General features: G+C 61.3%; 50 protein-coding genes and 3 pseudogenes (2 of these 53 running past the window's edge). 27 read left to right on the top strand and 26 right to left on the bottom strand.

The window, feature by feature from the left end:
• The 5 genes and pseudogenes from AU252_RS24420 to AU252_RS01485 all read right to left on the bottom strand — a co-directional run.
• Positions 1 to 20, bottom strand: a pseudogene (locus AU252_RS24420) (transposase) (its annotated part extends 604 nt beyond the left edge of the window); the annotation flags it as partial.
• Positions 19 to 303, bottom strand: coding sequence for a transposase (locus AU252_RS01500; protein WP_058929215.1), 285 nt, complete (start codon positions 301 to 303; stop codon positions 19 to 21). The gene AU252_RS01500 and the pseudogene AU252_RS24420, both read right to left, overlap by 2 nt.
• A 378-nt stretch (positions 304 to 681) precedes the next feature.
• Positions 682 to 1,851: an iron-containing alcohol dehydrogenase gene (locus AU252_RS01495; RefSeq protein WP_058929214.1), complete on the bottom strand. Its 1,170-nt coding sequence runs from the start codon at positions 1,849 to 1,851 to the stop codon at positions 682 to 684.
• A gap of 407 nt (positions 1,852 to 2,258) precedes the next feature.
• Positions 2,259 to 3,269 (bottom strand): zinc-binding dehydrogenase, encoded by a 1,011-nt coding sequence (locus AU252_RS01490; RefSeq protein WP_058929213.1) that lies wholly within the window; start codon positions 3,267 to 3,269, stop codon positions 2,259 to 2,261.
• Between the two features lie 110 nt (positions 3,270 to 3,379).
• Complete coding sequence (locus AU252_RS01485) at positions 3,380 to 4,273, bottom strand: fumarylacetoacetate hydrolase family protein (RefSeq protein ID WP_058929212.1); 894 nt, start codon at positions 4,271 to 4,273, stop codon at positions 3,380 to 3,382.
• A gap of 742 nt (positions 4,274 to 5,015) precedes the next feature.
• Between AU252_RS01485 and AU252_RS01480 the strand changes: the two genes are divergently transcribed.
• The gene (locus AU252_RS01480) at positions 5,016 to 6,320 is read left to right on the top strand and encodes an MFS transporter (RefSeq protein WP_058929211.1); all 1,305 of its coding nucleotides are present in this window, start codon (positions 5,016 to 5,018) and stop codon (positions 6,318 to 6,320) included.
• 394 nt (positions 6,321 to 6,714) lie between these two features.
• A pseudogene (locus tag AU252_RS01470) lies at positions 6,715 to 7,624 on the top strand (MFS transporter).
• A 1,683-nt stretch (positions 7,625 to 9,307) separates the two neighbouring features.
• Here the strand turns inward: AU252_RS01470 and AU252_RS01465 are convergent.
• The 5 genes and pseudogenes from AU252_RS01465 to AU252_RS22975 all read right to left on the bottom strand — a co-directional run bounded on the left by AU252_RS01465 (position 9,308) and on the right by AU252_RS22975 (position 14,022).
• Positions 9,308 to 10,729, bottom strand: coding sequence for an aldehyde dehydrogenase family protein (locus AU252_RS01465; protein WP_058929208.1), 1,422 nt, complete (start codon positions 10,727 to 10,729; stop codon positions 9,308 to 9,310).
• Between the two features lie 181 nt (positions 10,730 to 10,910).
• On the bottom strand, positions 10,911 to 11,561 hold the full coding sequence (locus AU252_RS24415; protein WP_240484296.1) for a zinc-binding dehydrogenase: 651 nt from the start codon (positions 11,559 to 11,561) through the stop codon (positions 10,911 to 10,913).
• A 51-nt stretch (positions 11,562 to 11,612) separates the two neighbouring features.
• Positions 11,613 to 11,903 (bottom strand): annotated as a pseudogene (locus AU252_RS24945) (alcohol dehydrogenase catalytic domain-containing protein); the annotation flags it as partial.
• 312 nt (positions 11,904 to 12,215) lie between these two features.
• Positions 12,216 to 13,376, bottom strand: coding sequence for an acyl-CoA dehydrogenase family protein (locus tag AU252_RS01455; protein WP_058932686.1), 1,161 nt, complete (start codon positions 13,374 to 13,376; stop codon positions 12,216 to 12,218).
• Positions 13,377 to 13,473: 97 nt separating this feature from the next.
• Positions 13,474 to 14,022 (bottom strand): GDP-mannose 4,6-dehydratase, encoded by a 549-nt coding sequence (locus AU252_RS22975; protein WP_083510208.1) that lies wholly within the window; start codon positions 14,020 to 14,022, stop codon positions 13,474 to 13,476.
• A gap of 230 nt (positions 14,023 to 14,252) precedes the next feature.
• Between AU252_RS22975 and AU252_RS01450 the strand changes: the two genes are divergently transcribed.
• From AU252_RS01450 to AU252_RS01410, 9 genes are all read left to right on the top strand, one after another.
• Positions 14,253 to 15,185 carry a GntR family transcriptional regulator gene (locus tag AU252_RS01450; protein ID WP_058929206.1) on the top strand — a complete coding sequence of 311 codons (933 nt, stop codon included), beginning with the start codon at positions 14,253 to 14,255 and terminating at the stop codon, positions 15,183 to 15,185.
• Positions 15,182 to 16,342 (top strand): hypothetical protein, encoded by a 1,161-nt coding sequence (locus AU252_RS01445; protein ID WP_058929205.1) that lies wholly within the window; start codon positions 15,182 to 15,184, stop codon positions 16,340 to 16,342. Before AU252_RS01450 ends, AU252_RS01445 begins: the two co-directional genes overlap by 4 nt.
• Positions 16,339 to 17,550: a CaiB/BaiF CoA transferase family protein gene (locus tag AU252_RS01440; protein ID WP_058929204.1), complete on the top strand. Its 1,212-nt coding sequence runs from the start codon at positions 16,339 to 16,341 to the stop codon at positions 17,548 to 17,550. The genes AU252_RS01445 and AU252_RS01440 overlap by 4 nt, the downstream gene beginning before the upstream one ends.
• A gap of 13 nt (positions 17,551 to 17,563) precedes the next feature.
• A complete protein-coding gene (locus tag AU252_RS01435) occupies positions 17,564 to 17,890 on the top strand; it encodes an AMP-binding enzyme (protein WP_058929203.1) in 327 nt (108 codons plus the stop codon).
• Positions 17,891 to 17,997: 107 nt separating this feature from the next.
• A complete protein-coding gene (locus tag AU252_RS01430; protein ID WP_058929091.1) occupies positions 17,998 to 18,771 on the top strand; it encodes an electron transfer flavoprotein subunit beta/FixA family protein in 774 nt (257 codons plus the stop codon).
• 15 nt (positions 18,772 to 18,786) lie between these two features.
• Positions 18,787 to 19,761, top strand: a complete 975-nt coding sequence (locus AU252_RS01425) for an electron transfer flavoprotein subunit alpha/FixB family protein (RefSeq protein WP_058929090.1) — start codon at positions 18,787 to 18,789, stop codon at positions 19,759 to 19,761.
• 189 nt (positions 19,762 to 19,950) lie between these two features.
• On the top strand, positions 19,951 to 20,769 hold the full coding sequence (locus tag AU252_RS01420) for a cytochrome b/b6 domain-containing protein (protein ID WP_083510536.1): 819 nt from the start codon (positions 19,951 to 19,953) through the stop codon (positions 20,767 to 20,769).
• 37 nt (positions 20,770 to 20,806) lie between these two features.
• Positions 20,807 to 21,859: an MBL fold metallo-hydrolase gene (locus AU252_RS01415; protein WP_240484294.1), complete on the top strand. Its 1,053-nt coding sequence runs from the start codon at positions 20,807 to 20,809 to the stop codon at positions 21,857 to 21,859.
• A gap of 248 nt (positions 21,860 to 22,107) precedes the next feature.
• The gene (locus tag AU252_RS01410; RefSeq protein ID WP_058929202.1) at positions 22,108 to 22,911 is read left to right on the top strand and encodes a GntR family transcriptional regulator; all 804 of its coding nucleotides are present in this window, start codon (positions 22,108 to 22,110) and stop codon (positions 22,909 to 22,911) included.
• Between the two features lie 232 nt (positions 22,912 to 23,143).
• Here AU252_RS01410 and AU252_RS01405 read toward each other — a convergent pair whose 3' ends face one another.
• From AU252_RS01405 to AU252_RS01325, 16 genes are all read right to left on the bottom strand, one after another.
• Complete coding sequence (locus AU252_RS01405) at positions 23,144 to 24,049, bottom strand: MBL fold metallo-hydrolase (protein ID WP_083510207.1); 906 nt, start codon at positions 24,047 to 24,049, stop codon at positions 23,144 to 23,146.
• A 248-nt stretch (positions 24,050 to 24,297) separates the two neighbouring features.
• A complete protein-coding gene (locus AU252_RS01400; protein WP_058929200.1) occupies positions 24,298 to 25,125 on the bottom strand; it encodes an enoyl-CoA hydratase/isomerase family protein in 828 nt (275 codons plus the stop codon).
• Positions 25,126 to 25,471: 346 nt separating this feature from the next.
• Positions 25,472 to 25,813 carry a hypothetical protein gene (locus tag AU252_RS01395; protein ID WP_157768912.1) on the bottom strand — a complete coding sequence of 114 codons (342 nt, stop codon included), beginning with the start codon at positions 25,811 to 25,813 and terminating at the stop codon, positions 25,472 to 25,474.
• 9 nt (positions 25,814 to 25,822) lie between these two features.
• On the bottom strand, positions 25,823 to 26,683 hold the full coding sequence (locus AU252_RS01390; RefSeq protein ID WP_083510538.1) for an HpcH/HpaI aldolase/citrate lyase family protein: 861 nt from the start codon (positions 26,681 to 26,683) through the stop codon (positions 25,823 to 25,825).
• A gap of 17 nt (positions 26,684 to 26,700) precedes the next feature.
• Positions 26,701 to 27,213, bottom strand: coding sequence for a MaoC family dehydratase (locus tag AU252_RS01385; protein ID WP_058929080.1), 513 nt, complete (start codon positions 27,211 to 27,213; stop codon positions 26,701 to 26,703).
• Between the two features lie 4 nt (positions 27,214 to 27,217).
• Positions 27,218 to 29,308, bottom strand: coding sequence for an acetyl/propionyl/methylcrotonyl-CoA carboxylase subunit alpha (locus AU252_RS01380; RefSeq protein WP_099093360.1), 2,091 nt, complete (start codon positions 29,306 to 29,308; stop codon positions 27,218 to 27,220).
• Between the two features lie 35 nt (positions 29,309 to 29,343).
• Positions 29,344 to 30,954, bottom strand: a complete 1,611-nt coding sequence (locus tag AU252_RS01375; protein WP_058929197.1) for a carboxyl transferase domain-containing protein — start codon at positions 30,952 to 30,954, stop codon at positions 29,344 to 29,346.
• 211 nt (positions 30,955 to 31,165) lie between these two features.
• Entirely contained in the window at positions 31,166 to 32,140 is a 975-nt protein-coding gene (locus AU252_RS01370; RefSeq protein ID WP_083510206.1) for a zinc-binding dehydrogenase, read from the bottom strand.
• Positions 32,141 to 32,257: 117 nt separating this feature from the next.
• On the bottom strand, positions 32,258 to 33,070 hold the full coding sequence (locus AU252_RS01360; protein ID WP_058929194.1) for an aspartate/glutamate racemase family protein: 813 nt from the start codon (positions 33,068 to 33,070) through the stop codon (positions 32,258 to 32,260).
• Between the two features lie 50 nt (positions 33,071 to 33,120).
• A complete protein-coding gene (locus AU252_RS01355) occupies positions 33,121 to 34,284 on the bottom strand; it encodes an NADH:flavin oxidoreductase/NADH oxidase (RefSeq protein WP_276203752.1) in 1,164 nt (387 codons plus the stop codon).
• A gap of 138 nt (positions 34,285 to 34,422) precedes the next feature.
• Positions 34,423 to 35,175 (bottom strand): SDR family NAD(P)-dependent oxidoreductase, encoded by a 753-nt coding sequence (locus tag AU252_RS01350; protein ID WP_058929193.1) that lies wholly within the window; start codon positions 35,173 to 35,175, stop codon positions 34,423 to 34,425.
• A 20-nt stretch (positions 35,176 to 35,195) separates the two neighbouring features.
• Positions 35,196 to 36,107, bottom strand: a complete 912-nt coding sequence (locus AU252_RS01345) for a DUF6282 family protein (RefSeq protein ID WP_058929192.1) — start codon at positions 36,105 to 36,107, stop codon at positions 35,196 to 35,198.
• On the bottom strand, positions 36,104 to 38,242 hold the full coding sequence (locus AU252_RS01340) for an acetate--CoA ligase family protein (protein WP_058929191.1): 2,139 nt from the start codon (positions 38,240 to 38,242) through the stop codon (positions 36,104 to 36,106). Before AU252_RS01340 ends, AU252_RS01345 begins: the two co-directional genes overlap by 4 nt.
• Positions 38,239 to 39,132, bottom strand: coding sequence for a fumarylacetoacetate hydrolase family protein (locus tag AU252_RS01335; RefSeq protein WP_058929190.1), 894 nt, complete (start codon positions 39,130 to 39,132; stop codon positions 38,239 to 38,241). Before AU252_RS01335 ends, AU252_RS01340 begins: the two co-directional genes overlap by 4 nt.
• 41 nt (positions 39,133 to 39,173) lie before the next feature.
• Positions 39,174 to 40,334, bottom strand: coding sequence for an acyl-CoA dehydrogenase family protein (locus AU252_RS01330; RefSeq protein ID WP_058929189.1), 1,161 nt, complete (start codon positions 40,332 to 40,334; stop codon positions 39,174 to 39,176).
• Positions 40,331 to 41,311 carry an NAD-dependent epimerase/dehydratase family protein gene (locus AU252_RS01325; protein WP_058929188.1) on the bottom strand — a complete coding sequence of 327 codons (981 nt, stop codon included), beginning with the start codon at positions 41,309 to 41,311 and terminating at the stop codon, positions 40,331 to 40,333. The genes AU252_RS01330 and AU252_RS01325 overlap by 4 nt, the downstream gene beginning before the upstream one ends.
• A gap of 228 nt (positions 41,312 to 41,539) precedes the next feature.
• Between AU252_RS01325 and AU252_RS01320 the strand changes: the two genes are divergently transcribed.
• From AU252_RS01320 to AU252_RS01245, 16 genes are all read left to right on the top strand, one after another.
• The gene (locus AU252_RS01320) at positions 41,540 to 42,340 is read left to right on the top strand and encodes a GntR family transcriptional regulator (RefSeq protein ID WP_058929187.1); all 801 of its coding nucleotides are present in this window, start codon (positions 41,540 to 41,542) and stop codon (positions 42,338 to 42,340) included.
• The gene (locus tag AU252_RS01315) at positions 42,337 to 43,089 is read left to right on the top strand and encodes an N-acyl homoserine lactonase family protein (RefSeq protein ID WP_058929186.1); all 753 of its coding nucleotides are present in this window, start codon (positions 42,337 to 42,339) and stop codon (positions 43,087 to 43,089) included. Before AU252_RS01320 ends, AU252_RS01315 begins: the two co-directional genes overlap by 4 nt.
• A gap of 51 nt (positions 43,090 to 43,140) precedes the next feature.
• Entirely contained in the window at positions 43,141 to 44,349 is a 1,209-nt protein-coding gene (locus tag AU252_RS01310) for an ABC transporter substrate-binding protein (RefSeq protein ID WP_058929185.1), read from the top strand.
• 61 nt (positions 44,350 to 44,410) lie between these two features.
• Entirely contained in the window at positions 44,411 to 45,277 is an 867-nt protein-coding gene (locus AU252_RS01305) for a branched-chain amino acid ABC transporter permease (protein WP_058929184.1), read from the top strand.
• Entirely contained in the window at positions 45,270 to 46,349 is a 1,080-nt protein-coding gene (locus AU252_RS01300) for a branched-chain amino acid ABC transporter permease (RefSeq protein ID WP_083510203.1), read from the top strand. Before AU252_RS01305 ends, AU252_RS01300 begins: the two co-directional genes overlap by 8 nt.
• On the top strand, positions 46,346 to 47,128 hold the full coding sequence (locus AU252_RS01295; RefSeq protein ID WP_058929182.1) for an ABC transporter ATP-binding protein: 783 nt from the start codon (positions 46,346 to 46,348) through the stop codon (positions 47,126 to 47,128). Before AU252_RS01300 ends, AU252_RS01295 begins: the two co-directional genes overlap by 4 nt.
• Positions 47,121 to 47,840, top strand: a complete 720-nt coding sequence (locus AU252_RS01290; RefSeq protein ID WP_058929181.1) for an ABC transporter ATP-binding protein — start codon at positions 47,121 to 47,123, stop codon at positions 47,838 to 47,840. The genes AU252_RS01295 and AU252_RS01290 overlap by 8 nt, the downstream gene beginning before the upstream one ends.
• Entirely contained in the window at positions 47,837 to 48,997 is a 1,161-nt protein-coding gene (locus AU252_RS01285; RefSeq protein WP_240484292.1) for a citramalate synthase, read from the top strand. Before AU252_RS01290 ends, AU252_RS01285 begins: the two co-directional genes overlap by 4 nt.
• Entirely contained in the window at positions 48,994 to 50,205 is a 1,212-nt protein-coding gene (locus tag AU252_RS01280) for a CaiB/BaiF CoA transferase family protein (protein WP_058929180.1), read from the top strand. The genes AU252_RS01285 and AU252_RS01280 overlap by 4 nt, the downstream gene beginning before the upstream one ends.
• Entirely contained in the window at positions 50,202 to 50,990 is a 789-nt protein-coding gene (locus AU252_RS01275) for an enoyl-CoA hydratase/isomerase family protein (protein WP_058929179.1), read from the top strand. Before AU252_RS01280 ends, AU252_RS01275 begins: the two co-directional genes overlap by 4 nt.
• 5 nt (positions 50,991 to 50,995) lie before the next feature.
• Positions 50,996 to 52,375, top strand: a complete 1,380-nt coding sequence (locus AU252_RS01270; RefSeq protein WP_157768911.1) for an MmgE/PrpD family protein — start codon at positions 50,996 to 50,998, stop codon at positions 52,373 to 52,375.
• Complete coding sequence (locus tag AU252_RS01265; protein WP_058929177.1) at positions 52,375 to 53,901, top strand: class I adenylate-forming enzyme family protein; 1,527 nt, start codon at positions 52,375 to 52,377, stop codon at positions 53,899 to 53,901. The genes AU252_RS01270 and AU252_RS01265 overlap by 1 nt, the downstream gene beginning before the upstream one ends.
• 88 nt (positions 53,902 to 53,989) lie before the next feature.
• The gene (locus AU252_RS01260) at positions 53,990 to 54,973 is read left to right on the top strand and encodes a tripartite tricarboxylate transporter substrate binding protein (protein ID WP_083510201.1); all 984 of its coding nucleotides are present in this window, start codon (positions 53,990 to 53,992) and stop codon (positions 54,971 to 54,973) included.
• Positions 54,973 to 55,449 carry a tripartite tricarboxylate transporter TctB family protein gene (locus AU252_RS01255; protein WP_058929175.1) on the top strand — a complete coding sequence of 159 codons (477 nt, stop codon included), beginning with the start codon at positions 54,973 to 54,975 and terminating at the stop codon, positions 55,447 to 55,449. Before AU252_RS01260 ends, AU252_RS01255 begins: the two co-directional genes overlap by 1 nt.
• Positions 55,450 to 55,452: 3 nt before the next feature.
• Entirely contained in the window at positions 55,453 to 56,988 is a 1,536-nt protein-coding gene (locus AU252_RS01250; RefSeq protein WP_058929174.1) for a tripartite tricarboxylate transporter permease, read from the top strand.
• Positions 56,989 to 57,073: 85 nt separating this feature from the next.
• On the top strand, positions 57,074 to 57,671 hold the 5' portion of the coding sequence (locus AU252_RS01245) for an electron transfer flavoprotein subunit beta/FixA family protein (protein WP_058929173.1). 173 nt of this gene lie beyond the right edge of the window; 598 of the gene's 771 nt are visible here — the first part of the coding sequence; the start codon lies at positions 57,074 to 57,076; its stop codon lies off the right edge, out of view.

Here is a 57,671-nt window from a genome sequence, read left to right as displayed (position 1 = left end):
ATCCGCCTTTGGGCTAGATCATTTCCCCGGGAACCTTGAAGAGCCGCGTTCCCGGACTTCGGTGAGCATGTCGTTCCCGAGCTTGACCAGGTGGAACGCGTCGACCGAGACAGCGGTGCGTGGCAGCCACATCCGGAGGGCCTTGCGGAACGCGGCGGAAGGGTCGATCGCGACGACCTGCACGCCCAGACGCCATTGGAGCGGCCGCGCGAACAGCCAGCCTCCGACGCCTTCGCTGTCGCTGTCGCGGCCATCCACGATCCCGAGCACCTGCCCGGTCTCCAGATCAACGATGGTGGTCATCCACGGCTCTTAGCGTTTCCAGGCATTGGTGGCGGGGTCGCGGAAGGACCGGACATAACGGTAGCGAAACGCACTCGGGTGCTGATCATGCCACAGCTCGGGCAGCCGGCTTCGTCAGTGGCCTCGACGCGGACCCGCCGCTGCCCGAAGGCGAGGACTTCAGTGTCGGTGACGCGGTAGTCGGGCAAGGTTGAAGAGAGCGGTGGCAGCGTCGGGGCGCGGGGAAGTAGGCTCGATCAAGACACGTGGCTCCTGACTGTTGATGAATGCGTAGAGAACATCCATCACAGCAGGGCTGCGAGCCCTTCAGCTTTTAAGACACGGAATCCGTTTCGCCACGAACCAAGGAGAACCCGTTCAGCTGAGTGCGCACGAAAATCACAATGCACGTTGAAGCAACGGAATTAGTTCTTCTGGATTGGCAATTGGATTCGGATTAGTGCCGCAATAAATATCCTTAAAAGTATATTCCGCCAGGCTAGCCAGGTCACCGCTCGACAACCCAACCTCGGTTAGACTTCTAGGCATCCCCAATTCTCTAATAAGAGAATCCGCGAGTTCATGTGCGGGCTCTTTTGGGGCGCCAAATGCCTCACTGATCAAGGACTGACGATCTGCATTAACGACTTCGTTGAAGCTCAATGCGAAAGGCGCCATAACACATGAAGTATAACCATGAGGAACTTTGAACGCGCCGCCCAGTGCGTGCCCGACGGCATGGCTGATACCCATGTTCAGCCCCCCCACAATTGAAACCATTGAGCTCCAGGCACCGACCTGACACATCTGCCGTGCTTCAAGGTCGGCAGGATCGGCTTTAACCCTCTGCAGACCTTCGGAAAGCATTCGAATGGCATTCATCGCCATCCCATCGAAGTATCCATTCGACTCGAGTGATCCCAGCGTCTCGAATGCATGATCAAGTGCACGAACCCCTGTCGACAACCACAACCACTCCGGCGTATAAAGGGTCAAAGCCGGGTCAAGAATAATCGCCTTCGGGGTCATCCCCGGATGCGTATAAGCATGCTTCACATTGGTGACGTCGTCCGTCGAGCCGGACATCGGGTTGAATTCGCCACCCGCCAAGGTTGTAGGAGCAATCACTACCGGAATGGTCGGACCGGCGAAACTTGGACTAGTAACAGACCTGTCCGAATTGACGATCAAATGATAGTTATCCATTTCGTCGGTACTGCGGATCTCATGTTCGAGCGCAAGTGAGAGAATCTTGGTCAGGTCAGCCGCAGATCCACCACCGATACTCACAAGCAGGTCGGGTCCACCTTCCTTAGCAGCGTGCGCAGCCGAAATTACGTCTTCGCGTGGCACATGAGGACGAACCGCATCAAACACCCCCACGACCCGAGACCCCAAAGCCTTCTTGACCTTCTCGATCTCATCCGTCTTGTTATTCAGGGTACTGCTAGACACAATGAATATCCGATTAGCACCTAGTATTTGAGATTCATTATCTATCGCATCCGCCAACGCTTCGCCAATTCGAACTCGGCGCATATCAGGCAATTCGACAGTAGATCTATTCATCTTCGATCACCCTTCTAAAGCAAGCTTGATCACCATGCGATACCCTTAATGTAGCCATCTGTCCTCTTTCTGAATTTTGGGAAGAAATTTGTCCGGCCACAGAACTTCAAGTTGGCCCTAATTCCACTGCCGCGACTATTGACGCTTACGTAGGGCGCACAGGAAGTGGAGTCGAGGACCAGACTGGGCCCAATGGGACGCCGGTGCGGCTACCTTCCATGTGAATCAGTTGCGAGCGTCACAAGCCAGGAGGCGAGGCCAGCTAAAGTATCGGTTCCGAATTTGCCTGACCGCCAGTGGCCCGGGGTGAACAACTGTGACGCCATGGTGCCGACTGCTGGAGTAGTGAGATAAGTGGTCTCACTATATTGAGCTGGCCATAACCAATTTTTGTCGGCCAACAACGTCTAGGGAATAAGGACCAGCCGGATGGGGTCGCCGATTTTATCTCTCAAACGGCGTACAGCGTCATCCGCTTGCTCCAGCGGTATGTGGTCCGAGATGGATCCGGACAGGTCAATCCGGTTCCAGCCCACCAGACGGACCAACTCTTCGACATGCGGTGGCAGGTAGCCATAGTGCCCAAGGATCTTGTATTGGTACCTGACCAGAGCAGTACTGTTCTCAACGGTGAATGGTTTGCCGCTCAATCCGGTAATTATCAAGCGGCCATGACGGTTCAGCAACGGCAGTATCTGCTCGTCTATGCCGGGAAATCCCGCGAAATTGAAACCAACATCGATTCCTCGTCCCCCGTTGAGCTCACGGATCCTGTCGGCGAAATCGGGGGCGGCCGGATCCAATGCGGCGTCGGCGCCGCGACTTACTGCTTGTTCCCGGGCAGAAGGCAGGGGATCGACGGCAATGATTGGACTCGCTCCGATCATTCTCAACAGCTGAACTGCGTGAATCCCGAGTCCTCCCACGCCCCATACTGCGGCCGACTCTCCCGCTTGTACCTTAGCGGTGTTGCAAATCGCCGCCCATGGTGTCGAGACAGCGTCAGGAATGATGCAGGCTTGATCGAACGGTAGATCATCGGGAATGGAGACGAGTACCTGCTGGGGCACGACTACATAATCAGCCCAGCCGCCGTCGTAGTCTAGGCCCATCGTCTCTGTTCCCCCGGCTCTGGCGATAATGGCCTGCAATGTGACTCGGTCACCCTCTGTCCAACCGTTTACGAGTGGTCCGAGTGCATCGACCGTCCCGGCCACTTCGTGTCCCAGAGTGCGTACAGCGTTGGTGTTTCGCATTGGACCGATCAATCGGTCGACGAGGTGTACATCCGATAGGCACACGCCTGCGGCCCGCACCTTGATGCGAACTTCCCCCGGACCCGGATGGGGAACGGGGACTTCCTGGATCGCGAATTTCCCCGTACGGAAATCGATCTTCCAGGCTCTCATGGTATGCATCTGTTCTGCTCCTAAGTGCGATGTCATGGGTGGGTTTGTTGCCTGTGCCGAAGCGGGTATGCGAAGACCCGCGAGCGAGCGGAATGCCCGAAACGATATTCGGGTTCATCTCATGCCAAAGCTGGATTTTGAACCACAGGTGCTTTGACGGTGTTGTGGAGTAGTCCGAGGCCTTCGATTTCGATTTCGACGATGTCGTTGGCTTTGAGCCATAGGGGTGGGTCTTGGGCGAGGCCTACGCCGGCTGGTGTGCCGGTGGCGATGGTGTCGCCTGGTTCGAGGGTGATGATGGCGCTGAGGTAGGAGATGGTTTCGGCTACGGGCCAGATCATTTTGGAGGTGTTGCTGTCCTGGACGGTGACGCCGTTGACTCTGGCCTGGATGCGGAGGGCCTGGACGTCGCTGATTTCTTCTTTGGGGGTGATGCCGGGGCCCATGGGTCCGAAGGTGTCGAGCATTTTCCCGGAGGTCCATTGGTGGCTGCGGAACTGGATGTCGCGGGCGCTGACGTCGTTGAAGACCGCGTATCCTGCGACGTGGTCCAGGGCGTCTTCGACGGTGACGTTTTTGCAGCGGGTGCCGATGACGATGGCGAGTTCTGCTTCGTAGTCGATGTCGGTGCTGATGCCGGGCATGAGGATGGTGTCGGCGGCGCCGATCAGTGAGTTGCGGAATTTCGCGAATACTGGGGGGAATTCGGTGACGGCGGCCGAGGCTTCCTCGATGTGTTCGAGGTAGTTCAGGCCCATGCAGAGGATCTTGTCCGGGTCGGGCACGGGCGGGCCCAGGTGTACTGCGGCTAGGTCAGTGGCGGATTCTCCGGTGGCCAGCGCTGCGCGTGCTTTGTCCAGCACAGTGGTGAGCTCGTGTGAGTGGTGGGTGAGCAGTTCCCGCACGGTGTCGGGGTAGCCGAGGTCGGAGCTGGCAATGACGGAGCCATTGTCGCTGAAGCCGGCACGAAGCGGCTCCGTCGAACCGTTGGGGCGAAACGAAACAATCTGCATGAAAAGTCCCTAATTTTCTGGATTGGAATGGTGAGCAGCTTTAGGAGGCTTTAGGGCATGCCAAGTGTTGTGGGACATGAAGTCAGCACGAGGATATTGTTCACGGCACCGATGCCGACCTTAGTCACTGAGTCATTCTCGTCCCGGGCAAAAGCACGTGGTATCTCCAAAGAACGCTGGAATGTGGTTGTCGTCACGCCCACTGTTGCAGAAGTGTATCCAATTTTCAACAAGGAGAAGCGCGCCGGTATTGAATGTGGGGTCATATTTCGATGAATCGGCAGGTTTTCCACTAGACAAATGTGATGCCAGACACTAGCGTCCTACAAAGTGGATCCAAATACTCCGCCAGCAACACCTCGCCACTCTTGAGGAGTTGAGATGACCAAGGACGCTCGCCGCTCGCCGGATGGTGGTGCACTACAAGTGCACGGTGCATCACCGGCGACACCACGACGCAAGCTGCCGAAGACGTCAGGATTGTCACGTTCAGCACAGCGCGGTTCACCCGCACAAGCACCTCCTTAGTGGGCGGAAAGCTTCCAGCATGTGGTTGTCGCCCGAAATATCAGCGCCGTCGCTCCGGGACAGGATACAAAGCCGTGGCAACGTTCGCTGACTATCTACATCTACGTTGAGGCTTCCGTCGCTTCAGGACGCTGCCGTGCTGCAAACAGAGCGGTCCGACTGCCGTCTTCGCCACTAAATCGGCCTCCTAACTCGCTAACCCGAAGGTTTTCCCATGACAATAGGCATCAACACTAAAGCTGGCACCGTCGCCGGCCACCCCAACAAAAAGCGAACCTTGGTCGCGACCGGCATCGGCAACGCCGTCGAATGGTACGACTGGGCCGTCTATGCCACTTTCGCCCCGTTCTTGGCTGGTGCTCTGTTTAATCCAGCAGATAAGACGTCGGCGGTGCTAGCCACACTGGCCATCTTTGCCGTGGGCTTCCTGGCGCGCCCGATGGGTGGTCTCGTCTTCGGCTTGCTCGGTGATCGCATAGGGCGAAAGTCCACCATGACCTTGGCCATCACGCTGGCTTCGCTAGGTAGCCTGCTGATCGCCGTCGCCCCCGGATACGACTCCGTCGGTGCAGTTGCCTCCGCAATCTTGCTTGCAGCCAGGCTCCTGCAGGGACTGGCACATGGCGGCGAAATGCCAGCGTCGCAAACCTACCTCGCCGAGATGGCCCCCAAGGAAAAGCGGGGCCTCTGGTCGACGCTGATCTTTACCTCCGGCACTGCCGGCGTCCTGTTCGGCACCTTGCTTGGTGCCGTCATGACTGCGACCTTGACCAGAGCAGATATGCAGGCCTGGGGGTGGCGGGTGCCGTTCATTATCGGCGCCGTGCTGGGACTTTACGCGCTATTCATGCGCTCCATGCTTGATGAATCCGAGGTGTTCAGCAAGGTGGACCAGAAGACCAAGCGCGCTCCAATCTGGCCCCAGATCGTCCGCAACCGCAAGCAGGCGTTGCAGGTGATCGGGCTGACCGTCGGCTTAACGCTTGCCTACTACGTTTGGGGCGTGGGGGCAACGAGTCACGCAATCACCAAGCTTGGTATGGACGCTGGCGAAGCCCTTAGGGCCGGCCTCGTCGGCAACATCGTCTTCATCATCGCGCTGTTCTTCTGGGGCAAGCTGTCAGACAGAATCGGTCGCAAGAAGGTGCTGTTCACCGGCGCGGTGGGCGCCGCTGTTTTGCACTTCCCAATGACATGGCTACTGAAGGACCAGCCATGGCAGCTGGTCGTGACCATGTCGGTGATGCTGATCTTCGTCGCCGCAAACGCCTCAATTCTGCCGGCAGTCTACGCCGAGCTGTTCCCCACCACCATCCGCACGGTGGGTATGGCCGTCCCCTACGCCGTCTGTGTGGCAATCTTTGGTGGCACCGCACCTTATCTGCAGGCGTGGCTGGGTTCCCTCAATCTGGCGATCGCTTTTAACATGTACGCTGTGGCGATGCTGCTGACTAGCGCCGTGTTCGCCTTCACCATCCCGGAGACGGTGGGCAAGGACCTAAACGAGCAGGTCGCCTAACCCAAGCACCCATGCACGCCGTCACGTCAAAGATAGGCGAACGTCCTACATCAGCCGCTGAATTTGACGTTGCGGGACGTGGCGGCGGACAAGCTGGAGAAGGCGTCCTTAGACCGACTCAACCTCAACCAGTTGCAAATCGAGGATCCGGGACAGCGGCTCGCAGAAGGCAGCCTGACGCTTGCAAGGCCGGACCCGTGTGTGTTTCGGCTCCATGTACTATCGCGCATCTCCACTCGCTCGCAAAAGAGCTGCCTGGGTCGTCAAATCAGTTTGCGGCAGTCTCCGTTCTAACGGAGACTGCCGTCCTGCATGCGGAGCTGTCCGTCTATCGTCTGGCAGCCGTCACCGCCACCAAATCGGCCTCCAGACTCACCAACCCGAAGGTTTCACCATGACAATAGCAACCGACAGCAGGGCTGGCATCTCGACCGGCCGTTCCCAAACACGGAGAGCCCTTTTTGGTACCGGCATGGGTAACGCCGTCGAATGGTCAGACTGGGCCGTCTATGCCACTTTCGCCCGTTCCTGGCTGGTGCTCTGTTCAATCCAGCAGATAAGTCGTCGGCGGTGCTGGCCACACCGGCGATTTTTGCGGTGGGCTTCGTAGCCCGCCCGATGGGCAGTGTCGTTTTCGGCTGGCTGGGCGACCGGCGCGGGCGAAAGGCTTCCATGACCCTTGCTGTCGGTCTGGCTTCGCTGGGCAGCCTTTTGATCGCCGTCGTTCCCGGCTACGACTCGGCGGGCGCGTTCGCCTCGGTAATGCTGCTCGCGGCCCGGCTCCTGCAGGGGCTGGCTCACGGCGGCGAACAGCCGTCGGCGCAAACCTACATATCCGAGATGGCGCCAAAGGAAAAGCGTGGTTTATGGTCCACGCTGGTATACACATCCGGGATGGTCGGTATCTTGTTCGGCACCGTGCTTGGCGCAGTGTTGGCGGCGCGCCTGTCAGACGCAGAGATAATGGCGTGGGGCTGGCGAGTGCCGTTTGCCATCGGCGCCGTGCTGGGCCTGACCGCGCTTTACATGCGCTCTCATATGGCCGAGTCGGCTGGCTCAATTCTGCTGGCTGTCTTCGCCAAGCTGTTCCCCACCAGCATCCGCACGATGGGCCCGGCTGTCCCTTACGCTATCTGCGTAGCTGTCTTTGGCGGCACAGTGCCCTATCTGCATGCCTGGCTGGTTCGATCAACCTTGCGAACATGATCAACATCTATGTCGTGGTGCTGCTGCTGATTAGCGCTGTGGTCATTCTCACCATTCCGGAAACGGTAGGTAAGGACCTAGCTGAGGACGCAGCCTAGCTGTTTCGGTGTGGGGAGCGACTATTGTGGGGGACCTTCATGTGATGTCGCGGAACATAGTTCACACAAGTCTCGCGACATACACCTCCCCGGTCTTCGAGCCGGGGTGTTTCTTTGCCCTGATGGCCCATTGTCGGGTCCAGGGTGAATTTCGCAAGGATTTCCCCGGTGTCCTTCTGGTCCAGAAGCGTCGGTTTCCGCGGCCGGGTTCAGGACGGCCGTACCGGCGCGGGCCCGGTCGATGCCGACGTGCCGGACGAGGCGTGGAAACGAAAACTTTTTTCCGGTGGTGTCGATGCTGTACGAACGGCTACGGAAGTGTGTCCGGTCGCTACCTGGGGCGTGAACTGGTCCCCGAAAGTTGGACTGGCCAAGTCCGAAGAAGTTCTCCATTACGGCGTTGTCGTAGCCTTGCGGGTCAGGGACCACGAATCGAGCGTGGTGATAGAAGAACGTCGACTGGGCCAACCCGGCCGCATAATGTCCAGGAGTACGCCCAAACGGTGTTCGGCCTTCAGCGCGATGACAGCGCGGACCTTCGACCTTTAGAGCCGTTCCTCGTCCCTCAAGGCCTGTACTTTTCACAGGAAAGCCACCTCTGCCCGCAGACGCTCGTTCTGACGACGCAACCGCTGCAGCTCCGAGTCCGGCTGCACCGGGCTCCAGGAATCGTCTTCGGACTGTCTTTCGGTTTGGGCCGCAGGCCGTCTTCGCCCTTGGTCCAGTACTGGTGCGCCCAGTTCTCGATTAGCTCTGGAGAAGACAGCTGGCGCTCTTTTGCCAGGAAACTTTCGTCTCTCCAGCCAGATACCGCTGCACAACAGAGAGCTTGAAATCGAACGAAATCAGCCACTTGGTTGGCATGGTCACTAGCGTTGTGCCCCTTCGAACTCGCCACCGGTCATACAACCGGCGGATCGCATGCTTGCTCACTCCGAGCCTGATGGCCGCGGAGCCCCTGCCCCGGCCAGCATCAAACAACGCTACCGCCTTGCGTTGTTCCTCCGATAATGAACTGCGATCACACACAAAACTGCTCCCATAAAATCAGAACTGAATTCGCAGTCCAGCTTTCCAGTTCAGCGAGCACAGTGACCTCGTTCTCAGTAATGGACCATACCGACACCTGCCCGCGACCGATGTCCCGAAACGTGTCGGAAGTGTCAGGTGCGAAGTTTGTCCCAGGTCATGTGGAACCATGTCCTAAAACCACGATGGGTGTGCAACCGCAATCAACACGGTCGTACTCGACGGAGACGGGATTGGCCTGCCCGTGGAGAGCTGAGCAGTAAGATCCACATGGTCGTGGACAGCCGCGGCATAAACTCCCTGCCATGGACGAAATCAGGGTCCGCGGCACCGCCGCCCGCCGACAGCCCGCTCCAAACCGGAGGCCGTGCTTGCTTAGTAAGGCGGATTAACATTCCCATCCGTAGGCTTGCCCCTGCGCCGTCGCGGGACCCAGTTCATCAAACGCTGGGCCTCATCGTCAGGTTACGTTTCGGTTGCAACCAGCAGCAATTGGGGCTGGGTGACCCGGGGACTCTGTACCGGGGGCGACAGAGTCCCCGTACCGCGTTGGAGACCCGGCAAAAGCCGTCGCCGCACCGAGCTCGGTGCAGCGACGACCCTATACGGACGTCAGTGGCTTCGCATAGCTGATTTGGGATATGGGCAATTGAATCAGTATGCGAGGATGACGCATTTGACGTGGGTGTAGTGGTTGAGGGACTCTATGCCTTTCTCCCGGCCATAACCGCTGTATTTGTGGCCGCCGAAGGGGGTCTGGACGGCACCCGTGGACCAGGTGTTGATGTAGACCTGTCCGGCTTCGACCTCTTCGGCAACCCTGAATGCTCGGGAAATGTCTTTAGTCCACACTGCGGCCGCGAGTCCGTAGTCGGAACTGTTCGCGATCTTGATGGCGTCCTCTTCTGTATCGAAGGGGATTGTCACGAGGACCGGACCAAATACTTCTTCCTGCGCTAGCCTCGCGGAATTGTCCACGTTGGAATACACAGTGGGGTTGACGTAGAAGCCGCCCTGGAGTGCCTCGTCGCTGGGGAGGTCGCCGCCGACTTCTGCTTGTAGTCCTTCTTGTCTTGCGACGTCAAAGTAATTCTGAACCTGCTGGTACTGGGCTCGGGTGATAATCGGTCCAAGGTTCTGCCCCGGGATACGCGCACGTACAGCTTCTACAACCGATTCTACGAACTTGTCGTGTATGGACCTTTGAACGAGCAGTCGCGTTCCGGCCAAACAAACTTGCCCGGCGTTGGTGGTGAAGGCTCGCACGGCTTCTTTGACTGCTAAATCGAAATCAGCATCTTCGAACACGATGTTCGCCGATTTTCCGCCCAGTTCGAGTGTCAGAGGAATGACCCTGTCAGCGGCGATATGGCCGATAGTTTGCCCGACGGCTACGGAGCCCGTGAACGCGACTTTGCGGACGGACGGGTGACGCACAAGCTCGGCTCCGGCTTCGGTTCCTTTGCCCAGGATCACGTTGAAGGTGCCGTCGGGAAAGCCCACTTGGGTGGCCAGTTGTGCCAAAAAGACGGTTGACTGAGAGGTTGCCTCGGCGGGCTTAACGACGACGACGTTGCCCGCGGCCAAAGCGGGGGCGCAGGCGCGGGCTGCTTGGTTCAGTGGCACGTTCCAAGGAGTTATGATTCCGATCACTCCGAACGGCTCCCGGCGGGTGTAGATGTGCTGGTCTGGTTCGACATCGAGAGTGTCGCCAACCGGGAGGTTGACCAGCCCGGCGTAAAACTCGAAGTAGGCCGCGGCATTCTCAACTTCGCTTAGGGCCTCTGCCAGCGGCTTCCCGGTGTCCTGGATTTCAAGTTCGGCAAGCTCCTGATTCTTCTCTCTCATGACCCTGGCAAGGTTTCCGAGAAGCCGTCCCCGTTTGGCCGATGGAAAGCGGCGCCACCCGCGCGCTGCGTTTTCGGCCGAGGCAACGGCTGATTTAACATCGTCAATGTTTCCCAAGGCGACTTCGGCACCTTCGCCTCCGGTCGCAGGGTTTTCGCCTGTGCGGTAGGAATTACTGGAGGGCACGACCGACCGGCCGTCAATCCAATGGTTAAGTCTCGTTGACATGTTCTTCCTTAAGTTAAAGGATCGGTTAGGGATCATTCTGGAGCGCTGGCTGAGGTGGTGCCGCCGCTGCGAGTGGCGATATGGCAGCCTTGACGCACTTTTTCCATAGCAGGGCTGTACTCAGACCTCGTTCATTTGGGAGGCTCTCTATGTCATGTCCTTTCGCCCTCTCGAGATCCTCTTAGTCCTCATCGATGACCAGGCCGGCGCGGGTGACTTCCCGTGCTTCTGCGGCCTTTAAGGCGTCCCGGACGTCCGCGATGGCGAAGTCGGCATCCACTAGGTCCTCCCAGGGAAACTGGGGGGTAGATTCGATGAAGGTCACCGATTTGCCCAGCACATTGGCCGGATAACGGATGGACGCTCGGATCTGCACGCCGGACCGGGTGAACAGTCCCGGGTCAAACTGGGTGAACTTGTTCGGGCTGATGTTGCCGATGGAAACCATGACGCCTCCAGGCCGGACAGACCTTACAGCCTCCGAGAACGCGTCCGGGACCCCGGTCAGGTCAATCACGACGTCGGCCCCGCCGCCGGTGCTTTCCCGCATAAGCTCAACACGGCCCGCTCCGCTATCTGCCTGGGACAGGTCAACGGTGTGATGGGCGCCGAATTCGACCGACTTGGCCAGCCGGTTTGCTGCCATCTCAGCGACGAATACTTCGGCGCCCATCTGGCTGGCGACTGAAGAGGCACACACGCCGAGGCCGCCAGCGCCTAGCACAATGACCTTCTGGCCGCGTTTGATCTCTCCAGTCTCGCAGCCGGCGTAGGCCTGTGATAGTGCACAGTTGGCAAAGGAAACGGCCTTACTGGAAACGCTGTCCGGCACCTTGTAAACGTACTGGCCCGGGCCCACAGCATAGTGGGTACCAAATGTTCCGTGGAAGTGCGGTGCCGCGTCAGCCGGGATAGCCGCTCCTGCGTAGGCATTCCGGCACAGGTTCCCATGCCCGGCGTTGCATTCGGGGCAACGCCGGCAGACCTGAAAGTATGTGGCAACCACCCGGTCGCCTTCGTTCAAATCATTTCCGGCAAAGTCACGGGTAACGCCTGCTCCCCGGCGATCAACCCTGCCCACTCCTTCATGTCCGAGCGCGCATCCAGCCTTCACCAGCGGGTGCTGCCCACGCAAGTTATGCACATCGGAACCACAGACATTTGCCCGAATCATTTTCATCAACAGGCCACCGGCGACCGGACCGGGAAGCTCATATTCCCGCTGCTCTACTTCATATGGAGCCGTCAGGATAGTGGTGATGCCTTTCATAGCTTTCTCCTTGAATCACAGACTGTGTAGATGTCTTCCGGAAGGTGTTGTGGGAGCAATTCGCGAACGGTGTGCGAGTAGCCGTTGTCGGAGCTGGCCAGGGCGGAGGCGCCATTGGAGGAAACGGCCCGGGGCGGCTCTGTCGAGCCCTTGGGGTGAAATGAAGTGATCTGCACGAGAATGTCCTCGGATTGTAGTGGGGAGGGCTGGCAGCTGTTAGTAGGATTTGGGCATGCCCAAGGTGTTCTGGGCTATGAAGGCAAGTACGAGGTTGTTGTTCACTGGAGCCACCAGGGGCGCGCGGGCCTCACGGAACTTTCGCTCGATACCATACTCAGTTGTGAGGCCATACCCTCCGTAGGTGTCCATGCAGGCGTTGGCCGCGGCCCACAGTGCCTGCGATCCCAGGAGCTTGGACGCGTTCGCTTCGAAGCCGCAGGGCCTGCCGTCAGCGAAAAGTTCTGCGGCCTTCCAGCGCATGAGGCTGGCGGCTTCGAGCTCTGCATAGGCCTGCGCGATGGGGAACTGGACGCCCTGGTTCTTGCCGATCGGACGGCCAAACACTTCGCGGCTGTTGGCGTAGGTTGAAGCTTTTTCGGTGAACCAGAAGCCGTCGCCGAGGAACTCCGATGTCAGGAGGATCCGCTCGGCGTTCATGCCGGAGAGGATGTAGGAGAAGCCCTTGCCCTCTTCGCCGATGAGGTTCTCCACCGGGACGCGGAGATTGTCGAAGAAGATCTGGTACGGGTTATGGCTGAGTGTTGTCTGGATGGGACGGGCTTCAATTTCGTCGCGGCAATCGCGCAGGTCCACCAGCAGGCAGCTGAGGCCGTCGGATTTGCGGGTCACCTGATCGTAGGGGGTGGTGCGGACCAGGAGGAGCATCACGTCGGAATGTGCAAACCGGGAAGTAAAGATTTTTCCGCCGTTGACGACGTAGTGGTCGCCGTCGCGCACCGCAGTGGTGCGGATGCGGGTCGTGTCGGTGCCGGCGTCGGGCTCGGTGACGCCAAAGGCCTGGAACCGGATGTCCCCGGCCGCCATGCCGGGGAAGAAGCGCTGTTTCTGCTCCTCGTTGCCATGGCGCAGGACGGTGCCCATGGTGTAGAGCTGTCCGTGCGCCGCGTGGGCATTTCCGCCGGACCGGTTGATCGTTTCCAGGACGACGGCGGCATCGCTTATCGTGCCCCCACCCCCGCCGTACTCCTCAGGTATAAGGAGAGACAGCCAGCCGGCGTCGGTGAGTGCCTTGACGAACTTTTCGGGGTAGTCCTTGGACTCATCGATCTGTTGCCAGTAGGACTCCGGGAATTGCGCGCACAGGTCCGCCACGGTGGACTGGATTTGCTGCTGGTCTTCGGTCAGGTATGAACTCATGATGATCCTTTCATTGGGCCAGACCCGGTGGCAGGGCCTCGCGGTGAGTGTTTGGGCGTGGATTACGGTGGCACGCATGCCATCCGCGATGCTGCGGTCAGCCGCCCGGGGGAACGGGGATTCGCCGGCGCCGAGTCCGGCAGGGAAGGGGAACTGGACGTCGTCGAAGGTGATCGTTCCCCGGGATTGGGGCACGGCCGCGGTGATTGGCATCGACCACGTCGTTCATCGTCACCGAATGGCCGACCAGATCGACGACGCAGGATCCCTTAAAAGTCGCTCCGGGAGGCGTTGATGAACGACTGTGCGACGTCCTCGACGAACTGGAGTTGAACATCGCGCCGAGGACTGGGTTGGCTTGGCACGACGGGACCTGCAATGCAGCAAGGTGGATGATTGTGTCCACCTGGTGCTCCGTGATGATCTCCGTAATCTGGGCAAGATCGGCCAGATCGCCGACGACTCTCTCGAGCCGAGCGTCGGAGGTGTCGAGCAGTGCCGCTTTGAGCCGGTGGTCGTCGGTTCCCGCGTCGAGCGCCACGACCCTGGCTCCAGATTGCAGCAGCAGCCGTGTCATCCATGCTCCGATGCAGCCCAAGACCCGAGTCACCAGGTAGCAGCTGTTATCTAAGGGGGTTGAAATCATTGGTCATCTCCGTCGACGCCGGATGTGGTTGCCATCACGCCTATCGTTGCAGAACTGTATCCAATTCTCAATAGACCATGCGAAGAGTTTCCGCTGCAGGGGCGTCGATTCGACAATAATAAGGGGATTTGCCGTTGGACAAATGTGATGACAGACACTAGTCTTCGTCAAAGTGGATCCAAATTGGTTTGGTCAGTGAAAAGCATGAAGCACAATTTTTAGGAGTGGATGTGACCAGCACCCTCGGAGCTGAGGATGTGAAGAGTCGCGCGGGCAACGATGTCGTCCGGTTACACGCGGATCTACGGAGCATGATCCTCGACTGCACCCTCGAGCCTGGCCGGCGTGTCTCCCAGACCGAATTGTCCAAGCTGACCGGCGCCGGTCGCACTCCGCTGCGCGAAGCGCTGCGGATGCTGCAGCAGGAGGGCCTCGTTAGGGCTGAGCTCAACAAGGGCGCAACCATCGCGGCGTTGGAGCTCGACGATCTGGACTGCATCTATGCCTACAGGATTTCGATAGGAGCTGCCGCCATCCGGGTCACGGTGCCACTGTTGACCGACCTCGAATTACGTGAACTCGACGGGAAGATGATGCAGATGGGTGCGGCGATCGAACGAGATGACCGTGACGAGTTCGAACCACCACACCGCCGGTTCCACCTGCTTCTGGTCTCGCACATGCAGGCCGGAGCGAGGGCGCGGATGGCGATCGACGCCGACCGCGCCGAGCGTGTCCGGCGCCTGTTGATGCAGGGCGACCAGCACTCGCTTGACAAGGCCGACTTAGAACATCGCGAAATTCTGGAGGCCTGCCGCGCGCGATGGCGTTACGGCGTCACGCCTGCTGGCGAGTCAGCTCGCCCGATCCGCGTTGTATGTCGCAGCACAACTGGACCCGACCTACGACCCGGTTCTCACACGCACGGTGCTTCGAATGGTGCTCGGCGAAGAGAAGCTGAAGACTCCGAAGAGAAGCCTGGGCCGCCAACCGGCCAACGCCCGACCGGCGGGAATGGGAACAATTGCATGACTGACCGACCGCTCGGCGCGGGCCAGGGTGTGGACGCATCTCGCACCTCGCCCGTCGACGACGCTCGCTTGTTTACCACGACACCCGCGGATGAAGTCCGCAATATGGCACTGACACAGGAGTTTGTATGAAGGCCCCGGCTACAGCCAATAAACATAGAAGCTATCCCACGGTGCGGATCAATGAGGAGCTCATGCGCGAGGGCATGCAGATCGAGAGTGCAGAGATTGGTCTTGAGGACAAGGTGAGGTTGTTGGAAGCTCTCTCCAGCACCGGCCTTAAGTACATCGTCGCTGGCTCTTTCGTAAGTCCGCGGTGGACGCCCCAGATGGCCGAGGTCGACGCGCTGCTGGACAAGTTCACTCCTGTACCCGGCGTGAATTACTCGGCATTGGCTCTGAACAGCCGCGGTGTCGAAAGGGCACAAGTGCATACGCCGCCGCTATCGCCTGGTGATGGGCTGCCCCGCACCTTCGTGCATGTGTGTGACGTCTTCGTCCGCCGCAACGCAAACCGCTCTCAGGCCGATGAGATTAGTTCCTGGCCGGACACGGTGCAGCGAGCTGTCGCCGAGGGAAAGACCGAGGCCGGCATCGGAATCAACGCCGCCTGGGGGTCAAACTGGTTGGGCGAGTTCAGCCTGTCTGAGCGAATGGATCTCCTCGAAAAGCAACACCGGCTTTGGACCGCTGCCGGCATCCGCGTAGCAGAAGTGGTGATCGGTGACCCGATGGGTTGGAACATGCCCGACGCCGTCGAGGAGCAACTCTTGGCCATTCGTTCCACTTGGCCTGAGATCACGCGTTTCCATCTCCATCTGCACAATCAGCGGGGCACCGCACCTATCTCGATTTACACGGCTCTGCGGACACTCACGGAGGAATGCGAACTCATCCTCGACACAACCGTCGGCGGAATTGGCGGATGCCCATACTGCGGAAACGGACGTGCCACCGGGATGATGCCCACGGAAGACCTGGTGGACCTGCTGCACGAACTTGGCATCGAGACCGGTGTTGACCTCGACGCACTGATCGAGGTGGCCATCCTCACCGAGGAAATCATCGGGCACCCCACAGACACTCACGTGGCACGAACAGGTCCCCGTCCCCGGGGAGAGCGCCTCTACGCCATGGACATGCCTTTTGTTGAAACTTTCGAGCAGGCGCAACACTTCCGCGTTGGGCCGAGCGCCTATGCGGGAGCTCCATCACCATGGAAGTCCGTCATCACGTCCCCCTCCCGTGACGGGCTGGGACTCGAACAAGATAAGGCAGGTGCGTCATGAATTCGCTCACCGGAATTCGCGTTGTCGACCTGACTGCAAGCGTTGCGGGTCCCTTCGCCACGCAAATACTGGGCGACCTCGGGGCCGACGTCATCAAAATCGAGCGCGTCGGAACGGGGGATGACACCCGGGCGTGGGGCCCGCCGTTCTGGCAAGGTGAGAGCGCATCTTTCCTGGCTTTGAACCGCAATAAGAGAAGCCTCAGCGTCGACGTCAAGACTCCGGAGGGCCGCAAAATAGTTCGCGAACTCCTGGACACCGCCGACGTGTTCATCCAGAACCTCAGGCCGGGCGCAGCAGCAAAACTGGGCTTCTCCCGGGAAGAGCTCGCTAAGACCAACCCCGGAATCATCGTGTGCGACATCAGCGGATTCGGTCCACGCGGTGCGATGAAGGATGACCCCGCCTATGACCCGCTGCTGCAAGGCTTCGGCGGTCTGATGAGTCTGACTGGTGAGCAGGGCGGGCCGCCGGTGCGCATCCCGGCTTCCATCCTCGATCAGGGCACAGCGATGTGGAGCGTTATCGGCATCCTGAACGCGCTCCGGACACGCGATCGCACCGGCGTGGGATCCCTGGTCCAGACGTCGCTGCTCGGCTCAGCGCTGCAATGGCTGCCTGGGCAGATCACCGGTTACCTCGCCGACGGAACGGTGCCGGAGCGGCTCGGATCGGGGACGGTGGGGATCTCTCCGTACCAGGCGTTCGCGACAGCAGACGGATACCTTGTCATCGCCGCCGGCAACGACAGGCTGTACAGCCGGCTGTGCGGCATGCTCGAACGGCCGGACCTCCTCAGCGACGAACGGTTCGTCGACAATCCCGGACGCGTCCGCAACAGAGTCGAGCTGGCTTTCGAGATCGAGAAGTCCACCAAGTCATTTGCGACCGAAGAGCTGGCTGCCGCACTGACAGCGGTGAATGTGCCGGTAGCGGCCATCCAGACTCTCGACCAGGTGCTCGCCCACGAGCAGGTCCAGGCCCTCGGTCTTATCCACGAGCATCCTCATCCGCGGATCTCCGACTATCAGACGGTCGCGTCTCCCATGGAGTTCGATGGCTCCTTCACCCCTGTCCATCATGTCCCTCCCCTGTTAGGGGAGCACACCATCGAGGTGCTGTCCGACCTAGGGTACGACCAAAAAGCCATCGATGAACTCGTTGCTGAGGGCGTCGTCGACACCGATTCGAAAGCAGAGCACCAATGAGCAACGTTGATTGATGGTGCGCGGCCCGATTGTCATGAACGGCTACTACCGAAACCCGGTAGAAACCAAGAAGAACATCGAAAGTGACGGCTGGCTGCATACCGGGGACATCGCCAGGATGGACGACACCGGCCACGTCTTCATCGTCGACCGGCGCAAGGACATGATCATCACCGCGGGCTATAACGTCTACCCGGCCGAGATTGAACGGGTCGTAGCCGGACACCCCGCCGTAGCACTCGTCGCAGTAGGCCCTTTGCCCGATGAAGTCCGCGGGGAGCTCGCCTGCGCCTACGTCGTCCTAAAACATGGAACAAGCGTCACCGAAGAAGAAAACTAGCCGACGACACCCCATGAACCGGATACGAACATGAACCGCCTCGCCGCTTCGGAGACCAGTACGACCACAACGACCATTTGATCTAGCTGCAGCAGAAGGAAAGTCCCGTGAAAATCATTGTTTTGGTGAAGCAGGTGCCCGACACGGAGGAAGAGCGCAGGCTCGACTCCGTGACGGGTGTGCTGGACCGCGACGCGAGTGAGAGCGTCGCGGACGAAATCAACGAGCGTGCCCTCGAGGTGGCGCTGCGCCATAAGGATGCGAACAAGGGGAGCGAGGTCGTGGTGCTGACCATGGGTCCGGCCTCCGCCACTCAGGCCCTGCGCAAGGCGTTGTCCATGGGGGCGGATTCCGCGGTGCACGTGGAGGATGACCGCCTGGAAGGCGCCGACATCGCTACGACGGCGGCCGTACTGGCCGCGGCCGTGCAGCGGACCGGCTTCGACCTGGTCGTCGCCGGAAACGAGTCGACCGACGGCCGCGGCGGTGTAGTACCGGCCATGATGGCCGAGCACCTCGGGCTGCCGCTGCTTTCCTCCTTGAACACCCTGGAGCTCACCGGGGGCACGGTTGCCGGAGAGGTCACCGTGGAGTCCGGGAGCCTGGCGGTGAGCGCGGCACTGCCGGCCATTGTGTCGGTGACCGAGCGGTCCGCCGAGGCCCGCTTCCCGAACTTCAAGGGCATCATGACCGCCAAGCGCAAGCCCCTGGCCACCCTGTCCCTGACAGACCTGGGCCTGGACGCCGGTGTGACCGGCGGCACTTCAACCGTGCTCACCATTTCCGAGCGACCGGCACGCACTGCCGGCAAGAAAATCGTCGACGACGGAACCGCGGCCCGGGAGCTCGCCGAGTTCCTGGTCGCCGGCCGCCTGATCTGACCCGAGGATACTGACATGACCAACGTACTGGCACTGATTGAAATTACATCCGCGGGGGCCCTCGCCACCAGCGCACCGGCGGTGATTGCCGCGGCCGCCAAGCTCGGCACGCCCGTGGCCGTCGTGGCCACGCAGCCCGGAGAGGGCGCCGCCCTGGTGGCGCAGCTCGGGGTTCTCGGCGCGCAGCAGGTATACATCGCGGAGAGCGCGCAGGTGGGCCGGCTGCTGGCGACAGCCCAGGTAGAAGCACTCACTTCCGCTGCCCGGGCGCTGGGACCGTCAGCCGTGATTGTGGCGAACTCGGTTGAAAGCCGTGAGGCCGCGGCGCGGTTCGCGGTCCGCGCCGGGGGCGGGCTGCTGGCCGACGTCGTGGACGTCAGGGTCGCCGAGGACGGGACCGCCGTCGGCGTCCACTCGGTCTTCGGCGGCGCCTACACCGTTGAAGCAACGGTGCAGTCGGGCCCGGCGGTCATCACCTTGCGCCAGGGTGCCCTGGATGAGCGCGCCGCCGCGGCAACCCCTTCGGTTACGACCGTCGCACTGGATATCGAGGCCGGGAACTCCGCAAGGATCGATACGGTGCACGCCACAGGTCCGGGCTCGGGACGGCCGGCGCTGCGCGGGGCGACCAGTGTGGTCTCCGGTGGGCGCGGCCTGGGCTCGAAGGAGAACTTCTTGCTCGTCGAACAGCTCGCCGACGCGCTCGGCGCCGCCGTCGGCGCCTCCCGGGCCGCCGTTGACGCCGGCTACATCGAACAAAGCTCCCAGGTCGGGCAGACCGGCATCACCGTGTCCCCCCAGCTGTACGTGGCGCTGGGGATCTCCGGCGCCATCCAGCACCGGGCCGGCATGCAGACCGCAAAGACCATCGTGGCCATCAACAAGGACGAAGACGCCCCCATCTTCGACGTCGCCGACTTCGGCATCGTCGGTGACGTGTTCACCGTAGTTCCACAACTGATCGAAGCCATCCAGGCCCGCTCCAACTAGCCGCTCCCGGCCGGCCCTGCCACCGGCCGGGACAGCAGCCGGGCCCCCGCCCTAAGGAAAGGACAACCCGTCATCTCTACGACAACCAGCAAAACGCCAACGAAGCCCGGGAACAAACGGGCCAGACTGGCCGTGGCGATCACCATAGCCGTGGTAGCTCTGGCGGCTGTCGTGCTCTTCGCCCAGTGGATGCGGACACTCCCTGCCGTCCAGGACTTCCTGACCACCTACCCGGGACAGGTCGAACTGCCCGGGACGGCCCCGGTGGGCCTGCCGGCCTGGCTGGGCTGGCAGCACTTCCTCAACGCGTTCTTCATCGTGCTGATCATCCGTTCCGGCTGGTTAGTGCGCACCACAGCCAGGCCCAAGGAACACTGGACCCGGAACAACACCGGGCCGATCCGAACCAAGGGGAAGCCGACGAAGATCAGCCTGAACCTCTGGTTCCACCTGAGCCTGGACGCGCTGTGGGTGCTCAACGGCATCATCTTCGTCGTGTTGCTCTTTATCACGGGCCAGTGGATGCGGATCGTCCCGACCAGCTGGGACGTCGTACCCAACGCCCTGTCCGCGGCCCTCCAGTACGCCTCGTTGAACTGGCCCACCGAAAACGGGTGGGTGAACTACAACTCGCTGCAGGTGCTGGCCTACTTCTCCATCGTCTTCCTTGCCGCGCCGCTGGCCCTGGCCACCGGCCTTCGCATGAGTGGGGCATGGCCGAAGAACGCCACGACACTGAACCGGATCTACCCGGTCGAGGCGGCCCGGGCCATCCACTTCCCGGTCATGCTCTACTTCATCTGCTTCGTCATCGTGCACGTGGCCCTCGTGTTCACCACCGGCGCGCTCCACAACCTGAACCACATGTACGCCTCCACCGACGGCGCCGGGTGGACCGGGTTCTGGATCTTCGCCGCCTCCCTTGCCGTCATGGTCGCCGCCTGGTTCCTGGCAAGGCCCCTTTTCTTGCGGCCCCTCGCCTCCCTCACCGGAAAAGTCAGCAAGTAACGTCCGCACCCATGTTTGGCCTTGAAAGAAGGAACTGATGAGCCTGCCGCCGATTACCCTCACCGGCCACGCCCAGAAGGAAGCGTGGCGGAACAAGGTGCTGCCGCCCGTGGAGCAGCTCGGCACGGAGGTGTGGTCCATCCCCGTCCCGTTCCCGGACAATCCCATGCGCTATACCCTCAGCTACCTGCTCCTGGGCGACAGTGACGCGGTACTGATCGATCCGGGCTGGGACAGCGACGCCGGCCTGGAGCATCTGGCCGCCGGTCTGCGGCAGGCCGGCCTTGGCCTGACTGACCTGACGGGTATTGTGGCTACTCATTTCCACTCGGACCATCTGGGGATGGCCGCCCGCCTGCGGACGGCCACAGGGGCGTGGGTTGCCCTGGGTGACCGGGAAGTGCGCCGGCTTACCGCCGGTGAGGACCATGACGTTGTTCTGAACAACGACCGCGAGGAGCTGACGCTCTGGGGCGTGCCGGCGGACCGGCTGGCCGAAGCGGCCCTGGACCGCCCCCACCTCACCCATCTGCAGAACCTCGCCGATCCGGACCTTCGGCTCACCGACGGCAGCCTCGTGCCCGCCCAAGGGCTCAACCTGCAGGTGGTCACCACCCCCGGGCACTCACCCGGCCATATCTGCCTGGTCGATGAGCCCCACGGCCTGATCTTCAGCGGGGACCACGTCCTGCCGCGCATCTCCCCGCACATAGCCCTGGAACTGCCCGGGCCGGCAAACCCGCTGGCGGACTACTACAAATCCCTGGATCTGATCGCGTTCGAGGACCAGATGGAGGTCTGCCCGGCCCACGAGTACCGGTTCCGCGGCATGCAGCGCCGAGTCGCACAGCTGGTCGACCACAACCGCGAACGCTCCGCCGAGGTTCTCCGGGTGATGGAGACGCACCGGCCACAAAGCGTCTGGGACATCGCCCGCCACCTGACCTGGTCCCGCGGCTGGGAATCCCTGCAGGCCTTCTCGCTGCGCCTGGCCGTCTCCGAAACAGCCAGCCACGTCGTGTACCTGCGCTCCCAGGGACACGACATCAATGTGCCCGTCACGGAAACACGCCCGGCTGCATCCCGGTGACGGCAGCACGCCGACGGATGCACGTCATTGGAACAGACAAGGGTGCTTGCCCGATAGCGCGCGAGGCCAGGCAACAGAGGCAGCGCAGGATGCCGGTAAAGTAGTTTTCATCAGCTTGCTTTTGTCAAACTATATCCAATCCCCAAGGGACAAAATCGACAAATCCCTGATCACTTTGCGCCATCTGAAATACAGGATCCATTAGCCGCTACTATGATCCATCTAGCGGGTTTGAGGAGTTAGTTAGGATGAACCCCAGTCTTCGAGGTGACGACGCCCTGCAGCGCCCGGGCACGGATGTCGTCCGGGTTCACGCTGACCTGCGAACTATGATTCTCGACTGCACGCTCGAGCCGGGGCGGCGTGTATCCAAAACGGAATTGTCCAGGCTGACGGGCGCCGGTCGCACACCGCTGCGCGAAGCGCTGCGGATGCTGCAGCAGGAGGGCCTCGTTACGGCCGAGCTTAACAGGCGCGTAACCATCGCGGCGTTTGACCTTGACGACGTGGACAGCATCTACGCCTACAGGGTTTCGATGGAGGCAGCGGCCCTTCGGGTTACTGGGCCCCTGCTGACCGACCTCGACCTCCATGAGCTCGACCGAACCATGACGCTGATGGGTGCGGCCATTGAGCGGGGTGACCATGACGCGTTTGAACCACCGCACCGCCGGTTCCACGACCTTTTGACGGCACATGTTCAGGAGGGCGTTAGAGCGCGAATGGCGATCGACATCGACCGCGCCGAGCGCGTCCGACGCGTGATGCACGGTGGCCAACATGCGCTCGATAGGGCCGACTACGAACATCGCGAAATTCTGGAGGCCTGCCGCGCGCGCGACGGCGTTACGGCGTCACGCCTGCTGGCGAGTCACATCGCTCGATCCGCGTTCTATGTCGCGGCACAACTCGACCCGACCTACGACCCGGTTCTCACACGCACGGTGCTTCGAATGGTGCTCGGCGAAGAGACGCTGGAGACTCCGAAGAGAAGTGTGGGCCGCCAACCGCCCAGCGTCCGCGACTGGCGGGAAAAGGAAGCATCAGCTTGACGACCGGACCGCACGGTGTGGACCCGTCTACGGGACGAGGGTGGCACTCCTCGGCAAGAAGGTCGAAACGACGATGAACATGTTCCTCGCTCAATCCAGTTCTACGACGCGACCACATCCGGTCCGACAGAGGGTCCTCGGGAGCCGAAGCTCAGGCCGCTGCCGCTGCACTGGGTTGTAGATTTTTACGCCCACACTTTCTCAGCCGGGCTGATGAGAACCTCGCCAGCGGTCAGAAAAGAACTTGAGTCGGGACCGGCTCCCAGACAACGCGTCCGTTTTCGTCGTGAACGACGCTGCCGAATGGCTGATCGCCGAAGTGATATGAAAAGGCATACGTCTCGTCCTTGAGGAGCTCGGACAGAACACGGGCACGGGCTCCCTGAACGGATTCTGTTTGGCTGTCCGGTGCTGAGCCCCAATCCGGATGCTCCAGTTGCGCCGGTGAATGGAAGACGTCGCCGAAGACGACCAGTCGCTTCCCGAACGATGACCTCATGATGTAGGAGGCGTGACCTGGAGTATGCCCAGGGGTGACTAGTGCACTGACGCCGGGCACAACTTCTCCGCCGTCCTCGACAAGCTTAAGGTTTGGATGGCTCAGCAAGGGTTGGACTACCGTCGTCGGGTCGGGCATGCCGGCAGGGGGAATTCCCTGGGAAAGCGGCTCCCATTCCTGCCGCGCCAGAACGTAGCACGCATTGGGAAAGGTAGCGGTGCGTGTTCCCCGGCCATCGTCGACAAAGGCCCAGCCGGTGTGGTCAATGTGGATGTGCGTAAGTGCAAATACCTCAATGTCGCCGGGCTCCAGACCCACTGATTTGAGGGTTTCCAACAGTGCGCCACCCTGGATGGGCCCGTAATGCGAGTCAAACTTGATGTCGCCAAGTCCGGCATCAATCAGCAGGCGAAGGTCGTCCCGTTCTACCAGCAGGCCACCAGCCGTCATGGGCACACCGCCGGCTTCGTCCAGAGCTTCGGGATGATCCCGCCAGTACTCGTCAGGAAATGAACTCAGGAAGCGCGTGGGGCTTAATGACATGGGGCCGTCGACAATGTAGGTGAAAGTGAACTCATCCATGCTCCAGCGGCGTACCGCGGATTGCCTTCCAATTTTTCCAATAGTGGTTTTTGTCATAATGATTATTCCATTCCTGTTAAAACCGATTTGGGTGATGCTCTGAGTCTCGAGATGCCCTTGTCGGGAATGGAGCTGCCTCAGAGCTAGCTGCCTCCTCGGTTCTTAACCGGGGTAAATATCAGTTGCAGTAGTTGAAAACTGGGCCAGCTCATTGACAATACCGCGCCGTCCCCGAACCTTGGCCACCCGTGGCACGCGTCAATTGCCCACGGCTCGCAGCGGCGGAGTAGGGGGCCAAGCCCAGGCTAGGCGGAGGGAAGATTACCCATTCGCTGACCGAGGTTCAGCTCAAACTCGCCGACCTGTCCAAAACCGGCAGCATTGAGCTTGGTGAGCGCCGCCGCTCCTTCGGGCCATTCGTTGACCGCGGCGAGTACATGGTTCGAAGTCCATAGGTCGGCTTCGGACGGAACGCCGGCGCGCGCGTTGACCATCTTCTTGCCGAGCTCCAGGGCTCGCTTCTCGAAACGCGCAATGCGCTGGGCGAAGGCGTCGACGAACGCGTCGAGTTCGCTGTCGGGGATGGATCGGTTGATGAAGCCGTAACGCTCGGCGGTGTCGGCGTCGAAGTCGTCCGCGCCGAGGACGACCTCAAGTGCCCGCGAACGTCCCGCTAGTGCGGAGACCCATTCGACGCCGCCGCCGCCCGGTACCGAAGCGCCCGCGACTTCCACCAGTGCGAAGGCCGCCCGTTCCCGCGATGCGAAGCGAATGTCACAGGCCAGGGCGAACTCAAATCCTTGCGCCCGGGCGCGACCCCGCACCTTTGCGACGCTAAGTACGGATGACTGGGCAAGCCGAGTCACGAAGGTCGGCCAATAGGAGAAGGGCTTCGCGCCCGGATGATCCGGGACCTCTCGGTTCGCTAGATCGTGGTGGTTTACGAAGAAGTCCTCATTTGTGCTCTCGAAAACAATGATCTTGAGATCGGCATCATTCTCGATGTCGTCCATGAGGACGTTCATTTCCGCGAACATCGTCGGGTCCCAAAGATTGATCGGGGGATTGTCGATGAGTACGCGCCAATAGGCGGGCGACTCGTGGATGACAGTTAGACGGTTGCTGGTGGTCATGAGGTGTGCTCCATTTCTAGCAACCCGTTACGGGCGCATCAGAACTACGGGAATATGGTCGACCTGGCCGTGGCATTTGCCCGAGGAACCGGCAAGCAGTTCTAGCACTGCTGCTTCCTCCGGGCTAACTGTGGCCACGTCATAACCTCATCATGCATGGTTGACACTAGTGTGAAGGTCAAATTGGCTCGATTTTGGGACCTGGCGACGCCCTGGCAGTGTGGAGACTGGACTGGCTGGGCCTTCCATCCGGCACTTTTATCGATCAGTTGGCTTCGATGCGCGATCGGGGCATCCTGCCCGAAAGCTCTGGACACCATATCCTCAGGCGGATGGTGCGCCATGCCTACTGGGCCAACTGTGCCTGCTTTTGGCACATTTGAGCATCCATGCTCCAAATCTCGACGTCATCATCCAGGTGGATCATCTTCCGACCCATACCGTTGCTTAAATGAATCCAGATTATGGTTCCGTCCTCGGTTAGATCGTCCACCCATCCCTCACAAGTCACGTTGTGGCCCTCGCGAAGCTCGACTGATTCCCCACGCCCGAGTGATTTCCACTCCTTAATAGCGGCGGGCCGCCACTGCCGGACCGGCAGGCCGTAGCCCTCGACTTCGCCGGAATCGGGCAGGTTGGATGGGGGATGGTCCTCCATGAAGCAAATTGGTAATAAGTTCTCTTTCACGAACTCCCCTTACCTGACGGCTCGCGAGTCGGACACCGACCCGGTTGCTGGAACCGTCATCTGGTCTTGGCCATCCGCAAGCCCGGCTCGTGAGAGCGTTTTGCGGGCGTGCCGAAGAACTGGCTCGTCGACCATGCGTCCTTCGAAGGTGAAGACCCCGCCGGTTTGCTCCGCTGCGGCGAGCATGCGCTGGGCTTGCTCCACCTCCGTCTGGGTGGGTGTGTATGCTGCCCGGATGACGGGCATCTGGCTGGGGTGGATGGATGCTTTCGCGGTGAAGCCGGAAGCGATGGCGTCGTCGCATTCCTCCTTGAGGCCGGCGAGGTCAGCGATGTCCACGTAGACGGAGTCCAGGGCGGCCTTTCCGGCCGCTCCTGCGGCGAGCAGCACGTGTGAACGGGCGTGCAGGGCGACGTCACGGTACTGTCCGTCGGGCCTGCGGCTGGATGTGCCTCCGAGTGAGGCGATCATGTCTTCAGCGCCCCACATGAGGGCCACCACGTTGGGGGCGGCCGCGATGGCCGGCGCGTTGATGATGCCTTTGGCCGTTTCGCACAGGGCCACTATGGAGTAGTCCGCCAGTTGGGCCAGTGACTCCGGTTCTTCGGTCTTGGCGAGCATGACGTGCTTGTACCGGGTCTGCTGCAAGGCTCGTAGGTCCTGCGCGAAGTCGTCGCTACCCGCAGGGTTGATCCTGACGACGGTCCGGTCCGGATCCATAGGGTTCGCTATGAGGGACTGCCGCGCCTCTTCTCGGTCCTGTGGGGCCACGGCGTCTTCGAGGTCCAGGATGACGGCGTCGGCCCGGTCCATCGCCTTGCCGTAGCGGTCTGGACGACTTGCAGGGCAGAAGAGGAGCGCCGGGCCCATTTCGAAATCTGTCACGGCTACTCCTTTTCCGCGGGCATGAGGGCCTCGTGGGCATCGCGGGTCCACATCAGGCACGAGCGCGTTGCTTCGGCTACGACGACGCCATCCTGGTTCCGTCCGGTGTGCTTCATGCCCACTACTCCTTGTCCCGGGCGGGATGCTGACAGCCGGACCTCGGTCACCTCTGTTTCGGTGTAGAGGGTGTCGCCGTGGAACATTGGGTGTGGGAAGCGGACGTCCGTCAGGCCGAGCTGGCCGATGATGGTGCCCTCGGTCATCTGGGGAACGGACTGGCCGATCATGGTGCCCAGGGTGAAGAGGGAGTTCATGAGTCTCTGGCCGAAGGGCTGGGTGGCGCTCCATGCGGCATCGAGGTGCAGGCCTTGGTTGTTCATGGTCAGCGAGGTGAAGAGGACGTTGTCCGTTTCCGTGAGGGTGCGCCCTGGCCGGTGGGCGTAGACCGCGCCCTCCTCCAGCTCATCAAGGTAGAGTCCGCGCTGTTGAATGCGTTTGATCTCAGTGGTGTCCATTGGATTATCCCTTCGCTTCTTCGAGTTCTTGTGCGGCTGCTTCGACGGTGTCGTGAGGGTTTGCGTCCGTGGTGTCCAGGGAGAGCGGTTCCACGGTTGCCACGATCTGCGCGGCTTTGACCAGGTCTCCCACTTTCAGGCTTAGCCGTACGATTCCGGAGATGGGTGCGTTGAGTTGGTGCTCCATCTTCATCGCCTCGATGGAGAGCAGCGGTTGCCCTTCCTCCACGAGGTCGAGATCGGCGACTTCCACCGCGATGACGGTGCCCGGCATGGGTGAACGGACTTCGGGGGAGGCTGTGCCGGCGTCGCGTTTCAGGGAGGCGAGCCCGCGCTGGAGCTGTTCCTGGCGGCTGAGCTGCCGTGCGGACCCGCCCCAGCCATCGATGCCCAGCCACGCGGTGCCGTCGGCGGAGGTGGCGGTAGCGACCCGCCTTCGGGCGCCGTTCACGGAGGCTGAACCGTCGGCCAGGGACTTGACGCGGAACAATTCCCCGTCGATGCCGAATGTCTGCCCCTCCGTGTCGCGGCTGGCGGTGACGGTGTGTGTCTGGCCGTCGACTTCCAGCTGGATCGACGACGTCGCATGACGGCCCACCCGCCAGCCGTCCCCGGCGCCCCAGGGTCCGGGAGCATCCGGCTGGCTGCCGGTCAATGCGTGGGCGGCGAGGGCAAGGTCTTCGCTGCTGAAAGTCCGGAACGGCATGCCGGCGATTTTGCGGTCGATCAGGGTCGTATCGAGCCGCCCCGCGGCGACGTCCTCGTCGGCGATGAGCAGCCGCAGGTACTCGACGTTGGTTTTCACACCCAGCAGGACTGTATCGGCAAGGGCCCGGTCCAGGGTGCCCAGGGCCTGTCCGCGGTCTGCGTTCCAGACGATGACCTTGGCGATCATAGGGTCATAGTGCGGCGAGACCTCCAGACCCTCAACCAGGGAGCTGTCCACTCTGACGCCGGGACCGGAGGGTTCACGGATCTCGAGCAGCCGGCCGATCGACGGCATGAAACCGTGGGAAGGGTCTTCGGCGTAGACGCGCGCTTCGATCGCGTGTCCTTCGAGTACGACGTCGGACTGCGCGACGGTGAGGACCTCACCGGCTGCGACGCGGACCTGCCATTCGACCAGGTCCAGCCGTTCGCCGTTGACGCGGACGACCTCTTCGGTGACGGGATGCTCCACCTGGAGACGGGTGTTCATTTCCATGAAGAAGAACTCGTCGGGGGCCTCGTCGGAGACCAGGAACTCCACGGTGCCGGCGCCCACGTAGTTCACGGAACGGGCCGCGTCAACGGCCGCCGCACCGATCCGTGCCCGGATCTCGGCGCCGTTCGGCAGGCTCTGCAGCAGCGGTGCGGGGGCCTCTTCGATGACCTTCTGGTGCCGGCGTTGCAGGGAACATTCACGTTCGCCCAGGTGGATGGTGTTGCCGTGGCGGTCGGCGAGGACCTGGACCTCGATGTGCCGGGGGGAGCGGACCAGGCGTTCCAGGAAGAGTGTGTCGTCTCCGAAGGAGCTCTTGGCCACGCGCCGGGCTGTTTCCAGGGTGGCTGGCAGGTCCTCGGCCCGTTCCACTACGTGCATGCCCTTGCCGCCGCCGCCTGCGGAGGGTTTGATGAGCAGCGGGAAGCCGACGCCGTCCGCGGCGTCGACCAGTTGCTCATTGCTCAGTCCTGGTTCGGCGATTCCCGGGACCACGGGAACGCCGTGCGCGATTACGTGGTTCTTGGACCGGATCTTGTCTCCCATCATGTTGATGGACTGCACGTCCGGGCCGATGAAGGTGATGCCTGCTGCCTCCAGGGCGCGGGCAAAGTCGACGTTCTCGCTGAGGAAGCCGTAGCCGGGGTGCACGGCCTGGGCGCCGGTGTCGTTGCAGGCCTGGATGATGGCCTCGATCTTCAGGTAGCTTTCTGCCGCCTGGGCGGGGCCGATCCGGACGGCAACGTCCGCCTCCTGTACGTGGCGGGCGTCGGCGTCGGCGTCCGAGTACACAGCGACGGACGTGATTCCGAGGCGGCGCAGGGTCCGGATGACGCGGCAGGCGATTTCACCGCGGTTGGCGACCAACACGGTGTCGAAGGTTCTGGTGGTCATGGAAGTGCTTCCTTGAGCTGGTGTGGTCATGGCGGTTACATCCGGAACAGACCGAAGGAGGTCTCCGGCAGTGGGGTGCGGGAGACGACGTCGAGGGCCATGCCGAGGACACGGCGCGTGTCGACGGGGTCGATGATTCCGTCGTCCCAGAGGCGTGCGGTGGAGTAGTACGGGCTGCCCTGGTCCTCGAACTGCTGCTTGATGGGTGCCTTGAAAGCCTCTTCGTCGGCAGCGGACCATTCCTCGCCGCGGGCCTCGTACTGGTCGCGTTTAACGGTCGCCAGGACACTGGAGGCCTGGTTTCCGCCCATCACGGAGATACGGGACGCCGGCCACATCCAAAGAAACCTGGGTGAGTAGGCGCGGCCGCACATCGAGTAGTTGCCCGCGCCGAAGGACCCGCCGATGACGACGGTCAGCTTGGGTACGCGCGCGGTGGCGACGGCGGTGACCATTTTGGCGCCGTTCTTGGCGATGCCGCCGTGCTCGTAGTCTTTACCGACCATGAAGCCGGAGAGGTTCTGCAGGAAGATCAGCGGGATGCCGCGCTGGTCGCACAGCTCGATGAAGTGTGCGCCCTTGAGCGCGGATTCGCTGAAGAGCACGCCGTTGTTGGCCACGATTCCCACCGGGTGGCCGTGGAGCCTGGCGAAACCGGTGACAAGGGTGGCGCCGTAGTTGGCCTTGAACTCATGGAACTCGCTGCCGTCCACCAGCCGGGCGATGACCTCACGCACGTCATATTGCGCGTTCACGTCAACGGGAACCACGTCATAGAGTTCTTCCGGGTCCGCCAGCGGCGGGAGCACGACGCCGGCTACGTCCCACGCGGGGGCCGCCGGCCGGGGGAGCGTGGCGACGATGTCGCGGACGATCTGCAGGGCATGCTCGTCGTTTTCGGCCAGATGGTCGGTGACACCGGAGATCTTCGAGTGGACCTCGCCGCCGCCCAGTTCCTCGGCCGTGACGATCTCACCGATGGCCGCCTTCACGAGCGGCGGGCCACCCAGGAAGATCGTCCCCTGGTTGCGGACGATCACGGTCTCGTCGCTCATCGCCGGGACGTACGCGCCGCCAGCGGTACATGAGCCCATCACGGACGCGATCTGGGGGATACCCGCCGCGGACATCTTCGCCTGGTTGAAGAAGATCCGGCCGAAATGCTCCTTGTCCGGGAACACCTCGTCCTGCTTGGGCAGGAACGCTCCACCGGAATCCACCAGGTAGATGCAGGGCAGCCGGTTTTCGAGCGCGATTTCCTGGGCCCGGAGATGCTTCTTCACTGTCATCGGGTAGTAGGTGCCGCCCTTGACCGTAGCGTCGTTGGATATGACCAGCACTTGGCGGCCATGCACCAGTCCGATCCCGGCGATGACCCCGGCCCCCGGGGCCTCGTTGTGGTACATCCCGTTCGCAGCCAGCGGAGCGATCTCCAAAAACGGACTGCCCTCATCCAGCAGCCGGTCAATGCGTTCGCGTGGCAACAACTTGCCGCGGTCAATGTGCCGCTGTCGGGACTTTTCCGACCCTCCCAAGGCCGCTTTCGCGAGACGGCGCTTCAAATCCTCAGCCAGCAACGCCTGATTCGTGGCGTTCGGGCTCATGTTTGTTTGCGCCGCATCAGTGACGCTGCTCAATGTAGCCATCTGTCCTTGTCCAATCCTGGAGAAAAATATTGTCTTGCCGTGGAACCCCGGGCGGGGATTACTGCCATATCGGCTCCACCGATGATGCGCCCTGTTTGGCCCCGTCCCGGGGCGCTTCGTACGCTAGGCGCGAGCTATCTATTCGCTGTGCGGAAGGCCGGCGTGCTGTTAGGACAAGCTCGACGGAAATCCGCCGTTGTACGTCCGGTCGTCATGAGATGGCGTTCTCAAAGTCGAGCAGTACCTTGCCGATCTTCCCTGGCTTTTCGAGGTGATCGAATGCGTCGGCAACGCTTTTGGCTGGGAAGACCCCCTCGACAGGAATCGTCAGTTGTCCGTCGGCTATCAGCGGGAGCACGTGCTTCCGAACCTCGGAAATCAGTAGTGCCTTCTCGCCGTTGGTCCTGGGCCGGAGCACGGTTCCCATCAGGTCCACGCGCTTACCCAAGAGATGATTCGTGGGGATGGTTGCTTCGTTGCCTCCCGCGACACTGACCACAACGATCCGGCCGCCTGAGGCGACGACGCGCAGGTCCTGCGCGATGTATGCCCCACCGACGAGTTCAATAATGACGTCAGCTCCGTTCCGTTCCCGTATTTCTGCGACGAAGTCATCTTCCAGGACGGTCGTCACTCCCAGACGGTCCAGGTTGTTGGCCGTTTGAGCGGAGCGGACGATACCCAGCGGCACCGCTCCCATGGCCTTTGCAATCTGATAGGCCGCAAGCCCTACCCCGCCATTCACTCCACGAATGACCACCCGGTCCCCAAGTTGTGTGCGTGCCCTCTGCAGCGCGTCGAAGCCTGTGATGATTGCTTCGGGCAAGGTAGCAGCGGCGAGATCAGAAATTGATTCCGGCACTGCCAGTAAATGGTCCTGCTGCGCGAGGACCCGGTCCGCGAGGGCGGCCTCTGAAACGAGCCCCATCACGCGATCGCCCTCGATCCAACGGCGAACCTTCGCGCCGACCGCTATAACTGTCCCTGCGACTTCAACGCCGGGGTGATAGGGAGAGGCGCCCTCGGGGATTGGGTACTTCCCGTTCCGTTGGATCACGTCGAGAGGGTTGAGGCCGGCGTACCTGACCTGGAGCAGCACTTGCTCGTCCCCCGGGTGAGGGTCCGGGAGCGTCTCGAGATCCAGGACTTCATTGCCGCCGGCCCCCAGAAAATATACTCGCTTCAACAGCTTCTCCTTCAGTTCTGGTCACTAGGTTGGTTCGCTTTTGGGGCAATGCTGCCGGCAGATCCGGTCGCCGATTAGGGTTATGGGGCGTCTGCCACTCAGTGGGCGGGGCTTTGGCTATGTGTCCCAGCCTTGGGCTGATACACGCTGGACATGGCGTACCAGGCCCGCCGGCGGGCGTGCATAATGGCCCGTTCGGCCGGCTCTCAGCCCGGACGTCTCCTGGAGCTGGACGAGCATCAGAGCGTAACTGAGTAGCGCCCCATAGGAATCCAGCACTGGTACGTCCTGCACTCTTTGCACTCCGCCATGCACGAGGAGAGTATTCAGCACGCCCTCAGCCGGGATGATGACGTCTGCGCCTTCCGCTATGAGCTTGGCAATCTCCTGCGTCAGTCGGTCCAGAATATGAGCAGGGTCGGCGAAGGCAGCGTCCAGCTCGTTCTCACGGAGCGGAGGCTCGGGAGACGCAATGCGAACGACTTTGTCGCGAAAACCGTATCGATCGACCAGCCCGGTGAGGATGTCTGCCATGTTCCGGTCGAGTCCGATCATGCCGAACCGGGTCCCCATCGTGGCGGACACGAGGAGTGATGTCTGGCAGGAGCTGACAACGGGTATGTCGACCAGGCTGCGGGCAAGGTCCAGGCCAGGATCTACGAAGCAACTGATGGCCACGGCATCGAACCCTTGTTCCTCGGCGCGCATGCAGTTCCTGACGATCTGCTGATCGATCAGCGTCCTCACCATCTCGAAGCCTCCGACGTCCACAGCCATAAACCCCTTTGGATATGTGCCTGGATCAACCCCGTGGAGTACGACATCAACGTCGGGACCGCAGATCCGTGCCGCATGCTCGGCAAGCATCTGCGCATAACCGGGCAATGCCGTCAGGTCTGTATAACTTTGGTGCCAGATTCGGATGGTCATTTGGCACTCACTCGCTTTCGGATAGATGTGGGTGTCGGACGGAAGTCACCTCACACCCCGCCGCCGGCATCGATTCCTGCCTGCCAGGTGGAAGGCCGGGTGCTTAACCCGGCCAAGAAGTCGACATCGCCACCACGCCGCTTTTCCATCCAATATCCGTACGCCTCCGGTGCGCTGTTGTACGGCTGCTCTACACCGAGCTTGTCGGCCGCATCGAACGTCCAGTTGGGGTTGTGGAGCAATTCCCGGCCGATAGCGATGAGGTCAGCACGGCCTTCGTTCAAGATGGCTTCGGCTTGGTCTGCATGGATGATCAGGCCGACAGCCATGGTCGCTATGTCCGCCGCATGGCGTATTTCTTCTGCGTAGGGGACCTGGTATCCATAGCCGGATGTCGGCATAGTCCTTTCGCCCCGCCTCGGCATGCCGCCGGTGCTGCAGTCGATTACGTCGACTCCCAGCTCACGCAATGCCCGGGAAAGTGCAATTGTCTCTTCCAGCGTGCCGCCGTCTTCATCGACAGCGGAGACACGGAAGAACAGGGGCTTATCCTCGGGCCAGTGCCGGCGCACCTCCGTCACTACCTCAATGGCGAACCGCATTCTGTTCTCCAGGCTTCCGCCATAGGCGTCTGTGCGCTGGTTGGCTGTGGGGGAGAGGAATTGGTGGATCAAATATCCGTGGGCTCCGTGGACTTCCAGGACATCGAAACCGGCCTCATGGGCACGCCGGGCGGCCGCCCCCCAACCAGAGATCATCTCGTGGATCTCCGCGATGGTCAGTTCGCGCGGAACCTCCAGGCCAGGCCCGGCTGGCAACGGGCTGGGTGCGACCAGCTCCCAGTCGGTTCCGTCTTCCACGTCAGGAAACGGACTCGGCAGTTGTGACCGCCCCTGCCACGGCACTGAGTTCCGAGCCTTCCTGCCTGAGTGCCCGAGCTGGATCCCTGCCACGGCCCCGTGCTGCTTCAGGAACCGCGTGATCCGCTGCAGCCCAGGAATGAAATCGTCCTTCCATATGCCGCAGTCCCTCGGCGTCGTGAGACCACCAGGATCGACCTTGGTAGATTCCATGAACACCAAACCGCACCCGCCGAGAGCAAACTTGCCGAGATGCACCAGGTGCCAGTCATTGACGTAGCCGGCCTCTGCCGCGTAAGTAAGCATCGGAGAGAGAACGATGCGGTTGCGCAGAGTCACCCCGCGAATCGTCATTGGTGTCAAAAGCGTTGGGTTCGTACCCATGTTTTCTCCTCTTAGGTGGGTTTCCTGAAGTCCTTGGTCTGTGGATTACTCAGTCCGTCAGAGGATCCTCACGACCTAGGGATCCGGGCTAGCCGAACTACTGGCGGCTCAGTAAGTGGCCCGCCCCCCGGACAGGTCAAACGCTGCTCCCGTCGTGAAGGAGTTCTCGGCACTGACCAGCCAGGCCACCATGGCCGCAAGCTCCTCGGCCTTCAGAAAGCGGCCCCGGGGTATGCGTTCGAGAATGTACCCGATGTGCTCCACGGTCACTTGATCGAAGATCTTTGTCGCAACTGCAGTAGGGGTGATGCAGTTGACGGCAATTTCGTGGTGAGCCAGTTCTTTGGCCAGCGACTTCGTCATGGCAATGACTCCAGCCTTGGCGGCCGAATAGGCCGCGGCGTTGGGATTGCCTTCCTTGCCCGCGACGGAAGCAACATTCAGCACGCGCCCGTAGTTGTTCTTCACCATGACCGGCACGACGGCATGGCAGCAGTTGAACGCTCCGTTCAGATCGACGTCAATGACCGCACCCCACTCCTGCGGGCTGTACTCAAGCAGAGGCTTGGCTGGCCCGGCGATGCCCGCGTTGTTAACGAGGATGTCAATTTTTCCGTGAGACTGCTCAACCGCTTTGGCCGCTGTTGCCACGGCGGCGAAATCGGTTTGGTCGACCTCATGCGCCACCACCTTGCCCAACAACCCCAGTTCCTGGGCCGACGTGGAAAGAGCGGCGGTGTCGACGTCCCAAATGTGGACCTCCGCGCCGGATCGAAGCAGGCGTTCAGCGATGGCCCGGCCGATGCCCTGTGCGCCACCAGTGACAATGGCGACCTTGTTATTCAGATCAATGGTATTCATGATGCCTCCGTGTGGGGGTGTTAGGTGGACAGCCCGATGAGCCGGGCAGGATTGGTGCGAAGCGTCTGGTCGAGTTCGGCCTCGGTGAGGCCGGCATTGAGGAGCAGGCGCGCGAACATCCGCAGTTGCTCATCCGGCCACAGCGCCATGGAGACGCCCCCGCCGTCCGAGGCCAGAACGAAGTTTTCCGCGCCGAATCGCCTGATGGTTGCCACTAGCCGCGCGTACGTATAGTCCAGGTCGCTCTGCAGGGACGGCACCAGCATCAACGCACTGATCAGCTCGATGGCCCCGCCTCCTGTCACAACCTTGGCCAGGAACTCCTCATCGACCCGGGGCAGGTAGAAGACGTGGTTTACAAGCACCCGAATGCCGCGGGGCCTCGCGTAGTCAAGGACAGCGAGGATCTCGTCGGGGCTGATATGTGAGGTGGCGAAAAGAGCATCATGCTCACCCACCAGGTCCAGCACTGCCTGTGACTGAGTGGTCAGCCGTCCGTTCTCGTCGACCACCTCCACGCCTTGATTCACCTTCCCAGGCATGTTCATGCCCGGGATTCCCCACGATCCCAAACCGCCCATGATTTCCCCGTGATACGCCGCATGGCCGCTTGGCCCCCATACGATCCGGCCTCCAGTCAGCAAGGCAGCCTCGACCGCGTAGGGATTGACGCCGCCCACGGTCCAGTTGAGGGTGATCCCGCCAATGACGTCGATGCCAGGAACCGCTTTGCCCGCGAGCCGGGCCCGTGACACGGTGCTCTCGTGATGACTCTTGATTGCGACGGCGCGCAAACCCGCGTCTGCGCAGCGCTGCACCGTCTCGACGTCGTCGCCAAGCCTGGGGAACAAGCAGGGTGCGGTGTGGATGTGCAGGTCAATAGCGCCGTCTAAATCGAAGGATCCCTGACCTGAGGCGAGCGTCGAGGTCATGATGCGTCGAGCTGACCGGCGAGGATAACGAGTGCGTCGACGGCAGTGACGCCTGCGGATGAGATCGACAGAGGGTTGACGTCAATTGCCGCGATGCGGTCTCCGGCAGCCTCCGCAAGGTCGGCGAGGTTCGTCAGCGCATCGAGCAGTTGCTCCGCTGTCTCACGATGGCGCCACCGCTCGCTGGCGAGCAGGATGCCCAATCGACTTTGTGAGAGCACGGCGCCGATCTGCTGGCGTGACGCGGGAAGGGGGACAAGGCTGATGGAGTCCATGGCCTCGGCCAGGATCCCGCCGAGACCGAAGACCAGGAACTGACCCAGCCCCGGCTCATTGGTGACACCGGCGATGACTTCCAGATCGGAAGCCATCATCCGTTCGACCAGGTAGCCCACAGCACTGGATGCAGCAGGATTTTCTCTGAGCCGTCCGGCAGCGGCGGCAAGCTCTTCAGCGGAATTGATTCCGACCTCGACCAAACCCAGATCAGATTTATGCGCAATACCTTCGACGATGGCTTTGAGTACCACGGGATAGCCCATCGCCTCCGCAGCGGACCCGACGTCCTCAAGCCGTGCACAGTAGCTACGCTCCACAGTTGGTAGCGACGCGGCATCCAGCACGTTGAGGCTGTCATGCTCGCTGAGCGTCACGCCGCTCACCGCCTCGAGGAGGCTGGTCAGGACAGCATTTTCGGCTGGGGCCGTGAACTGGCCATTGCCGAGATCCCGGGTGTCCACCCAGCGCCAATATGACGCCAAGGCCGCGAAGCATACTGCGGTGTCCGTGTAATACGGGACGTCGGCCTCAGCGAGCCAACGGATCTCGTCATCGGTGAGGCCACCGGGGGCTAGGACGACGTGTGGTTTAGCACTGTTGGAACGGGATGTCTCCAGGGCTTCAAAGACTGCGCGTCGCTGCTGGGTCGTCTGCAGGACGTGGGCGTAGACAAGAACGAGGCGGACGTCCTGATCACCACTGATTGCGGAAAATACCTGCTCGGAATGCTCGACGCCCCCAACGCCGCCAATGTCTAGGGGATTTGTGATTGGCGCTGACCGTGGGACGGAATCGAGGACAGACATAGTCTCCGCACCGAAGGCGACCAGTGGAAGTCCGGCATTGGACGCAGAGTCTGCTGCTATCGAGCTGGCGGCACCGGAGTAGGTGATTATCCCAAGTCCGGTTCCGGACCCGGGTTGGGGACTTGTCTGTGAGGCCAAGGCTGCTGAGGCGATCAAGGCTTCGGGTGTCGTGACGGAGGCGATGCCAAGCTGGGCGAAGAGTGCCTCGTACGAACGTGCGCTGCCGGCGAGTCGGCTTGAGTGCGCGGCGGTCGCCTGAGCGCCCTCGGCGGACTGACCCAGCTTGAGTACAGCAATGCGCTTGTGCTTAAGCGAAGCACGGGCAGCTATTTCCTTGAAGCGGCGCCCGTCCGCGATGGACTCCATGAGCAGCGCGATCGTCTCGGTTGCTGAGTCGTCGACCAGGTAGTCGAAGTAATCCAGCATGTCCAGGTCACTCTCGTTGCCGACTGCGACGAATTTTGAAAGGCCTACACCGGCGGCTTTAAGGCGGTTTGCGAAGACGCTCAGCATCGCGCCACTGTGGGACACGATACTGATCGATCCAGCAGGGATGTCTTCGCCATGGGCGCTGTTGTAGCCGAGGGACAGACCGGCGACAGCGTTGTAAATGCCATTGGTGTTAGGCCCTACGATGCGCATTCCGGTTTCTGCTGCGATACGGGTGAGCCGGGACTGGAGATCTCGACCACGGTCGTCACCTGACTCAGCAAATCCGCTGACTCCAATGATCGCTGCCTTCGCGCCGGCGTGGGCCGCGGCCAAGGCTGCGTCGACAGCTTGTTCCGCGGGGACCACGATAAACGCCACGTCCACGGGGGACGGTATCTTGTCGATTCCCGGATAGGACCGCACGCCGTTGATGTGCTCCACCCGTGGGTTGACCACAAAGACCTCGCCGGAGTACTGGGACCGCTGCAGGTTGGAGAGGGGCCGCCCGCTAAGCTTTGCCGGATTCGTGGACGCGCCGATAATGGCGACCGAGCGGGGATTGAAAAGGACCTCCAGCGTCTCGCGAGCCGTGAGTCGCGCCTTTAACGTGCTCGTCACGACGTTGCCGCGCCTGAGATTTGGGGTGCTTTGACGTTGTTGTGGAGTAGTCCGAGGCCTTCGATTTCGATTTCGACGATGTCGTTGGCTTTGAGCCATAGGGGTGGGTCTTGGGCGAGGCCTACGCCGGCTGGTGTGCCGGTGGCGATGATGTCGCCTGGTTCGAGGGTGATGATGGCGCTGAGGTAGGAGATGGTTTCGGCTACGGGCCAGATCATTTTGGAGGTGTTGCTGTCCTGGACGGTGACGCCGTTGACTCTGGCCTGGATGCGGAGGGCCTGGACGTCGCTGATTTCTTCTTTGGGGGTGATGCCGGGGCCCATGGGTCCGAAGGTGTCGAGCATTTTCCCGGAGGTCCATTGGTGGCTGCGGAACTGGATGTCGCGGGCGCTGACGTCGTTGAAGACCGCGTATCCTGCGACGTGGTCCAGGGCGTCTTCGACGGTGACGTTTTTGCAGCGGGTGCCGATGACGATGGCGAGTTCTGCTTCGTAGTCGATGTCGGTGCTGATGCCGGGCATGAGGATGGTGTCGGCGGCGCCGATCAGTGAGTTGCGGAATTTCGCGAATACTGGGGGGAATTCGGTGACGGCGGCCGAGGCTTCCTCGATGTGTTCGAGGTAGTTCAGGCCCATGCAAAGGATCTTGTCCGGGTCGGGCACGGGCGGGCCCAGGTGTACTGCGGCTAGGTCAGTGGCGGATTCTCCGGTGGCCAGCGCTGCGCGTGCTTTGTCCAGCACAGTGGTGAGCTCGTGTGAGTGGTGGGTGAGCAGTTCCCGCACGGTGTCGGGGTAGCCGAGGTCGGAGCTGGCAATGACGGAGCCATTGTCGCTGAAGCCGGCACGAAGCGGCTCTGTCGAACCGTTGGGGCGAAACGAAACAATCTGCATGAAAAGTCCTTGAATTCTGGAAGGAAGAGGCGGTCAGGTTCTTAGTAGGATTTGGGCATGCCCAAGGTGTTCTGGGCTATGAAGGCAAGTACGAGGTTGTTGTTCACTGGAGCCACCAGGGGCGCGCGGGCCTCACGGAACTTTCGCTCGATGCCGTACTCGACGGTCAGGCCATACCCTCCGTAGGTGTCCATGCAAGCGTTGGCGGCGGCCCAGAGGGCCTGCGAACTGAGGAGTTTCGCAGCGTTCGCTTCAAAGCCGCAGGGCTTGCCGTCAGCGAAAAGTTCTGCGGCCTTCCAGCGCATGAGGCTGGCGGCTTCGAGCTGCGCGTACGCCTGAGCAATGGGGAACTGGACGCCCTGGTTCTTGCCGATCGGACGGCCAAACACTTCGCGGCTGTTGGCGTAGGTTGAAGCTTTTTCGGTGAACCAGAAGCCGTCGCCGAGGAACTCCGATGTCAGGAGGATACGCTCGGCGTTCATGCCGGAGAGGATGTAGGAGAAACCCTTGCCCTCTTCGCCCACGAGGTTCTCCACTGGAACGCGGAGGTTGTCGAAGAAGATCTGATAGGGGTCGTGGCCGAGCATAGTTCGGATGGGACGGGCTTCAATCTCGTCGCGGCAATCGCGCAGATCCACCAGCAGGCAGCTGAGCCCGTCGGACTTTCGGGTCACCTGATCGTAAGGGGTGGTGCGAACCAGGAGGAGCATCACGTCGGAATGCGCAAACCGGGAAGTAAAGATCTTCCCGCCGTTGACAACGTAGTGGTCGCCGTCGCGCACCGCAGTGGTGCGGATGCGGGTCGTGTCGGTGCCGGCGTCGGCTTCGGTCACGCCAAAGGCCTGAAACCGGATGTCGCCGGATGCAATACCGGGAAAGAAGCGCTGCTTCTGTTCCTCATTGCCGTGGTGCAGGACGGTGCCCATGGTGTAGAGCTGTGCGTGTGCTGCGACGCTGGATCCGCCGGAGCGGTTGATCGTTTCCAGGACGACCGCGGCATCGCTTATCGTGCCCCCGCCCCCGCCGTACTCCTCAGGGATGAGGATGGACAGCCAGCCGGCGTCCGTGAGAGCCGAGACAAACTTTTCGGGGTACTCCCGGGATTCGTCGATCTGTTGCCAGTAGGACTCCGGGAATTTGGCGCACAGGTCCGCCACGGAGGACTGGATATGCTGCTGGTCCTCGGTCAGGTATGAACTCATGATGATCCTTTCAACGGGCCAGACCCGGTCAGGGCCTCGCGGTGAAGTCTTTGGGCATGGGCGACGGTGGCACGCATGCCATCCGCGATGCTGCGGTCAGCCGCCCGGGGGAACGGGGATTCGCCGGTTCCGAGTCCGGTGGGGAAGGGGAGTTGGACGTCGTCGAAGGTGATCGTTCCCTGGGATTGGGGCACGGCCGCGGTGATGGCGTCGACCACATCGCTCATCGTCACCGAGTGTCCGACCAGATCGACGACGCAGGACCCGTCGTAGTCGCTGCGGGACGCGTTGACGAACGATTGCGCGACGTCCTCGACGAACTGGAGCTGCACGTCGCCGCCGTAAGGCATGTGGTAGGGGCGTCCTTCGGCAGCTGCCAGGACGGCAAACGTCGGCTGAGCCGAAACCCCGAAGTCACGACCAGGCCCGTAGACCGTGTGCGGCCGGATCCCGATTGAGGCCACGCCGAAGCTTTTCGCATACAGCGCAGCCGCTTGCTCCCCGGCGCGTTTATAGACGCCGTAGAAAGTCGCCGGCGGGTCCGCAAGGCCCTGCTTTCCACCGGAAGGAGCGTACGCGCCGACCGAGCTCGCATACACCAGAGGACGGCCGGAGCTAAGGGATCGGGCCGCTTCCAACATGACCATCTGGCCAACGACGTTGACCTGTGCACCGAGGACCGGATTGGCCTGGCACGACGGGACTTGCAGCGCAGCAAGGTGGATGATTGCGTCCACCTGGTGCTCGGTAATGATCTCGGTAATCTGAGCAAGATCGGTCACATCGCCAACAACTCGCTCAAGCCGAGCCTCGGAGGTGTCGAGCAGCGCCGCTTTGAGCCGGTGGTCGTCGGTTCCCGCGTCGAGCGCCACGACCCTGGCTCCAGATTGCAGCAGCAGCCGTGTCATCCAAGCTCCGATGCAGCCCAAGGCCCCAGTAACCAGGTAGCAGCCGTCATCTGTGGGGGTTGAAATCATGTGTTTTCTCCGTAGGACGCCGGATGTGGTTGTCGTCACGCCTACTTTTCCAGAATTGTATCCAATCCGCAATAGGTTGCATCGAGATTTCCACCGGCCTACTCTGCTTGCCGCTGAAATCTGCCGGAAATTTGCCCTAGACAAATGTGATGGGAGCCACTAGCGTTCTTAGAAGTGGATCCAATCTATAAAACGCCTGATCCAGTAAGTAACTATTAGGGAGCCGAGATGACCAGCAACGTTGTAGCTGAGGAGGCTCCGCAGCGCCAGGGCAACGATGTCGCTCGAGTGCACGCGGACCTGCGGAGCATGATCCTGGACTGCACGCTCGAGCCTGGTCGGCGAATTTCCCAAACCGAATTGTCGAGGCTGACGGGGGCCGGCCGTACTCCGCTTCGCGAAGCGCTGAGGATGCTGCAGCAAGAGGGCCTCGTCAGGGCGGAGCTCAACAAGGGCATCACCATCGCGGCATTGGACCTCGACGATCTGGATTGCATCTACGCGTACCGGGTTTCCATCGAGGCCGTGGCCGTCAGAATTACCGTGCCGCTGCTGACGGACCTTGAGCTTCATGAGCTCGACCGGACGATCACCCTGATGGGGGCAGCTATCGAGCGAGGTGACCGTGACGAGTTCGAACTCCCGCACCGTCGCTTCCACCAGCTTCTGGTCTCACACGTGCAGGACAGTGCGAGGGCCCGGTTGGCTATTGACGCGGAACGTGCGGAACGTGTCCGACGCCTGCTGATGCAGGGTGACCGGCATTCGCTTGGGAAGGCGGATTCTGAACACCGCGAGATCTTGGCTGCCGCCCATGCGCGGGACGGCGTGGCGGCTTCACGTTTGCTGGCCAGTCACCTAGCCAGGTCCGCGTTTTATGTCGCAGCGCAGTTGGAGCCGACCTACGACACCGTTCTCACGCGCACGGCGCTTCGCACGGTTCTCGGTGAAGAGGTACTGCAGGTTCCGAAGTGGGGTGGGGGCCGGACACCGGTCGGCGCGGGAACCGGACGGGAGAAGGGAGCATGAGCCTGACCATCCGGCCGCTGGGCGTGGGCCAGGTCCTGGACGTACCTCTGGCCTCGATGACACATGGACATGGCTGGGGCGAGAAGATCGAAGCCTCGATGATTATGTTCCTTATTGAGGGAGGCCCTTCGCCGATTCTGGTGGACACGGGGACCCTTGATCCCGAGTTCACGATGAAACATCACGGCCACCATCTGGTGCGCACCCCGGCTTCTGAACCGAGGGCGATTCTGGCGGCTGCGGGCTACGATCTCGAAGACATCAAGACCGTGATTAACACGCACCTGCACTGGGATCACTGTTCCAATAATGAGCTGTTTACGAAAGCGGATTTCATCGTCCAGAAACGTGAGCTTGAGTACGCAATCGATCCCCTTCCGCTCCATCGGAAGGGCTACGAGAAGGTTCCAGGTCTCGTACCTCAATGGATGTCCACGTGGAGCAGGATCCATGCCGTGAGCGGGGACGAGCAGATTGCAGAAGGCGTTCGAGTGGTCTCCCTGCCTGGCCACACACCCGGTTCTCAAGGAGTCCTGGTCGACACGGCCAAGGGTCCCTTTCTCATCGCCGGCGACACCGTGGACCTCCACGCGAACTGGAATGGCTCACCGTCGGTGTCCCACATCCCCTCAAGCATCTACACCAACCTGTTCGAGTACTACGAGTCGTTCCAAAAAATACAGGACCTCGGCTGCTCCGTCATACCCAGCCATGATCCTTCCGTACTGGCCACCGGAGCCTTCGGATAGCCAGGACGCACACCACGTCGAATACCATCAGCCCAATTTTTGGAGAAAACAATGTCGTTTCAGTTTCCAAACAAGCGTGCCACTGCGATGGCAACTGCGCTCGTCGCTCTGACCGCACTCACCGCCTGCGGGGCCGACTCACCATCCGCAAACTCAGCTTCCTGCCAGGACGGGAAGGTCAAAATCGGAGTCTTGCTCCCGTTGTCCGGCCCCGCCGCAGCCTTCGGCCAGGGCGTTCAGCAGTCCATGAACTTCGTCGCCGCTCAGACCAACAAGAGCGGAGGAATCGAAGTAGGCGACAGCAAATGCACGATCGAACTCCTCGAATATGACACCAAGGGCACAGCAGAGCAGGCCAGCGCCGGCATCAATAAACTGATCAGTGAGGGCGCCACGTTTGTTTACGGCCCCAACCTCTCCCACGAGGTCACAGCCGTGTTGCCTATCGCCGTCCGCAACAACATCCTCATGTTCGAAGCAAGCTACTCGAGCACTGGGATGTCTAAAGACATGCCACTGGTCTTCGGTGCCGTTACGACACCATCCGGATTCTCCGGCCCCATGACTGAGTGGGTCGCCAAAACCTACCCCAACGTGAAGAAGGTCGCTGTCGTTGTCCCGGACAACCAGGGCGGCAAGGACACCGCGACCATCAACCAAAAGGCCTACGGTGCGGCTGGCATTGATGCTGCAGTTGTTCCCTTCGCCGAGGGAACAGAGGACTTCGCACCCTTCATTGATCGCCTCCTGCGCGACAAGCCCGACGCGGTGGATCTCGCCTCCACCCCTCCCGGTGGCGCTGGCGTCATCATCAAACAACTTCGCCAGGCAGGCTTCGCCGGGCCTGTCGGACGAATCGGCGGGGAGTCCATGGCCGCGATCACCAATGCGGTGGGCAGCGCCGAGGCACTCGGCGACTTCTTCTACTACGCCCCGGTTAACCTCGAATCAGCCCCCGTCAAGGAATACCAAGAGCAGTTCAAGGCGGAATTCGGCAAGGAGCCGCTGCCCGTCTCCGCACAGCTTCTTCCCGCGGCTCGGTTGCTCGTCAAGGCGATCGACGCGGCCGACTCGACCGACCCGGCAGAAGTGGCCAAGGCCCTCGAGAAGCTCCCAATTGACGACCCAACACAGGGCAAAGGCGTGTGGGGCGGCAAGGAATTCTACGGAATCAACCACGAGATCATCAACGATTTCTACGCAGGCCGCTACCAGAACGGCAAGGTTACCTTGACCCCGCTCCAGGTTAGCGAAAAGTGAGAGCGCGCCTCTCGACCCTTCCTTTGAATCACACACATCCCCAAAGAACGGAGTGACCTCAGTGGACACCCTAGTTCAAGCAACTGTCAACGGACTCGCCCTGGGCGCTCAGTACGCGCTCCTCGCCCTCGGATTCTCCCTCGTGTTCGGCGTCCTGGGCGTAATCAATTTCGCCCACGGAGCCTTCTACGTTCTCGGTGGCTACTTCACATACTCACTCATGACCGGTCTGGGCCTGCCCTACGCACTGGCACTCATCGCAGCTGTTCTCGGGGTCGCCGCCGTCGGTTACGTCATGGAGCTGCTGCTCATCGAGAAGATCGTCGACAACCACGAGGGGACACTTATCGTTTCGCTGGGCTTCTACTTCGTAGTGATCGCCGCGCTCACACTGTTCTACGGCCCCGAGGCCGTTCCGGTGAGGTTTCCGGTGGACTCGGTCCTGAGGCTAGAGGGCTTCTACATACCGGTTGCGCGGCTAATCGTCATCGCGGTATCCGCCGTTGCGGTCCTGGGGCTGTGGTTCCTGCTCTACCGGAGCAAGCACGGGATCGCACTGCGGGCGCTGTCCGAGAATCGGGACGTGGCGACAATGCAGGGACTGCGTCCGCGGGTCTACTTCCCGCTCGCCGTCGCCTTGTCCGCTGCATTGGCGGGCCTGGCCGGCGGACTGGTTACGCCCATCTTCACACTGGAACCGCCGGTGGGTGAAGCAGCGCTGATGGTCTCTTTCCTGGTTGTCGTCCTCGGCGGACTTGGCAGCCTCGTCGGAGCTGCTTCAGCTGCGGTCGGCGTCGGCCTTGTCGAAGCGATTGCAGGAACCTACCTGGATGGCTCCCTGACCCGCCTGCTGCTTTTCGTGATCGTCCTGGCGCTGCTGCTCTTCAGGCCGTCGGGGATCGCCGGAAGGAGTCTTCGTGATGCCTAGCTCAGCAGCCTCCCCCGAGCGAACTCCCGCGACGCCGGCTCCATCCCGATCCATGCGCACCCCCAAACGACTCCTGAATCGGATCCCCATAGCTGAGGTTGCCGTCGTCGTCGCCCTGGTCCTGCTACTGGTAGTTCCACTACCCAAACAGAACCTCCAGCTGATCTCACAGCTAAACCAGATGGTGACAGTTCTCGGTGCCGCCCTAAGCGTGTATGTGATGCTGCGGCTCAAGCTGCTGAATTTCGGGACCCCGGCGTTTATGGCCATCGGTGGCTACGCCGCTGCGCTGACAGCAATACACATCACACCAAACCTGGTCGTCCTTATCCTGGTCAGCCTGATAGTACCGGCCGTGGCGGCCCTTCCCTTCGGCGTTATCACGATGCGGCTGCGGGGCACGTATTTTGCGCTTGTCTCATTCCTGATCGGCCAGGTTGTCTATCTGCTGATCATCGCGACTGATTTTCTCGGAGGCACTGACGGGCTGACCGCCATCCCGGCGCCCACGCTCGGAAATCAGGTGCTGGGAGACGCCATCAGCGGCCTGCGGATCGGCGCAGTAGTCAGCCTCATCGCCGTCGTCCTGGTCGTCATTTTCACCGTGACGAATGGGCGGCGAATCGACTCGCTGCGGAGCAACGAAGTGCTTGCGACCTCGCTGGGTCTTCGGAACTGGCCAGTTCGTCTGGCGTCCTTCGTCCTATCCAGTTCCGTTGCCGGACTGTCCGGATTCTTATTGGTCAACACCTTGACCACCGCGCACCCTTCCTCGTTCTCAACGTTGAGTGGCGTGAACTACGTTGCATACGTCGTCGTGGGCGGAGCAGCATCGGTTCTCGGCCCCGTCCTCGGGACTGCGCTGCTGGTCTACCTCATCGTGCAGTTTGCGTCAGAAGGGGTCTACGCCGGCGCTCTCCTCGGAGCCCTGCTCATCCTGACGTCGCTGTTTCTGCCCAGGGGTGTTACCGGCTCCTTCCGTGACGCGGCCGCCTGGCTGAGAAGGCGATCCAGATCAAACCGCGCCCGCGTTGACGATCACGAAGATACGATCGAAAAGGAGAAGGTATGACACACGCTTCAGCCGTGCAGCCGTCCCAGCACAAAACACTGGAAATCATCGGTCTGTCGAAATCATTCGGCGGCGTCCACGCTGTCAGGGATGTCTCCCTGACGTTGGAAAAAGGCCAAGTCCTCGGGGTCATAGGACCCAACGGTGCGGGAAAAACGTCACTGGTTAACACGATCTCGGGGCGTCAGCGACCCACCAGTGGCTCGGTTCTGCTCGACGGGCGCGAGGTCGCCGGCAAGCCTGCCTACACCCTAAACCGACGAGGACTGGCACGCAGCTATCAGCAGGCCAACGTCTTCGCTGAGGTAACTGTCCAGGAGAATATCGCGCGTGCCGGCGAGTTTGCCGGCAAACGTGCTATCGACGTCGACGAATTCGTGCAGTCGACCGGACTTGACACCGTGTGGAGCACGCGAGCCGGAGCACTGCCCTACGGACAGCAGAAAATCCTTGGCCTCGTCATGACCATCCACACAGGACCATCGATCCTGCTTCTGGACGAACCGGCCGCCGGGCTCGAAATGTCGGAAAGGTTCCGCATCGACCACCTGGTCAAGGAGACCACAAAGAGAGGCTGCGCCGTCCTGATTGTGGAACATGACATGGATCTGATCCGCCGACTGTGTCCGAACATCCTGGTTATGGACAGCGGCGCAGTACTCGCTGAAGGCATCACCAATGAGGTACTCGCTAGACCTGATGTGCTGGAGGCCTACCTCGGAACCTCATCGCCTTCCACTCACATGGCAGACCCAGCTGAAGGAGCCACCGATGACTGACACCAGGAGAGACGAAGAGCTCCTTGCTGTACGGGACCTCGTCGTGAATTACGGGCCCATCCGCGCCGTGAGCGGCGTGAGCATCGGTGTCCACAGGGGAGAGACTGTTGTTCTCTGCGGGGCTAACGGTGCCGGCAAGTCGACCACGATCAAGGCAATCATGGGTTCCGTCCCCGCCTCCTCAGGGTCCGTCCACCTCGATGGTCAGCCGATCACGACAGTGAGCGCTGCCCTGCGCGCACGCCGGGGCATCCGGCTGTCACCGGAAGGCCGCCAGGTCTTCGCCACCATGACAGTAGAAGAAAACATTCGTATCGGAGCTCACCAACTGAAAGCAACCGACCGGAACACCCGCGTAGAAGAGCTCTTCGATACCTTCCCGCTGCTCGCCGAACGTCGACGAAGCCGCGCGGGCGACCTCAGCGGCGGTCAGCAGCAGATTGTAGCAATGGGCCGCGCGATGGCATCTCGCCCAAGACTCCTCCTCCTGGATGAGCCGTTTCTGGGCCTGGCCCCTATTTGGATCGCGTCGGTCAGTGATGCGATCCGAACCGTCCAGGCAGCTGGGACTGCGCTGTTGATCTCCGAACAGATGGCACGCCCAGCACTCGAACTCGCGGATCGAGGCTACGTCCTCAAGCACGGCTCAATCGCGCGACGAGGGACCGCAGATGAAGTCCGAAGTATGGCACTCGCAGAGGAGTACGTGTGAACACCCCGTCAGAAAAACGGAAACAGCACCGCTACCCGGCGGTACGGATCAACGAAGAGCTCATGCGCGAGGGCATGCAGATCGAGAGCGCAGAAATCCGCCTTGAGGACAAGGTGAGGTTGTTGGAAGCTCTCTCGCAAACCGGCCTCAAGTACATCGTCGCTGGCTCTTTCGTAAGCCCGCGGTGGACGCCCCAGATGGCCGAGGTCGACGCGCTGCTCGACAAGTTCACCCCGGTGCCCGGCGTGAACTATTCCGCATTGGCACTAAACAGCCGCGGCGCCGAAAGGGCACAAGTGCATACGCCGCCGCTATCGCCTGGTGATGGGCTGCCCCGCACCTTCGTGCATGTGTGTGACGTCTTCGTCCGCCGTAACGCAAACCGCTCTCAGGCCGATGAGATTAGTTCCTGGCCGGACACGGTGCAGCGAGCTGTCGCCGAGGGAAAGATCGAGGCCGGCATCGGAATCAACGCCGCCTGGGGGTCAAACTGGTTGGGCGAGTTCAGCCTGTCTGAGCGAATGGATCTCCTCGAAAAGCAACACCGGCTTTGGACCGCTGCCGGCATCCGCGTAGCAGAAGTGGTGATCGGTGACCCGATGGGTTGGAACATGCCCGACGCCGTCGAGGAGCAACTCTTGGCCATTCGTTCCACTTGGCCTGAAATTACCCGCTTCCATCTCCATCTGCACAACCAGCGCGGCACCGCACCTATCTCGATTTACGCGGCTCTGCGGACACTCACGGAGGAATGCGAACTCATCCTCGACACAACCGTCGGCGGAATTGGCGGATGCCCATACTGCGGAAACGGACGTGCCACCGGGATGATGCCCACCGAGGACCTGGTAGACCTGCTGCACGAACTTGGCATCGAGACCGGTGTTGACCTCGACGCACTGATCGAGGTAGTCATTCTCACCGAGGAAATCATCGGGCACCCTACAGACACTCACGTGGCACGAACAGGTCCCCGTCCCCGGGGAGAGCGCCTCTACGCCATGGACATGCCTTTTGTTGAAACTTTCGAGCAGGCGCAACACTTCCGCGTTGGGCCGAGCGCCTATGCAGGGGCTCCATCACCATGGAAGTCCGTCATCACATCTCCGTCCCGCGACCGGCTGGGGCTCCAACAAGATAAGGCAGGTGCGTCATGAATTCGCTCACCGGAATTCGCGTTGTCGACCTGACTGCAAGCGTTGCGGGTCCCTTCGCCACGCAAATACTGGGCGACCTCGGGGCCGACGTCATCAAAATCGAGCGCGTCGGAACGGGGGATGACACACGAGCATGGGGACCGCCATTCTGGCAAGGCGAAAGCGCATCTTTCCTGGCGCTGAACCGCAACAAGAGAAGCCTCAGCGTCGACGTCAAGACTCCGGAGGGCCGCAAAATAGTTCGCGAACTCCTGGACACCGCCGACGTGTTCATCCAGAACCTCAGGCCGGGCGCAGCAGCAAAACTGGGCTTCTCCCGGGAAGAGCTCGCTAAGACCAACCCCGGAATCATCGTCTGCGACATCAGCGGATTCGGTCCACGCGGTGCGATGAAGGATGACCCGGCCTATGACCCGCTGCTGCAAGGCTTCGGCGGTCTGATGAGTCTGACTGGTGAGCAGGGCGGGCCGCCGGTGCGCATCCCGGCTTCCATCCTCGATCAGGGCACGGCCATGTGGAGCGTTATCGGCATCCTCGAAGCCCTGCGGACACGCGATCGCACCGGCGTGGGATCCCTGGTCCAGACGTCGCTGCTCGGCTCAGCGCTGCAATGGCTGCCCGCCCAGGTCACCGGGTACCTCGCTGACGGGACGATCCCTCAGCGGCTCGGTTCCGGCACGGTAGGGATCGCCCCGTACCAAGCGTTCGCAACGGCTGACGGGCACCTCATCATTGCCGCCGGTAACGACAGGCTGTACGACCGGCTGTGCAGCATGCTCGAACGGCCGGACCTTCTTACCGATGAACGATTCGTGGACAATCCAAGTCGAGTCCGCAACCGGGTCGAGCTCGCATTTGAGATCGAGAAGTCAACCAAGTCCTTCGAGACCGAAGAGCTTGCCGCTGCCCTATCAGCGGTCGACGTGCCCGTAGCGGCCATCCACACGCTCGACCAGGTACTGGCCCACGACCAGGTTCATGCGCTTGGCCTTATCCACGAATACCCCCACCCGCGGATTTCTGACTACCAAACCATGGCCACGCCAGTGGAGTTCGACGGCTCGTTCACCCCGGTCCGTCACGTCCCCCCGCTATTGGGCCAGCACACGGTAGAGGTGCTGTCCGACCTAGGGTACGACCAAAAAGCCATCGATGAACTCGTTGCTGAGGGCGTCGTCGACACCGATTCGAAAGCAGAGCACCAATGAGCAACGTTGAAGAGGAAGTACTGTTCGAAATCCGGGACAGGGTCGCCTATATCACCATGAACCGGCCCGAAAGCCGCAACGCATTAAGCCAAGCGGTAGTAGCTCGCCTGGCCGAGGTGTTTACCGTGGCAGCGGAGGACAACGACGTTTGGGCCATCGTCCTGACAGGGGCGGGGGATCGCGCGTTCTGCGCCGGCGGGGACCTTAAGGAGCTGAATCAGATCGCTCAGGAAGGCCGACGATTCCCCGTGCCGATGACAGGCACCGAAAGGAATCTGTTCGAGCTGGTGCTGGAAGTGGGCAAGCCGACCATCGCGTCCCTTAACGGCCCAGCGGTGGCTGGCGGATTCGAACTGGCTCTTGCATGCGACATCAGGATAGCTGCCGAGCACTCGACTATAGGTATGCCTGAAGCCAAGCGTGGAATGGGCGCGAACTTCGCCACTGTGTTGCTGCCCAGGCTGGTTCCCCGGTCCGTGGCGCTTTCCATGCTGTACACCGGCGAACTCATGGCACCCTCGGAAGCCTTGCATTGGGGCTTGGTCAATGCCGTGCATCCGGCTGATCAGCTGGCAAAGGAGACCGAAGAATTTGTCCGGAGTATCGTCGCGAACGCGCCCCTGGCTCTCCGACGCTACAAGGAGATGGTCACGAAGGGCTGGGAGCTCTCGGTCCAGGCAGCGCTACGGCTCAATGTGGGACCGAACCCTTACCTGAGCGCTGACCGTGAAGAAGGTGTCCGCGCCTTCATCGAAAAGCGGGCGCCCCGATGGGAAGGGAAATGACGCAGATGAGCGAAATGCAAAACGCCGGCCTCACCCATCGTCTGGCAGAATTCATCGTTGGTTTCGCCGCCTCAGGGGTTACCGATGAGAGTCTGCGCGAAGCCGAGCGGGCCTTCATCGATACGATCGGTGTCGCCATCGCCGCCTCAGGTGATGAAACCATGACCAGGTTGCTGGAGGCCCTCGACACCCATGCATCGGTCGGTCCCGCACGGTCCCTTATCGGCTCGCCGTCCCGTCAGCCCGCTCAGATGGCGCTGGTTAACGGAACCGCTAGCCACGCCTTGGACTTCGACGACGTTACCGAAGAGATCCAGGGACACCCCAGCACTGTGCTGGTTCCGGTCGCCCTGGCAGTGGGTGAGGAAATCGGGGCCGGCGGTCGCGACGTGCTTGAAGCCTATTTGGTCGGTTACCACACGGAGTTCCTGCTTGCGAGCATCCTCGACGGCCCCAAGCACTACGCCCTCGGCTGGCATGCCACAGCGACCCTGGGTGTCATCGGCGCAGCTGCAGCTTCGGCGTACTTGTACAAGCTCGGCGTTGAGCAAACTGTGATGGCACTGGCAATTTCCGGGACCATGGCAGCCGGCAGCCGTCGCAATTTCGGGACCATGACAAAACCCCTCCACGCAGGTCTGGCAGCCTCGCACGGCATCGAGGCCGCGCAGCTCGCCCGCGCCGGGTTTACCGCCAGCGAGGTCATGCTCGAGGCGCAATACGGCTTCCTGGGTCTGTTTGGCCTCGGCACGGATCTCGCCCGGGCCGACACAATCAGTGTGCCCATCCACGGGCTGGGCGAGCACAAGCTCTCCGTCAAGAAGTACCCGGCGTGCTTCAACACACACCGCACCATCGACGCGGTCCTGGACTGTGGTCCCCTCGACGCCGGTGACGTGGAACGAATCGAGGTCACCGTGCAAACCGCCGGGCTGGAACCGCTGATCCATCACCGGCCGACCACCGGCCTCGAGGCGAAATTCAGCCTCGAGTACACCGCAGCAGCAGCCCTTTTCGATGGGGGCGTCTCCCTTGAATCATTTGAAAACGCAGCTGTGAATAGGCCTGACCTCCAAGCCCTGCTGCGCAAAGTCTCGGTCACCGAAAGCCCGACACCGCCAACAGGGTCACCCGGCTGGCATGCAGGCTACTCGTGCGTTTCAGTCGTGATGCGCGATGGAAACGTCGTTAGCTCACGCCGCGATCAACCCCGTGGCCATGCCAGTGCACCCCTAACGGACGCGGAGCTGCACGAAAAGTTCGTCGACTGTGTCCAGTACACCACCGGGGATAAGCAGGAGCAGCTCCTCGCCGCGCTTGACAACCTGCGGGCAGTCAGCGACATCCGGGAACTCCCTTTCCCCACCATGAGAGAAGGCGTCTGATGATATCTGCCCTAACCGGCCCGGGGGACATCCTGCCGGCTTCCAGTGCCAACTTCGGCGACAAGACCGCACTGATTACGGCCCCGCTGACCCTAAGCTACACCGAACTTGAGGACATCTCGGCCCGGGTCGCCGGTGGTCTGCGCGACCTCGGTGTCAAAGAAGGCGATGTCGTCTCGCTCTTCAGCCCCAACCGTTGGGAATGGATCGTCGCGTATCACGCCGTACTGCGCCTTGGCGCGGTCGTGAACCCGATCAACGGCATGCTGACGCTCGAGGAAGTACGATTCATCCTCAAGGACTGCGAAGCCGTAGCAATCCTTACCACCGCTGATAATGCCCAGGACATCGCTGCGCACGCTGATCCGGGCTTGGCCCTGCAGCACATCATCAGTTTCGATCCCGAGGACTCCGGCCTGGTGACGTTCGATTCGCTGATCCGCGCGGCCAGGATCGAGGAGAACGTCGTCGTGGATCCCCTCGCCACCTCCACCATCGGATACACCTCCGGCACCACCGGCCACCCCAAGGGCGCCGAGCAGTCACACCGCGCCGTCCTGCTCAACTGCGCCATGACAGCAACGATGCACGCACGCACGGACCGGGACGTCGTAGTCACCGGACTTCCCACTCCGCACGTTTACGGCAATGTGAGTGTCAACAGCACATTCATGGCGGGAGGAACAGTGGTGCTGATGGACCGCTTCGATGCCCCCAAGGCGTTGGGCCTGATCGAAAAACACTCCGCGACCATGATCGAGGGCGTTCCGGCCATGTACTCCATGATGTTGGCCGATCCAGCGATAGAAGCCCACGACCTCAGCTCACTGACCCGTTCCACGGTGGGTGGGCAGACAATCGCCACCAGCACGGTGGAGGCCTGGCAAAACATCACCGGCGCGCGGCTGATCGAGCTGTGGGGCATGACAGAAGTCGCCGGCCTGGGTGCCACCCATTCCGTGTATGCGCCGCCGGTGCCGGGATCAATTGGCGTTAGCCTGCCCGGTGTCGAACTGCGGATCGCCAACCTGGACGACGTCACAAGGGAGGCCGAACGGGGGACCCCAGGCGAATTGATGGTGCGCGGCCCGATTGTCATGAATGGGTACTACCGAAACCCGGTAGAAACCAAGAAGAACATCGAAAGTGACGGCTGGCTGCATACCGGGGACATCGCCAGGATGGACGACACCGGCCACGTCTTCATCGTCGACCGGCGCAAGGACATGATCATCACCGCGGGCTATAACGTCTACCCGGCCGAGATCGAACGGGTCGTAGCCGGACACCCCGCCGTAGCACTCGTCGCAGTAGGCCCTTTGCCCGATGAAGTACGAGGCGAACTCGCCTGCGCCTACGTCGTCCTAAAACATGGAACAAGCGTCACCGAAGAAGAGCTCATCAACTTCACCAAGGACCACCTGGCACCCTACAAACGTCCCCGTTTAATCAAGTTCGTCAAAAGCCTTCCGCAAACCTCAACGGGCAAGATCATGCGCCGAAAACTAGCCGACGCTTCGCCCTAAACCTGTCGTTATAAGCAACGACTTCCGCCCGTCAAAGACGGGCCGGACCAAGCCGATCAGTGGCGCTTCGGGCGCCAGCAGGGAAATCATGCGTATCAAAAAGATAGTACTGGCCATAGCTGTTGTGAGCAGCGCTGCCGCATCGCTGACTGGTTGCGCTCAGCAAGGGGGCGGGAGCGCGGAGAGCGCCTACCCTGAGGGGCCCGTTAAGGTCCTGGTGCCTTTTGCCCCGGGTTCAGCCACGGACGTGCTGGCACGAATTTGGGCCGACTGCTACGAGCGCGAACTCGGCTCACCGTTCGTGGTCGAAAACAGGGAAGGTGGCAGCGGATCCATTGGTATGACTGAAGCCGCGGCTTCCAAGCCGGACGGCTACACCGTCGTGTTCGGCAGCTCGAGCAGTGCCGTCATCACACCGTTCAATACCAAGGGTGCCGCCTACACCGTCGATTCATTCACCCCGGTTGGACAAGTCGCGCTGACGAACCTATATGTGGCTGTTCCGAAGGACAGCCCCATCAACTCGATCGAGGATCTGGTTGAAAAAGGTAAAACTTCGACTCTCGTCGTCGCTGACAGTGGCAAGACGACACTGTCCGGCCTCGTGACAGAAGGGCTTGCGCGAAATTACGGCATCACAGTCAACCACGTCACGCCGTCGAGCATGGCAGAAATCAAACGTGGGCTGGACCAGGGTGACTACGACATGGGCCTCGTCACTGTCGACAAGCAAACCGTCCCTTGGGTTCTGAACAAGGATCTGAAGGCTCTGGCAGTCATTGGCAAGAGTTCACCCAAATGGGCGCCGGAGTTGAAGACGCTGGACGAGCTCGGTTTCGGCGAGGGGCAGCTCGCAGGGCCCGGCAATCTAGGCTATTGGGCAGTTCCGGCCAAAACCGACGGATCGATCGTTGACAAACTTGAGGCGACGGCCGCCACCTGCCTCCGGGATGCCCGTGTGCAAGAGACCATTGGGGAGTTCTCCCTTCCTGCGGAGCCGATGGCATCGGCGAAGATCCAGGAATCCCTGCACTCGACGGCTAAATCGCTTGAAGGACTGGCGAAACCCTGATGAGGGAGCGCCAGATGATCGGGTGGCGGGGCGCGGCTGCTCAACAAATGTATTGCGCTGCGGCACTCAGTCTTGCCGCCGTTGCGCTGATGGTCATGAGCCTGCCGTTGGGTCTGTCCGAGAACGGTCAAATGGGTTCAGGGTTATGGCCCTTCTTGGCGGCCTCACTCCTCCTGGTTTCCGCGGTCGCCATGGTTTTCGGCAAACCCCCCAAGCTCGATCACGAGCGGCCGGGCTTCCCGGTTTGGTCGTTTGTCCTCGCAATCGCGGTCCTTTTTGGGTTCGCGGTCCTGCTGACGTCCATGGGTATTTTCACTGCCTCGACGGTCGCAGCCTTCATTTGGCTGAGGTTCCTGGCCGGTGAATCTTGGCGGCTTTCAGCAATCATTGCAGTCGCCTTGGGTGCAATTGTCTATGGACTATTTATCCAGGTCCTGAACATTCCTCTTCCCGTCGACGCTTTCCTCCCGAGGTAGAACATGGACATGATCGAATCTTTCGCTGAAGGTTTCGCGGTCGCGGCAACCCCGCTGAATTTGCTGCTCGTTCTGCTCGGCGTGTTCCTGGGGATGGTAATCGGCGTACTGCCCGGTCTCGGGCCGACCACGACGATTGCGATCTTGCTGCCAATCACGTTCGCCCTCGAAGCGCCGAGTGCGATTATCCTCCTGGCCGGTATCTATTACGGTGCAATGTACGGAGGGACCATCACCTCGGTGTTAGTGAAGGTTCCAGGCGAGATCGCATCCGTAGTGACCACCTTTGATGGGCACCCCATGGCCAAGCAGGGGCGTTCGGGGCCGGCGCTGGGAATCGCTGCGATCGGCTCCTTCGTGGGCGGCATTGTGGCGACCTTTGTCCTGGTTCTTCTGGCCCAGCCTTTGGCGCGGGTCGCAGAACGCTTCGGGGCACCGGAACTGTTCATGGTGGCCGTTGTCGGCATACTTTTGGTCCTCGCAATGGGCGGTCAGTCGCTGGCCAAGTCTGGCGTGATGGTCGCGGCCGGTCTACTGGTCGCAAGCGTCGGTCAAGATCCCGTCACCGGCACGGCAAGGTTCACGTTCGGTTCCCTGGAAGCGCTGAGCGGCTTGGACATCGTCGCCGTTGCAATGGGTCTCTTCGGGATCGGTGAGGTGCTTGCCAACCTTAAGCACAATGAATCCCAGACGCCCGTGGCAGCGAAGGTCCACGGCGTATGGCCGACGAAATCCGACTTCCGGCAGTCGGCGGGGCCGATCGCACGCGGCACGCTTATCGGCTCTGTGATCGGGCTTTTGCCCGGTGGCGGAAGTGTCCTCTCTTCCATGGCGTCGTACGCAGCCGAAAAGCGGATTTCCAAGACCCCGGAACGCTTCGGCAAGGGCGCGATCGAGGGAGTGGCGGGGCCGGAAACGGCCAACAATGCGGGTTCGACGATGAGTTTTTTGCCCCTGCTTACGCTTGGCCTGCCTACCGGAACCGTGATGGCTCTCCTGTACGGTGCCCTGTTACTCCAGGGAGTTACGCCCGGGCCTACCCTCGTTGCGGATCATCCGGACATCTTCTGGGGCGTGATGGCTTCGATGCTGATCGGAAACCTCATGCTGTTGGCCCTCAATCTACCGCTGCTCGGATTCTTCGTCCGACTGCTGCGGGTCCGTGCGGGCATCATCGCCGCCATCACCGTCGTGGTGACCCTGATCGGTGTGTACTCGCTAAACAACAGCATGTTCGATGTTGTGACATGCGTTGTGGCAGGGATTGTGGGCTACGGCCTGCGACGTCTCGACTTCAGCCCCGGCCCGCTTGTGCTGGCTGCCGTCTTGGGCAGCATTCTCGAGATCAACCTGCGGAACTCGCTGGCCATCTCCGGTGGCGACGCAGCTGTGTTCTTGACCCGGCCGATCTCCTTGACGCTAGTGCTGGCGGTGATTCTCGTCCTTATCGCAGGACCGGTAGTGAGGCGTCTCGGTAAACGAAGAGTAAACAAGGTCCTGGCGGAAGTGGCTGGAAGCGATACGCCGACCCGCGTCTAGGAACCTTGGCCAACGCCACACAAAGCAATATCTTGAGCGACCACTATCGGCCGTTCAACCAGTCCGTAAGTAGGAGGAGAGATCCATGAAAATCATTGTTCTGATAAAGCAGGTGCCCGATACAGAGGAAGAGCGCAAGCTTGATACCTCGACCGGCCTGCTGGACCGCGAAGCCGGCGATCGGATAGCGGATGAAATCACCGAGCGTGCGCTTGAAGTGGCCTTGCGCCACAAGGACGGCAACAAGGGCAGCGAGGTCGTGGTGCTGACCATGGGGCCGCTCCCCGCGAAGGAAGCCCTCCGTAAAGCCCTGTCGATGGGCGCAGACTCCGCTGTGCACGTAGTGGATGAACGCTTGGAGGGGGCGGATATGGCTTTAACGGCCGCGGTCCTTGCGGCAGCGGCGAAACGCACCGGCTTCGACCTCATCATCGCCGGAAATGAATCCACTGACGGACGGGGCGGTGTCGTACCAGCCATGGTGGCTGAACACCTCGGGCTGCCGCTGCTGCCCTCTTTGAACAGCGTCGAAATCACGGAGGTTTCCGTTCGTGGCGAGGCGGCTTTGGACATTGGAAGCCTGACCGTTAGCGCCGAATTGCCGGCGTTGATGTCGGTGACCGAATGGGCCGCCGAGGCCCGTTTCCCCAACTTCAAGGGCATCATCTCAGCCAAGCGCAAGC

The sequence above is a fragment of the Pseudarthrobacter sulfonivorans genome, from assembly GCF_001484605.1.
Taxonomy (GTDB): Bacteria; Actinomycetota; Actinomycetes; order Actinomycetales; family Micrococcaceae; genus Arthrobacter; species Arthrobacter sulfonivorans_A.
Note: the sequence above shows the minus strand (reverse complement) of the source record. Positions and strands in the feature narration are given on the sequence as shown.

Excerpts from the sequence above, each read along its gene's own strand:
- AU252_RS01500 (WP_058929215.1), bottom strand. The coding sequence starts at position 303 with ATGACCACCATCGTTGATCTGGAGACCGGGCAGGTGCTCGGGATCGTG.
- AU252_RS01495 (WP_058929214.1), bottom strand. The coding sequence starts at position 1,851 with ATGAATAGATCTACTGTCGAATTGCCTGATATGCGCCGAGTTCGAATT.
- AU252_RS01490 (WP_058929213.1), bottom strand. The coding sequence starts at position 3,269 with ATGCATACCATGAGAGCCTGGAAGATCGATTTCCGTACGGGGAAATTC.
- AU252_RS01485 (WP_058929212.1), bottom strand. The coding sequence starts at position 4,273 with ATGCAGATTGTTTCGTTTCGCCCCAACGGTTCGACGGAGCCGCTTCGT.
- AU252_RS01480 (WP_058929211.1), top strand. The coding sequence starts at position 5,016 with ATGACAATAGGCATCAACACTAAAGCTGGCACCGTCGCCGGCCACCCC.
- AU252_RS01465 (WP_058929208.1), bottom strand. The coding sequence starts at position 10,729 with ATGTCAACGAGACTTAACCATTGGATTGACGGCCGGTCGGTCGTGCCC.
- AU252_RS01455 (WP_058932686.1), bottom strand. The coding sequence starts at position 13,376 with ATGAGTTCATACCTGACCGAAGACCAGCAGCAAATCCAGTCCACCGTG.
- AU252_RS22975 (WP_083510208.1), bottom strand. The coding sequence starts at position 14,022 with ATGATTTCAACCCCCTTAGATAACAGCTGCTACCTGGTGACTCGGGTC.
- AU252_RS01445 (WP_058929205.1), top strand. The coding sequence starts at position 15,182 with ATGAAGGCCCCGGCTACAGCCAATAAACATAGAAGCTATCCCACGGTG.
- AU252_RS01440 (WP_058929204.1), top strand. The coding sequence starts at position 16,339 with ATGAATTCGCTCACCGGAATTCGCGTTGTCGACCTGACTGCAAGCGTT.
- AU252_RS01435 (WP_058929203.1), top strand. The coding sequence starts at position 17,564 with ATGGTGCGCGGCCCGATTGTCATGAACGGCTACTACCGAAACCCGGTA.
- AU252_RS01425 (WP_058929090.1), top strand. The coding sequence starts at position 18,787 with ATGACCAACGTACTGGCACTGATTGAAATTACATCCGCGGGGGCCCTC.
- AU252_RS01420 (WP_083510536.1), top strand. The coding sequence starts at position 19,951 with ATGCGGACACTCCCTGCCGTCCAGGACTTCCTGACCACCTACCCGGGA.
- AU252_RS01415 (WP_240484294.1), top strand. The coding sequence starts at position 20,807 with ATGAGCCTGCCGCCGATTACCCTCACCGGCCACGCCCAGAAGGAAGCG.
- AU252_RS01410 (WP_058929202.1), top strand. The coding sequence starts at position 22,108 with ATGAACCCCAGTCTTCGAGGTGACGACGCCCTGCAGCGCCCGGGCACG.
- AU252_RS01405 (WP_083510207.1), bottom strand. The coding sequence starts at position 24,049 with ATGACAAAAACCACTATTGGAAAAATTGGAAGGCAATCCGCGGTACGC.
- AU252_RS01400 (WP_058929200.1), bottom strand. The coding sequence starts at position 25,125 with ATGACCACCAGCAACCGTCTAACTGTCATCCACGAGTCGCCCGCCTAT.
- AU252_RS01390 (WP_083510538.1), bottom strand. The coding sequence starts at position 26,683 with ATGGGCCCGGCGCTCCTCTTCTGCCCTGCAAGTCGTCCAGACCGCTAC.
- AU252_RS01385 (WP_058929080.1), bottom strand. The coding sequence starts at position 27,213 with ATGGACACCACTGAGATCAAACGCATTCAACAGCGCGGACTCTACCTT.
- AU252_RS01380 (WP_099093360.1), bottom strand. The coding sequence starts at position 29,308 with ATGACCACCAGAACCTTCGACACCGTGTTGGTCGCCAACCGCGGTGAA.
- AU252_RS01375 (WP_058929197.1), bottom strand. The coding sequence starts at position 30,954 with ATGGCTACATTGAGCAGCGTCACTGATGCGGCGCAAACAAACATGAGC.
- AU252_RS01360 (WP_058929194.1), bottom strand. The coding sequence starts at position 33,070 with ATGACCATCCGAATCTGGCACCAAAGTTATACAGACCTGACGGCATTG.
- AU252_RS01355 (WP_276203752.1), bottom strand. The coding sequence starts at position 34,284 with ATGACGATTCGCGGGGTGACTCTGCGCAACCGCATCGTTCTCTCTCCG.
- AU252_RS01350 (WP_058929193.1), bottom strand. The coding sequence starts at position 35,175 with ATGAATACCATTGATCTGAATAACAAGGTCGCCATTGTCACTGGTGGC.
- AU252_RS01345 (WP_058929192.1), bottom strand. The coding sequence starts at position 36,107 with ATGACCTCGACGCTCGCCTCAGGTCAGGGATCCTTCGATTTAGACGGC.
- AU252_RS01335 (WP_058929190.1), bottom strand. The coding sequence starts at position 39,132 with ATGCAGATTGTTTCGTTTCGCCCCAACGGTTCGACAGAGCCGCTTCGT.
- AU252_RS01330 (WP_058929189.1), bottom strand. The coding sequence starts at position 40,334 with ATGAGTTCATACCTGACCGAGGACCAGCAGCATATCCAGTCCTCCGTG.
- AU252_RS01325 (WP_058929188.1), bottom strand. The coding sequence starts at position 41,311 with ATGATTTCAACCCCCACAGATGACGGCTGCTACCTGGTTACTGGGGCC.
- AU252_RS01320 (WP_058929187.1), top strand. The coding sequence starts at position 41,540 with ATGACCAGCAACGTTGTAGCTGAGGAGGCTCCGCAGCGCCAGGGCAAC.
- AU252_RS01315 (WP_058929186.1), top strand. The coding sequence starts at position 42,337 with ATGAGCCTGACCATCCGGCCGCTGGGCGTGGGCCAGGTCCTGGACGTA.
- AU252_RS01310 (WP_058929185.1), top strand. The coding sequence starts at position 43,141 with ATGTCGTTTCAGTTTCCAAACAAGCGTGCCACTGCGATGGCAACTGCG.
- AU252_RS01300 (WP_083510203.1), top strand. The coding sequence starts at position 45,270 with ATGCCTAGCTCAGCAGCCTCCCCCGAGCGAACTCCCGCGACGCCGGCT.
- AU252_RS01295 (WP_058929182.1), top strand. The coding sequence starts at position 46,346 with ATGACACACGCTTCAGCCGTGCAGCCGTCCCAGCACAAAACACTGGAA.
- AU252_RS01290 (WP_058929181.1), top strand. The coding sequence starts at position 47,121 with ATGACTGACACCAGGAGAGACGAAGAGCTCCTTGCTGTACGGGACCTC.
- AU252_RS01280 (WP_058929180.1), top strand. The coding sequence starts at position 48,994 with ATGAATTCGCTCACCGGAATTCGCGTTGTCGACCTGACTGCAAGCGTT.
- AU252_RS01275 (WP_058929179.1), top strand. The coding sequence starts at position 50,202 with ATGAGCAACGTTGAAGAGGAAGTACTGTTCGAAATCCGGGACAGGGTC.
- AU252_RS01270 (WP_157768911.1), top strand. The coding sequence starts at position 50,996 with ATGAGCGAAATGCAAAACGCCGGCCTCACCCATCGTCTGGCAGAATTC.
- AU252_RS01265 (WP_058929177.1), top strand. The coding sequence starts at position 52,375 with ATGATATCTGCCCTAACCGGCCCGGGGGACATCCTGCCGGCTTCCAGT.
- AU252_RS01260 (WP_083510201.1), top strand. The coding sequence starts at position 53,990 with ATGCGTATCAAAAAGATAGTACTGGCCATAGCTGTTGTGAGCAGCGCT.
- AU252_RS01255 (WP_058929175.1), top strand. The coding sequence starts at position 54,973 with ATGAGGGAGCGCCAGATGATCGGGTGGCGGGGCGCGGCTGCTCAACAA.
- AU252_RS01250 (WP_058929174.1), top strand. The coding sequence starts at position 55,453 with ATGGACATGATCGAATCTTTCGCTGAAGGTTTCGCGGTCGCGGCAACC.